Raw genomic sequence first — 56,893 nt, forward strand, 5'->3', positions numbered from 1 at the left:
CTGGATGCACATGACCTTCTAGGAGCCAGGGCACTAGCTCCTAGAAGTCGTAGTAGAGCGCGAACTCGTAGGGGTGCGGGCGCTGGCGCAGCGGCTCGATCTCCTTTTCCCGCTTGTAGCGGATCCAGGTGTCGATGATGTCCTCGTCGAACACGCCGCCCTCGGTAAGGTAGTCGTGGTCCTCTTCCAAGGCGCGCAACGCGTCCTGGAGCGACTGGGGCAGCTGTTCGATTTCCGCGTGCTCCTCGGGCGGCAGCTCGTAGAGATCCTTGTCGATCGGCGCCGGGGGCTCGATCCGGTTGCGGATACCGTCCAAGCCCGCCATGAGCTGGGCGGCGAACGCCAGGTACGGGTTCGACGAGCCGTCCGGGGTGCGGTACTCGATGCGCTTGGCCTTCGCAGACGTGCCCGTGACCGGGATGCGCGTACACGCCGAACGATTGCGCGCCGAGTAGACGAGGTTGACCGGGGCCTCGAATCCCGGTACCAGCCGGTGGAAGGAATTGATCGAGGGGTTGGTGAAGGCGAGCAGGGACGGCGCGTGGGCGAGCAGGCCGCCAATGTACCAGCGCGCCAGGTCTGACAGGCCACCATACCCGCGCTCGTCATGGAAGAGCGGCACGCCGTCCTTCCACAGCGACTGGTGGCAGTGCATGCCCGAACCCGCGTCTCCGAAGAGAGGCTTGGGCATGAAGGTCGCCGTCTTGCCCGCGGCAAAGGCGGCGTTCTTGATGACGTACTTGAACTTCATGAGGTCATCCGCGGCGGCGAGCAGCGTGTCGAACCTGTAGTTGATCTCCTGCTGGCCGGTCCCGCACTCGTGGTGCTCGCGCTCGATCCTCAAACCCACCTCCTGGCACAGGCGCGTCATCTCATCGCGCAGGTCCGCCTCCTGATCGTTGGGGGAGACGGGGAAGTAGCCGCCCTTGATCCGGGTCTTGTAGCCCAGGTTTGGCCGCTCTTCTGTGCCAGTGTTCCACCACGCGCCACGGGCGTCGAGGTGGTAGCCCGCCTTGTTGGGCGAGTCGTCGAATCGGACGTCGTCGAAAACATAGAACTCGGGTTCGGCGCCAAAATAGACCGTGTCGGCGATTCCGGAGGCGCGCAGGTAGTCCTCGGCACGGCGGGCGATCGTGCGCGGGTCGCGCGAGTAGGGCTCGCCCGTGAACGGGTCGACCACGAAGAAGTTCATCACCAGCGTCTTACGCGCGCGGAACGGATCAATGTAGGCCGTACCAAGATCCGGGATGAGCTTCATATCCGACTCGTGGATCTCGGTAAAGCCGCGGATGGAGGAGCCGTCGAACATGAGGCCATCGCGCAGGGCGTCGTCGTCAAAGGTGCCGATGGGGATGGCGAAGTGCTGCATCACTCCGGGAAGGTCGCAGAAACGGATGTCGACGAACTCGACCCCCTCCTTGGCAAGGTAATCCTTGGCCTCATCAACACTTGAAAACACGTGGTACTCCTAACGGAAAAGACGGATCCGACCGCCATTGTACGGGGTGAGGGCAAGACAAAAGGGGCGGTGCCACATCGTGGCCGCGCCCCTTTGCTTAGCGTCCGCGCATCGCTCGCCTGTCCGGGCGGGCGTTGAACGGGTCAATCCCCTTCGGGATCGGCAGTGCGTTGGTCTGGATCGCCTTCATGCGGGCCGTGACCGCCGCGACCTCCTGGTGGGAGATCTTCTTCGGCAGCTTCTTCAGGTGGCGCTCCAGCTTCGCAATCGGCACCTGGCCAGCGCCATTGCCCACCTTGATCACCTCAACGGGCACCGAGGGGGCCACGCGCTTGATTGCCTTCTTCTCATCCTGGATGAGGCGATCCACCCGGTCGGCCGGGCCCTCGGAGATGAGGACGATGCCGGGGCGGCCAATCGCACGGAACAGCATGTCCTGCGTGCGGGCGTTAAAACGCACCGGCTCCTGCTCGATCACCCAGCCTCGCTTGATCTGGCCAAGCACCGCGGCGGAGGCACCGGGCATGCCGTCAATCTGCGCGTACGACGCACGGCGCACCAGTTGCGTCAGCACCAACAGTGCGAGGACCACGCCCATGAAGATTGAGAGCGGGACCCACACCCACCAGAACCTGGTGGCAAGTCCGCCCAGCAGGCCAAGAACGACGCCGACCACGAAGCCGGCGAGCAACGCCCAGGCAGTCCACGGGTACGTCTTCTTCGCCACCCGGTACGCATCGGCGACGTAACTCCACCAGCGCTTCTTCTTGGGCTTATTCTTCTTGGTCATCGCACTTCCTTGTTCGGTTTCATCAAGAGTTTAGTAGATTGCACGGCCGTGCTCAAAGATGCCTCAGCCAAGCGCCCGTTCGTCCTTGCGCCCCAGGGTGGCCGAGACGAGCGTAATCAAACCGGCACACACTGCTGCGGCGAGGAATCCCACGGCGACGTTGGAATCCACGAAGCGCCCCACGATCGCCGAGGCACTCGCCACGCCGAGGACGTTGGCGGAGACGATGGCGGTATTGGCCACGCCGTCGCCGCCGCGCGGGGCCCACTTGCCGGCCAGGGTAAAGATGGACACGCCGAGCGGGCCTATGAAGACTCCGGCCACGAGCAGTAGGAGGGACAGGGCGACGCCGCCGGTGGCAATCATGCAGGCCGCGGCGCCGAGCAGAAGCCCGCTTCCGGCCAGGAGGATGCGGCGGTTGTAACTCAGGCGCTCGGGCAGCGCCACCGCCATGAGGGCTGTGACCGCCGCCGAAAGGCCAAGGGCCGCGTAGATGAGGCCACCCAGGCCCGACAGGCCGCGCGTCTCGGCAAAGGCCGTCACCGTGGTCTGCATTGCGCCGAAAAACATGCCCATGAAGAACATGGCGGCAAGCGGTGTGCGGACCCGGTTCATGACCGCGAGGAAGGAGGGGCGCGGTTCGTCGTCGTCGAACACGGCCGGGCCGCGGGCGTGACGCGAGAGCGCGAACGGGAAAACGCAGGTGAGCACAAGGCCGGCGGCTACGAGCAGCGGAAGGCTGGGGGAGACAGCGGCCGCGAGGATGCCCACGGCGGCGGGGCCGAGCACGAAGATCAGCTCATCGTTGACCGTCTCCCACGACATCGCGGCGGGCAGCTGGGCCGGGCTTGCGATCGGGTACCAGCGCACGCGCGAGAGTGGGCCGATGGGGGAGGTGGTGATCCCGATGAAGGCCGACATCGCCATAAGTGCCGCGGTGGCCGGCTCGCGGGGCGCGAACCAGACGAGCAACAACAGGGCCACGATGTTAAGCGGGGCGAACACCAAGAGCGGGTTGCGCTGCCCGAAATGGTCCGTGAGGCGGCCGATGATGATGTTGCCCAACCCGTTCGCGATCGCAAGGGACGCCGAGCAGTAGGCGGCGACCTCCACCGAGCCGGTCTCGGCCACGATGAGGGTCAACACGCCGATGATGATCATGGAGGTGGGAAGGCGGCCAAAAAACGACACCACCAAGTGGGGCCCGCCCACCAGCGAGGGAAGATCGCGATAACCACCAAAAGAATTCGTACTCACCCGGCCATTGTAGACAGCGCGGTGCCGAGGTGGCCCATCACCGCCTGTGGAAAAGGCCATCATGGGTGGCGACGGTTGTGGTCTGCTTGAGGCATGAAGAACGAGCCGCGGTGGAGGATATGGCTGATCGCGTTCGCGGTCGTGGTCGGATTCGGGGTGGGGCTATCTCCGGATCGGACGGACTGGAAGGCGTACGCCCAAGCGATGGTCGACGCGCGAAACGCCGCGATCGTCGGCGAGAACTGGGAGGTGCTGTGGGCCCTGACAGTCGACGGCTCGCCCGCCAGGGCCGAAGACGAACAGCTCAAGGCCTGGATGGAAGACAACGGCGTGCGAGTGGAGGCCGTGGTGACCGAGGTGATTTCGGTGAACATGCGCGCCTCGGACGGTCCCGTCCTCGAAGTGATCTCCTACCAAAGCGGGGCACACATCGAAGGGTCGGACTCGGCCAACGAAAGCCAGCGCATCTGCCGGCGGTGGGCCATTCGGAACGCCAAGATCTACCGGGTGCGGCCGTGCCTGATGGAATCGGGCTAAAAGCTCGTGGGTTCAGGGGAAGAAAAGGGGCCCGGCTCGCGCCGGGCCCCTTGCTGAGGACTTAGAGGACCTCGGGGAAGTCACCCTCTTCGAGGCGGAACTTCACATCACGCAGGAAGCGCGAGGCGGCAGCGCCGTCGATGATGCGGTGATCGTAGGAGATGGACAGGAAGCACTTCGAGCGAATCGCGATGACCTCGTTGCCGTCCTGATCCTTGACCACGCCCGGCGCCTTGAAGATCGCGCCTGTGCCCATGATGGCCACGTTGGGCTGGTTGATGATCGGCGTGTCGAACGCGGCGCCAGCGGAGCCGGTATTCGTGATCGTGAAGGTGGAACCCGCCAGCTCGTCGGCCTTGATCTTGCCGTCGCGCGTGCGGGCGGCCAGGTCTGCGATCTGCTTGGCGATGCCGGCGATGTTGAGGTCGCCAGCTTTCTTGATCACGGGGACGAACAGGCCGCGCTCGGTGTCAACAGCGATGCCCACGTGCTCCACGTCGTGGTAGACGATCTCGTTGTCCTCCACCGAGGAGTTGATGATCGGGTGGGCCTTGAGCGCCTCCGTGGCCGCCTGCACGAAGAACGGCAGGTAGGTGAGGTTCACGCCCTCGCGCGCCTGGAAGGTGGCCTTCGCCTGGGCGCGAAGCTTGACGATCCGCGTGACATCGACCTCCATGACCGTGGTCAGCTGGGCCGAGGTGGCCAGCGAGTCGATCATGTGCTTGGCGATCGCCTTGCGCACGCCCGTCATCTTCTGGCGGGTGCCACGCAGGGTTGCGGCCTCTTTCGCCTTCTGCGCGATCTGAGTCTTGATCCCGCCCGCCGGGGCAGCCGGGGCAGCCGGAGCGGCCGGAGCTGCGGGTGCCGGAGCGGCCTGCGCGACCTTGGCGGCCTCAGCGGCGGCCTCGACATCCTGGCGGCGGATGCGACCGCCCACGCCCGTGCCGGAGACCGTGGCCAGGTCCACGCCGAGGTCCTTGGCGAGCTTGCGCACGATTGGGGTCACGTAGGCCGATTTGCCATCGGCCGGTGCCGGAGCCGCAGGGGCGGGCTTGGGCTCAGTGGGCTTAGGCTGGGCCGGAGCAGGCGCAGGTGCGGGCTCAGCCTTGGGAGCCGGAGCCGGAGCGGGCTCGGCCTTCGGCTCGTCCTTCGGGGCAGCCGGCGCCGGGGCAGCCGGGGCCTCGCCACCGATGACGGCGAGCACGGTGCCAACCGAGACCGTCTCATCTTCGGAGACCTTGATCTGCGTGAGGATGCCCGACGCCGGGGCCGGGACTTCGGTGTCGACCTTGTCGGTGGAGACCTCGACGATCGGCTCGTCTTCCTCCACCTCGTCGCCTACCTGCTTAAGCCAGGTGGTGACGGTGCCCTCGTCAACGGATTCGCCGAGCGCGGGCATCTTCACCTCAACGCCCGAGCCCGACGCCGCCGGGGCAGCAGGCTCCTCGGGAGCCGGGGCCGGAGCCTCGGGCTCTGCAGCGGGCTCCTTAGCCGGGGTCTCGGCCGGAGCAGCGGCGCCGGAGCCGTCGCCGATGTAGCCGAGCACGGTGCCAACCGAGACCGTCTCATCTTCTCCGACCTCGATCGACTCGAGGACGCCGGCTGCCGGGGCCGGAACCTCGGTGTCAACCTTGTCGGTGGAGACCTCGACGATGGGCTCGTCGGCCTCGACCGTGTCGCCAACGTTCTTCAGCCACGTCGTGACCGTTCCCTCATCGATGGATTCGCCCAGTGCGGGCATCTTAATGGGTTCAGACATGTCTTGCTCCTAGGTCAGTTGTGGGTGTGAAGCGGCTTGCCGGCGAGGGCCAGGATGGCCTTGCCCACCGACTCGTTCTGAGTGGGGTGAGCGTGGATCAGGCCGTCGAAGTCTTCCGGGTAGGATTCCCACGCGACCATCAGCATGCCTTCGCCCACCTGCTCACCCATGCGGGCGCCGATCGAATGGAAGCCCACGATCGGGCCGTCCTTTTCACGGACCAGCTTAACGAAACCGGTGGTGCCAAGCATCTGGGACTTGCCGTTACCTGCGAGGTTGAAGGTGGAGGTCTCCACGTTGTCCTTGCCGAACTTCTCCTCGGCCTTCTTCTGCGACAGGCCCACGGAGGCGATCTCAGGGTTGGAGAAGGTGACCTTCGGGATGTTGTCCTCATTAACGACGGCGGGGTTGTTGCCCGCGATCTCGTCGGCCACGAACAGGCCCTGGAGGAAGCCGCGGTGGGCGAGCTGAACGCCGGGGACGATGTCGCCAACGGCGTAGATGTTGCCAACCCCGGTGTGCAGGCGCTCGTTCGTGATGACGAAGCCGCGATCGATGGTGATGCCCTGCTCCTCGTAGCCGAGGTTGGCGGTGGAGGGGCCGCGGCCGATGGCGATCAGCAGGTATTCGGCGTCGTACTGCTTGCCGTCCTGGGTGAAGACGTGAACGCCGCTCTCGTCCTCCTCAACCCGGTCGAACATGGTCTTGGTCTTGAAAGCGATCTTGCGCTTGCGGAAGGAGCGCTCGAGCATCTTCGACACGTCCTCGTCCTCGTTCGGCACGAGATGATCGAGGCCCTCGATGATCGTCACGTCGGCGCCGTAGGAGTTCCACACCGAGGCGAACTCGCAGCCAATCACGCCACCGCCAAGCACGATGACCGACGACGGCACAACATCCATGGTCAGCGCCTTGTCGGAGGTGATGACGCGGTCGGTGATGGTCTGGCCGATCGTCTTCGAGTATGAACCCGTGGCGAGCACGATGTTCTTGCCCTTGATGCGCTCACCGTTGACCTCAACCGTGTCCTTCGCAACCAGGCGACCCCAGCCGGCGATCGTGTCAATACCCGCGGCGTTCACAAGGCCGGTCAGGCCCTTGAACATCTTCTCAACCACGCCATTCTTGTACGTGTTGAGCGCCCCCATGTCGATGCCTTCGAAGGTGCCCTTAACGCCAATGGAGGGGCCTTCGCGCATTTCGTCTGCAACCTCGGCAGCGTGTAGGAGAGCCTTGGTGGGGATACAGCCGCGATGAAGGCAGGTTCCACCAACCTTGTCGCCCTCAATGAGCGCCACCTTCATACCGAGCTGGGCGGATCGCAGAGCGCATGCGTAGCCTCCGGAACCCGCGCCAAGAATCACTACATCGTATTCCTTTTCAGTCACTTACCTCTCCCTCGAGATCGCCATGGCCCGGTGGGTCCAGACCCGTTCCCTATAATTATTCCACTTTGCGGCCGACATTTCTTCCTCGGCGGGGACAATCGCGTGACTCCAACAGGGCGCGCGGTAGGCTGGGGGAATGTTGTTTTCGAAAAAGAAGGGGCCGCTTTCCCAGCGCCGCGCCAAGAAGGTAACGGTCGAACACCTGACCGAGTTCGTGGCCACCCGCCAGGGGATCGCCGCCTACTTCGAGGCCGCCACCTCGCGTGACCCGAGCTCGATCGTGCTCGTGGCGAGCGACGGGGAATGGACCCGACGCAAAATCCCCAGCATCGCCGACGCCGCTGAGGTCGCCCGCGATCTGGGGATTGAGCTGTATGAGGTGGCCCGCACCGGTTACCCGCGCGAGATGCGCGAGTGGTCGGCGAAGAACCGGGGCCGCTAGTTCTCCACGGCGGCGAGCAGGGTGCGCAGCATGGCGCCGGTGGCACCCTTCGGCATCACCCCGTAGGGCTTGCCGCGGTTGAACGACGGGCCGGCGATGTCCACGTGCGCCCAGTTCGGCGCGTCCACGAACTCCTTGAGGAACAGGCCGGCCACCAGCATGCCGCCGTAGCGCGAGCCGGAGTTCTTCATGTCGGCAACGTCCGAGTCGAGGCTCTCTCGCAGGTGAGCGGGCAGCGGCATGTGCCAGGCGTCCTCGCCCACCTCGCCCGCCAGGTCGGTGAGGGTCTTGGCGTAGTCGGTGCCCATGATGCCGGTGGTGCGCTCGCCGAGCGCCACCATCTGGGCGCCCGTCAGGGTGGCGATATCAATGATGGTCTCGCTGCCCTCGGCGCTGGCCATGAGCAGGCCGTCGGCGAGGACCAGGCGGCCCTCGGCGTCGGTGTTGTTGATCTCTACCGAGGTGCCGTTGCGGTAGGTAATGACGTCGTCGGGGTGGCCGGCGATACCGGAGACCATGTTCTCCGCGATGCACATCCAGCCCACGATGCGGCGCTTGACGCCCAGCCGCGCGGCGGCCACGAGCACCTCGAGCACGGTGGCGGCGCCGCCCATGTCGGTCTTCATCTCGGTCATGGCATTCGACGGCTTGAGCGAGTAGCCGCCCGTGTCGAACGTGATGCCCTTGCCCACCAGCGCGATCGTGCCCTCCGGCGCGCCCTCCGGGGCCCACTCGATGCGCACCAGGCGCGGGTGGCGCTTCGAGCCACGGCCCACGTGGATGATGCCGGCGGCGTTGATCTCCTCCAGCTCCTTCTCCCGGTACACGGTGACGGTGCAGCCGGCCGCGCTCGCCTCGTCCTCGGCGATCTGGGCGAGCACCTCGGGGTAGAGATCGTTGGGGGCGAGGTTGACAAGGTCGCGGATACGGTTGCCCGCCTCGGCCAGGATCTCGCCGCGCGCCACGGCGTCGTCATCGGCCTCTGGCAGCACGAGCGCGCCGAGCGGTGCCTTCTTCGGCTCCTTGTACTCGTCGAAGACGTAGGCGCCGAGCAGCGCGCCCTCAACAGCCTCGGCCACCTCGGCGACGGGGGAGGCGACATACAGCTCATCGACCCCGGCGGCAGCGCGAGCGAGCTCGCCAAACTTGTCGCGGGTAGAATCGCCGTTCACGACGACGAACACCAGCTTGCTCGTATCGGCCGGGTTCACTAGCCGGGCAACCCCCTCGCCGGGCTGAAGCGTGGTCAGCGCGGCAACAACGCCGCCAGTGAACTCCGCGTCCTCAACGAGCGTGTCGAGGGTGTAGGACTCGCCATCCTTCGACGCGAGGATCGCGAGGTGGCAAGAAAGGTCCTGGGTGAATTCGTGACAGTTAATATTGGTCATTGCCCCAGTATATGTCGCGATAGCCTAAGATTTCTTTCCCGGCCTCCGCGGCTTGGATGGCGGCGGGGTAAACTGAGGCGAACCGAGTTGAGGAGAGGCCCGTGAGCCAAGAACTGACAGACACCCGCACCCGCGCCCACGGGTGGCCCTCCGTCCTCATTTATGCCCTCGGGGTTGGGGCCGTGATCTTCCTGTGGCGGGCCGTGGTGGCGGCCACGAACTCGATGGTGGGCGGGCACTACGGGCTGGCGGTCACCTCCATCCTCGCCGCCCTGTGCTGGGTGCTCGGATTCGCCGGCGCCAAGCACAACGGCCGGCGCATGCGCTACCTGGCCTTCGGGGCGTGGGGGATTAACGTGTTTGCCCCGCTCGCCGGACTGGTGGTGGACTTCCACTACTCCAACCCGTGGTTCGAGGCGGGGCGCACCTACTTCTACCTGCCGACCCTCGGAGCGATTGCGGCCTTCGCGTGGCTCATGTGGTCAAGGCCCGCGGCGATGGCCGCGCGCCAGATGGAAAAGTAGGGCCTACTTCGACTTTGCGCCGCGGGCACCCTTCATCTCTGCGCGCGTGCCGCCCGCCGGGTATTCGCCCCGTGACACCTGCGGGGCGGGCAGGCGCCAGCGGCGCAGGTAGAAGCACCGGCCGAGCATCTGGAGGTAGAAGCCCGAGGGGACCTCGCCAAACTTGTGCATGGCCGCCTGCTTCGCCCGGCGGCTGACCCACATGGCGTGCAGTAGCATGATGAGGAAGACCACGTACATGCCCCACACTACGGGGATTACGATCTGCGGGAAGCGGCCCTGGAAGAGGATGAGGGGGAGCAGGAGTAGCGCGGCTGGCATGAAGAATGCAGAGATGGGTGCGGCGGCGTCGATGTAATCGCGCCCGAAGGAGCGGATGGGGCCGCGGTGCTGGGCGGGCATGTTGCGCTCGTCGCCCGTGCGCATGGCCTGCTGCTGCTTTTCGTACAGTTCATTCGAGCGGGCGCGCTCTTCGGCCTTGCGTTGGCGCTTTTCGGCCTTGGACAGGGACTTGGTGTCGGCAACAAGGGGGCGGCGGTTGCGCGCTTCGACGTCCTTACGCCGAGGCGTGGGCGCGCCCTTGGCAGCGGTGTAGCCCTTGCGCTGTGGCTCCACAGGAGTGGAGAGCGAGGAGTCTTCCAAATCCGACCTCTTCTTTGATCCGAACACGGCCATCCTTATCTTTGAGCTGTTGGTGTTCAGTCTAACGGCACGGCCCGACATTTCTGGAAACCGCGGCGGTTATGCCCGCCACGGTGTGCGCTAAAGTGGTGGGTATGTACCACGACGTAGTTTCTTCAGTAGACGAATCAATGAACGACTCCCTGGCCGCGCTGTCTGAGCTGGTCGCCATCCCGTCAATCTCCGCCGATTCCTTCGACCAGTCCACCCTTGCCGAATCCGCGCAGTGGATCGCGAACAAGGCCCGCGGCCTCGGCTTTGACACGCGGGTCATCCAGGTCGAGGGCGAGGCCGGAACGGGCCGCCCCGCCGTCCTCGCTACGCGCGCGGGCGAACCGGGCAAGCCCACCGTGGTCCTCTACGCTCACCACGACGTCCAGCCCGTGGGCGACCTGGCCCTGTGGGACACTGACCCGTTCGTGGCCACCGAGCGCGACGGGCGCCTATACGGCCGCGGCACCGCGGATGACAAGGCCGGCGTCGTCGCCCACCTCGCCGCTGTCGCCGCAGCGCGCCCGGGCGTGGGCATCACCCTTTTCATCGAGGGCGAGGAGGAGGTCGGCTCGCCCACGTTCGTCGACTTCCTGCACGCCTACAAGGCCGAGCTCGACGCCGACGTCATCGTGGTGGCCGACTCGAACAATTGGAAGGTGGGCACGCCGTCGCTCACCACCTCGTTGCGTGGCGTCACCCAGGTGTCGGTCACGGTCACCGCGCTCGACCACGCGCTGCACTCGGGCATGTACGGCGGCCCGGTCCTCGACTCGGTCACCCTCGCCTCGCGCCTGATCGCCACGCTCCACAACGACGCGGGCGACGTTGCAGTCGAGGGCCTGCTCGCCACCGACGACACGCCGGTCGACTACCCCGAGGAGGAGTTCCGCTCAGATGCGGGCCTACTGGAGGGCGTGCGCCTGGCCGGCTCGGGTTCGATCACCTCGAGATTGTGGACTAAGCCCGCGATCGCCGTCACCGCCATGGACGTCACCCCCGTCCGCCTCACCTCCAACACGATCTCCCCGTCCACCACCTTCGTGCTCTCCCTGCGCGTGGCCCCCGGCCAGGATTCGGGCGAGGCGGCCGAGAAACTCATCGATCACCTCAAGGCCCACGCGCCCTTCGGCGCGCACGTGGACTGCGTAATCAACGAGCGCGGCCCGGCCTTCCAAGCCTCCGGCCAGAGCGAGGCCTCCCAGCTCATGGAGTGGGCGCTTGGCGAGGCCTGGGGCACGGACCCGGTGGACATCGGCGTGGGCGGCTCGATCCCGTTCATTGCCGACCTAGCCCGTGAATTCCCGCAGGCTCAGATCCTCGTGACCGGCATCGAGGACCCGGACACGCGCGCCCACTCGGCCAACGAGTCGCTCCACATCGGCGACTGGCGTAATGCGATCGCCGCCGAGGCGCTGCTGCTCACCCGGCTCGGCGAGTAGATGCACGTCACCCTCGTCTGCTCCGCCCTCCCCGGGATGGGGCCGCGTGCCGTGTGTGAGCGGGCGAGCGCCGCGTGGCGTGAGGTCCGCCCGTACGACGACGTCCTCGCACTTCTCACGTCCGAAGGCGCGGCCGTAGCCCACGCGGGCACGGGGCTCGACGACGTCGTGCAATCGCGCCACCTGAGCGCCCGGGCGGTTGAGGTGGGCGCCGGGGCGGAGCGGCGAGTGCACTGGGTGTGGGACGGCGGGGCGATGATCGACCTGGCCGATTCCTTTTCCTGGAACGGGCGCCCAGAGGGCTCCACGGCCTTCCTGGGCGCCGACCTCCTCGCGCTGCGCGATGCCGGCGCCCGGCGCATTCACGTGCACCTGCCCGACCTCATGAGCCCCACCGACCTCGGCCGCGGGGTCCTGGGGGAACTGGCGGGGGAGGCCCTCGGGGATGACGGGCTGGGGGCGGCCCTCGAGGCGGCGCGCGCGGCCCTGCGGGATATGGCACTGACCGTCACCTACCCCTCCGACCTGCCGCTGCTCGGGGTCAACGGGATGGCCCGGGCGTGGGCCACCCGTGGCTTCGACGGCTACCGCGCCCAGGACTTCGAACGCGAGGCGGGCGCGTGGATCCACGAGCTGGGTCAGGCCGCGGGTGCCAGCACGCGGCGCTCACTCGTGGGCGCCGATATCGACCCGCGGGCCGGGTACGCGGGCCCGGGAGGGGGACTAGGCCTCATGCTGCAGCTACTGGGGGCATCGACGTCGTTGGTGGGCGACCACCTCGTGGCCGGGCACATCCCGGAAACCGACCTCATCGTCTACGTGCTGGGAACCATCGGCGTGGATCTGCCCTCGGGGCTCCACGCGGCCGCCCGTTCGGGCGAAGAACAGGGCGTGCCCGTCGTCGTACTCAGTGACGCCGCAGGCATGCGCAAGGGCGAGCTACCCCGCCTCGGGCTGCACGGCGCCTACGAGATGCGCCCCGAACGCTTCGTCGACGACGCGGACACGCTCGCCGACCTGTCCCGCCTGCCCCAGCTCGTCACCACCTCGATGCGCACGATCGCCTCCACCTGGGGCTGGGATTAGGCCTGCCCAATCGATCACGCTCAGCTGAATGGGACGTGGCCAACATAGAGACTGCCAGCGTGAGGCGGTAGTGTGTGTCCAGAACACTATTTTATGGAGGTATTCATGAGCGAAACCGTCGCAACCCACGGCGTTACCCTCACCGAGGTCGCCGCAGCCAAGGTCAAGTCCTTGCTCGAGCAGGAGGGCCGTGACGACCTTCGTCTGCGCATCGCCGTTCAGCCGGGCGGCTGCTCCGGCCTCATGTACCAGCTCTACTTCGACGAGCGTCTCTTCGACGATGACGCGGTGGCGGAGTTCGACGGGGTCGAGGTCCTCGTGGACGCCAAGTCGGCTCCTTACCTTGACGGCGCCACGATCGACTTTGCTGACACGATCGAGCGTCAGGGCTTCACCATCGACAACCCTCAGGCACACGGCACCTGCGCGTGCGGAGAGTCGTTCCACTGAGACCAGAGTTCCCTGCCACGTGGTGGGGAACAACTATGTGAGGAGAAGAATGCGCGTACTTGCTAGTGTGACCGCTCTCGCGCTCGCCTTTGGCGCCGCCGCCTGCAGCTCGGAGTCCGATCCGCAGGCGCCGGAGGAGACCACCACGTCAGCCAACCAGACGCCGGGCACGCAGATGCCCACGCTCGACGATTCGGGGGAGAACCCGATCCTGTCCTTCCCCGACTCGAATGCGCCCGCGGGCTTGAAGGTCGAGGTGCTGGAGAAGGGCGAGGGCCGCGAGATCGTGGCCACCGACACGGTGGTGGCCCACTACGTGGGCCAGGTGTGGGGCTCGGAGGAGCCCTTTGATTCTTCCTTCAGCCGCGGGGCGCCGGCAGCGTTCTCGTTGTCGAAGGTGATCCAGGGTTGGACGCAGGGGCTCGCGGGGCAGACCGCCGGCTCGAAGCTCATCCTGTCCATCCCCTCCGACCTCGGCTACGGTCCGAGCGGTGGCAACGAGGCGGCGGGCATTGGTGAGACGGACACGATCGCGTTCTACATAGAGCTGGTCGACGCATACGGCGTGGACCAGGCGGGCGATGCGAACGCCACGATGCAGGCCGACCTGGCTGACCTCCCCGTGGAGATCGAGGGTGCGCTCGGCGAACCGGTCACGGTTACGGTCAAGGAGGGCGCTGAGGCCCCCACCGGCGAACCCGTGGTGACCGTGATCGCCCGTGGTAACGGCGAGCCGGTCGGTGGCGAAGGCACCACGATCTACGACCAGTACGCGATGTCCTTCTGGGACAACTCCGCCTCCGAAGTCACCTACGGCACTTACGGGCCGCAATCGCAGACACTCGGCGCGGGTAGCTTCTTCGATTCCCTTGCGGGGATCCCGGTGGGTTCCCGTGTGCTCGTGGAGGTCCCGGCCTCCGAGGGCGGTGAGGATGCGGCGGCGCCGGCCTACGCCGTCGTCATTGACATCCTCGGGCAGATCGAAGCCGCGCCGGCCGCGTCGTCCGGCAACTAATCGAGACTCGCCGGCAACTAGTCGAGACACAAAAGTGGGGCCCTCACGGGCCCCACTTTCTTATTGCGTCTTAGCGGACGATGAGGGTAGCATTCTTCGCGTCGGCGTAGCGGGCAGCCACGTCCTGCCAGTTGAAGACGTTCCACACGGCCTTGACGTAATCGGCCTTGACGTTGAGGTAGTCAAGGTAGAAGGCGTGCTCCCACATGTCGAGCATGAGGATCGGGTAAGTGCCCACCGGGACGTTGGCCTGCTGGTCGAACAGCTGGAAGGTGGTCAGGCTCTTGCTGATCGTGTCGTAGGCGAGGACGGCCCAGCCGGAGCCCTGGATGCCGGTAGCAACCGCGGTGAACTGCTTCTTGCAGTTCTCGAACGAACCGAAGGCCTCGTTGATCGCCTCAGCCAGCTCGCCCTCGGGCTCGCCGCCACCGTTCGGGGAGAGGTTCTTCCAGAACACGGAGTGGTTAGAGTGTCCACCCAGGTTGAAGGCCAGGTCCTTCTGGAACTGGTTGATCTTGGAAAAATCGCCCGCCTCGCGCGCCGCGGCCAGGTTCTCGAGGGCCTTGTTGGCGCCGTCGACGTAGGCCTGGTGGTGCTTGCTGTGGTGCAGCTCCATGATCTTGGCCGAGATGTGCGGCTCGAGAGCGGCGTAGTCGTAATCAAGTTCGGGCAGTGTGTACACCATGTTTCCTCCAACGTCGAACCCGCGGGCCCTCGTGGCCGCGGAGGTCTACGCCCTCCAGTATCTCGCACGGACAGGCCCATGTGGGTATTAAGTCCGTATATGCGCGCACAGCGAAACTCGTCCCGATCGGCGATCGTGGATGAGTTCTACGAAACAGGCACGAATCGGTAGTATTGGCTCAGAGCCGAGTTAGTGGAGGTAAAAATGACTCAGGACGCTGGCAAGACCTCGGTCGACGTGCTGGTGTATTCGGATAACCGCGATACCCGTAACGATGTGATGAGGGCCGTGGGGCGCCGCGTCGGCAAGGGTCCCGCCATCAATTGGACCGAAGCGGCCACCTGGGAGGGCGCCTACCTCTTGGTGGAGGAAAACCACTTCGATCTGCTCATCCTTGATGGCGAGGCAGCCAAGCTTGGCGGAATTGGCTTTGGAAAAATGGTACGCGACGAGCTGGTGGAAGACATGCCCTACATCGTGCTCATCGGCCGCCCGCAGGACGAGTGGCTGGCGCGCGTGTCCGCGCCGAACGCGATCCTCAACCACCCGGTCGATGCGCGCGCGCTCTCGGCCGCAGTCGCCGATGTCCTTGGGGAGACCCTGAACTCATGATGACCTGGCCGGAGATCACCGCCAAAGTCATTAGCCGCCAGGACCTGACGGCCGAAGAGACGGCCTGGGCGATGGACAAGGTGATGAGCGGTGAGACCTCTCCCGTGTCGCTGGCCGGCTTCCTCACGGCGCTCGCCACGAAGGGCGAGACGATCGACGAGATCCTCGGGCTTGCCGACTCGATGCAGTCCCACGCCACCCCGGTCAGCCTGCCCTCGGATTCGCTCGACATCGTGGGCACCGGCGGCGATCGGCTCCGCACGGTCAACATTTCGACCACGGCCTCCTTGGTCATCGCCGCGGCCGGGGTCAAGGTGGTTAAGCATGGCAATCGCGCCTCCTCCTCGAAGTCAGGCGCGGCCGACTGCCTGGAGGAACTCGGGGTTAACCTTGACCTGCCCGTGGAGGCGGTGGAGCGGATCTTTGATCAGATCGGCATCACCTTCCTCTTCGCCAACAAGTTCCACCCGTCGATGAAGCACGCGGCCACCGCGCGCCGTGAGCTCGCCCTCCCCACCGCGTTCAACGTGCTCGGCCCGCTGACCAACCCGGCCCGGCCCGAGGCAGGCGCGATCGGCGTGTCGAACGCGCGGCAGGCGCCGCTGGTGGCGGGAGTGCTTGCCCGGCGCGGCACGCGCGCTCTTGTCTTCCGCGGCACGAACGGACTCGACGAGCTCTCCACCGCCGCGCCGAACGAGGTGTGGGAGATTCGCGACGGCGAGGTCACCTATCATGACCTGGACGCCACGGCCGATTTGGGCCTGGCGTCCGCCACGGTGGATGATCTGCGGGGTGAGGACGCCCGCTACAACGCGGCCGCCGCGCGTCGGGTGTTGGACGGCGAGCGGGGAGCGGTGCGTGACGCCGTGGCCCTCAATGCCGCCGGCGCGATTGTGGCCGACGGGCGGCTCGAGGGCGTGCGCCCTGGCGACGGGGACTTCGTCACGCGCATGCGCGCCGGTCTGGCGATCGCCGAGGATGCCCTCGATTCGGGCAAGGCCTCCGAGCTGCTGACGCGCTGGGCCGAGCTGGCCCGTGCCGAGAGCGCGCGGGGCTAAGGAGTACCGGGCCAGAGAGTTCGGATACGCGTGTGGGGGTGACGGCCGCTGCCGTCACCCCCACACCCGACTTCGCGGTGTTTAATCGAGCCCGATGTCGAAGGCCGCCTCGAGGTCAGCCTTGGAAAACTCCTGGAAGGCCAGGTAGGTCTTGACATTTTTGACTCCCGGCACCTTGGCGATGTTGCCGGGGATGACCTGGGCCAGGTCCTCGTGCTGGGGGACAGTGACGAGCGCGATGAGGTCCACGTCCCCCGTCACGGAGTAGACCTGGCGCACCGACGACACCCCTGCCACGGCGTCGGCAACCTCGGGGATCTGATCGACTTCGGCGTCGATCATGACAATGGCTGTGATCATGGGTGCTCCTTTTCGTTCGATCGATAGGTCTAGTTTAGCGGGCCGTGGCCTGGGATTATTCCTCCGCGCGCGACTGGGGCAGTAGGGGGAGGGCCACAGCGTAGCCGCCCGCGAGCGAGCGCGTGAGCAACTCGGGCCGGGCGACCTTGATGAGCCGCACGTCCTCGTGCATGAGCCAGGTGGACAACAGGCGTACCTCGTCTGCTGTGACGTGGGCGGCGAGCTCCGGTACGGGCAGCTGCTCGGTGGCCGCGTCCAGCCACGCACCGAGTGCCTCCGGGTCTTCGCCCGGCCGGGTGGCGGCGCTGGCCCGCAGCATGCCGTAGTCGATCACGACGACGTCGAAGCCGCGCCTGCCCCTGCGCGCGGCCACGATGCGCGGATTGCCCACGAGGCTGCGTAGCTCCTCGAGGCTCTTCGCCCCGCCGACCAGAGCGTAGAGGCGGTCCCGTTCGCCGGCCGCCTGCTCGTAGCGTGCCTCGGCGGCAAGGGAGCGGATCTTGGCCAGGGCGTGCGCGGCCGCGGGCGCCACGTTGCCGGCGAGCGCGCTACTCACTGCGGCTACCGCCTGCTCCTGGGGAGCGCCGGTGAGGCAGGGCGCGTCGCACTTGCCGAGCTCATGCAGGTGGCAGGCCGGGCGCCCGTCGGGGGTGGCGGGCAGGCGCGGCGTACACTCGCGCAGGCCCGTTGCCGCCTGTAACAGCTCGACCGCCCGACTCGCCTGCTTGGCGCTACCAAACGGGCCGAGCGCCTGGCCCAACTGGTCGAATCTCACCTTGCGTGTGACCTTGAGGCGCGGAAAGGGCTCGGAGGTAAGCGCCAGCCACGGACGTTGCGCGGAGCGGCGCGACCTGCGGTTGTAGGGCGGGTCCAGTTCGTTGATGAGGCGGACCTCGAGGACGCTGGCCTCGAGCTGGGTGGCGGTGGCAGTAGCCTCCACCGACACCGCTAGGTCGACCATCTCGGCCATCCGTGCCCGGCGTTCTGCCGCCGTGAAGTACTGGCGTACCCGCTTGTAGACGTTGACCGACGTGCCCACGTACAGCACCTCGCTGCCCGGGCCGATGAAGCGGTACACGCCCGTCCCGCGCGGCAGCCCGTCGGCCAGGTGGGCCCGGGCGCGGCGCTTGGCCGGCACCGGGTCCGTGGCAGTCATGAGGTCGGCCAGGTGCGTGACCCCGATCCCGCCCAGGCGGGAGAGGATGGCGTGGAGCAGATCGACAGTCGCCCGCGCGTCGTCAAGCGCTCGGTGGGTGGGCTGAACCTCCGCCCCGCACACGCGCGCGAGCGTGGCGAGCTTGTAGTTCGGAGTCTCGTCGCGGGTAAAGACCTTGCGTGCAAGCCTGACCGTGTCGATCACCGGGTGGGCGGGGAACGAGTAGCCCAGCTCACTGCAGGCGCCCTTGAGGTGGGAGATATCAAAGCGGGCGTTGTGGGCCACGAACACGGCCGGCTCGGTGCCGACGAACCGGAGGAAGCCGGCCATGACCTCGGCCAAGTCAGGGGCGAGGGCCACCATCGAGTTCGTGATCCCCGTCAGCATCGTGATGTTGGCCGGGATCGGCACGCGGGGATTGACGAGCGAAGTGAACTCCTCGATCACGTCCCCTCCGCGCACCTTGACCGCCCCGAACTCGGTGATGGAGTTGAGGCCGGGCCGCCCGCCCGTCGTCTCCAGGTCCACTACCACGAAGGTGACGTCAAACAACGACGGGCCCAGCTCATCGAGCGCGAGCTGGACGGGCGCGGGCGGGGGAGCGCCCTCGCGATGGGCATGGCGCGGGGTGAGGTCGAGTGAGCGGCCGGGGTGTAATTCAGTCATGCCCCAAGCCTAGAACCCAGCTCCGACAATTAAACTCGGGTGCCGTCGTCGCCCTGGCGGTGGGCCCAGGGCGCGCTGAAATACACGCCGGCGGCAGCCGAGACCAGGCCGATCATGCCAAAGACCATCCACCAGTCGCGCGAGAAGTACAACACGTCGGCCACGCCCAGGATGAAGAGGACTGCGACGGCGCCGGTCACCAGGAAGAACAGGCGTGATAGCACGGGCTGAGAGGCAGGCGCGATGGGCTCGGCCGGCGGCAGGTCGGCCGGATCGAAGGCCTCGTCGTCGACCTCCGCCGGGGTCCACGTGCGAAACTGCTCGCGCGGCCCGCGCTCCATCTCCTGCTGGAGCTTGATCCACTCGCCATCCCAGTCGTGGCCATCTTCTTCACGCATGTGCCCACTCTACCGCGTCACGGGCTAGGCCCAAGCGCACGCACCGGCTTCACGATTGACGCTAAGATTGTGGCGGGCACATGTTTCTCAGTTAAGGAAGGTACCTATGACTATTCGCCGCATCGCACTGCTGACCGCAGGAGGATACGCCCCCTGCCTCTCCACCGCCGTGGGTGACCTCATCGAGCGCTACACCAAGGAGCTTCCCGACGCCGAGATCATCGGGTACCAGCACGGCTACCACGGCCTGCTCACGGGCAACTTCGTGGTGTTCGACGACGAGGCGCGCGCCAAGGCCAACATCCTCACCAAGTTCGGTGGCTCGCCGATCGGTAACTCCCGGGTCAAGCTCACCAACTCCCAGAACCTGGTGGATCGCGGCCTCATTAAGCCCGGCGAGAACGCCCTCGAGGTGGCGGCCGAGCAGCTGCGCAAGGATGGCGTGGACGTGCTGCACACGATCGGTGGCGATGACACGAACACCACGGCCGCCGATCTTGCCGCCTACCTCCACGAGCACGATTACGAGCTGACCGTGGTGGGCCTGCCCAAGACGATCGACAACGACATCGTCCCGATCCGCCACTCGCTGGGCGCCTACTCGGCGGCCGAGCAGGGCGCGCTGTTTGCCCAGAACATCGTGGGCGAGCACCGAGTCAACCCGCGCATGCTCATCATCCACGAGATCATGGGCCGCGGCTGCGGCTACCTCGCCGCGGAGACCAGCCGCTACTACCGTGAGTGGCTCGAGGCCCAGGACTGGGTGCCCTCGGCCGGCCTGTCGAAGGAGCGTTGGGACATCCACGCGCTCTACCTGCCCGAGATCACCTTCGACCTCGACGTCGAGGGCTCCCGCCTGCGCAAGATCATGGACGAGCAGGGCAACGTCAACATCTTCCTCTCCGAGGGCGCTGGCGTGAAGGAGATCGTCGAGGAGATCCTCGAGGACGGCGGCGAGGTGGAGCGTGATCCGTTCGGCCACGTCAAGCTCGACACGATTAACCCCGGCGAGTGGTTTGCGAAGAAGTTCTCCAAGATCATCGGCGCGGAGAAGGTCATGGTCCAGAAGTCGGGCTATTTCTCCCGCTCGGCGAAGTCGAACGAGCGTGACCTGGAGCTGATCGGCCAGATGTGCGACCTCGCGGTCGAGTCCGCGATCAAGGGCGTCTCCGGCGTGGTCGGCCACGACGAGGAGAACGGCGACGTGCTCACCACGATCGACTTTACGCGCATCGCGGGCCACAAGGCCTTCGACGTGACCCAGCCGTGGTTCACGGAGCTCATGGAGGCCATCGGCCAGGACTGGGAGCCCCAGCCCACGGCCGAGTAACGGCTGAGCAACTCATAGAAGGCGGGGAGCGAGCGCTCCCTGCCTTCCGTGTGCCGGACCAGATTCGCGCCGGGGCGGTTTATGCCTAGAATCGTTCTATGTTCGAAGATGCAGATGAGATGACCCGCGAGCTCCTGTCGGCATGGAAGGAGCGCTCGGCCAAGCACCAGCCGGCCTACCCGGACGCGGATTTTCTTGGCACCACGGTCGACTATCTGCGCTCCTTGCCCCCGCTCATCTTCGCGGGCGAGGCCGATTCCCTCACGGCGGAGATGGCGCGAGCCTCCCGCGGTGAGACGTTCGTGCTCCAGGGCGGGGACTGTGCCGAATCCTTCGTGGACGCCACGGCTGACAGGATCCGGGCGAAGATTCGTACGATCCTGCAGATGGCGGTGGTGCTGACCTACTCGGCGTCGGTGCCGGTGGTGAAGCTGGGCCGGATGGCCGGTCAGTACGCCAAGCCGCGCTCGAACCCGATGGAGGGCCGCGACGGGCTGGAGCTGCCCTCCTACATGGGCGACGCCGTCAACGGGTATGCCTTCACCCCTGAGGCGCGTACGCCCGACCCGCACCGGCTGGTAGAGGCCTACCAGCACTCAGCGGCCACCCTCAACTTGATCCGCGCCTTCACGGGCGGCGGTTTTGCGGACCTGGCGAAGGTCCACGAGTGGAACCGCGGTTTTTCCGCGAACCCCGCCTATCATCGCTACACGGCGATGGCACGCGAGATCGATAGGGCGATGCAGTTCATGCGCGCCGCCGGAGCCTACACCGATTCGCTGAAGACGGTTGATTTTTACTCTTCGCACGAGGCGCTCCTGCTTGACTACGAGGACGCGATGACCCGCATCGATTCGCGCACGGGCCTGCCCTATAACACGGGCGCGCACTTCCTGTGGATCGGCGAGCGCACGCGCGATGCGGACGGCGCGCACGTGGAGATGCTCTCGCACGTCCAAAACCCGATCGGGGTCAAGCTTGGCCCGAACGCCACCACGGACGAGATCCGCGCGCTCATCGACAAGCTCAACCCGGAGGGCAAGGAGGGCCGGCTGACCTTCATCACGCGGCTTGGGGCTGAGAAGGTGGGGGATAAGCTCCCCGAGATCATCGACGCGGTTCGCGACGACGGCCGGCCGGTCACCTGGATGTGCGACCCGATGCACGGCAACACGATTTCGGTGGGGGACTTCAAGACCCGCCGGCTCGACGACGTGTTGGACGAGGTGCGCGGCTTCTTCCGTGTCCATCGCGAGCTGGGCACGATCCCTGGTGGCCTGCACATCGAGCTCACGGGCGACGACGTAACCGAGGTGCTCGGCGGTTCCGAGGCGATCGTGGAGGCCAAGCTGGGCGAGCGCTACGAGACGCTCGTGGACCCGCGCCTCAACCATCAGCAGTCCCTCGAGCTGGCCTTCCTCGTCTCTGAGATCCTGCGCGAGGACTTCTAGCGCAGGGCGCGCCTCGGACGCCTGGGCGCTAGACGATCGTGATCGTGATGACCGAGCCGGGCTTGACCTTCTCGCCCGCGCCGGGCGACTGAGCTCGCACGGTGCCGAAGTAGCCTCCGAGGAAGCGGTCGTAGGCGACCACGAATCCGGCGTTTTCGAGGATCTGCGTGGCCTCGCCCTCCTGCTTGCCAAACACGTTGGGCACTTCGATCAGTTCAGGGCCCTTGGAGACCGTGAGCGCGATGGAGTCTCCCCGGTAGCGCGATTCGCCCGCTACGGGCTCCTGGGTCATGACGACGCCGGCCTCCACCGTGTCGGAGAATTCCTCGGTCACCGTGCTGGTCAGGCCCAGTTCTTCGAGGCGGGCATTGGCCGAGTCCAGCTTGTCGCGGGTGAGGTCAGGTACCGAGATGGGTTCGCGCCCCTTGGACACGGTGAGCTGCACCAGGCTTGAGTGAGGCACGGATTGGCCGGGCTCGGGCGACTGCGAGATGACCGTGCCCGCGGGCACGGTCTCCGAGTAGGCCTCCGTGACCTCGAGGGTGAGGCGGCCGTCTTGCAGGATCGTGCTTGCCTCATCTTGGGTCTTGCCGGCGACGTCCGGTACGACCACGTGTTCGATCCCGAGCGAGACGACCATAGTGACGGGCTGGGAGGGGTGGATCGGCTCGCCGACGTCGGGATCCACGCTGATGACGGATCCGGCCTCGATGTCGTCGGAATAGTCCTCCGTGACCTCGTAGGTGAGGCCGGCGTTCGTGAGCGCGGCCTCGGCGTCGGCCTGGGCGAGGTTGATGACGTTGGGGACGTTGACTCGCAGGCCGGGGCCCTCCGCGTAGTACCACCACAGCCCGTAGGCGCTGCCCCCGATGAGGGCGATGAGCAGCAACAGCAGGACGGGCCAGCGCCGACGGCGCGGCCTGTCTTGGCTGACCTCCGTGTCGTGGCGGCGTTCGAGCACCGCAGTGTGCGACATGGCTGGCGGGATGGACGCCGGCAGGGCGTCGTCGGCCGGCTCGCGTTCGGGCGACGCGTCCGAACGCGAGCCGCCGGGAGCCGGAGCCTTGGACGCGACCGGGGCTACGGCGTCGGCGGGCAACACCGACGTGCCACCGGAGGGTACCCGCGCCGACTCGGCTGGGAAGACGGGGATGCGACGGATGAGCGTTTCTTGCGGGAGGGAGGCGATGACGTCGGTGAGCGCGTCGAGCGCGGCGCGGGCATTGACCGGGCGCTTCGAGGGGCTCTTGGCGGTAAAGAGCGCGATGAGGGAGTCGACGGTGGCGGGCATCCAGTCGGCCTGGTCGGACAGGCGCGGCATCGTCTCATTGACGTGTTTGAACGCGACGTTCATCGCGGTCTCGCCGCGGAAGGGCAACTGGCCGGCGATGAGCTCATAGAGCATGACGCCCACCGAGTAGATGTCGGCCGTCTTGGACGTGGTGCCATCCGAGATGAACTCCGGGGCCACGTAGCCCACGGTGCCCAGCATCGAATTCGTGTGCGTGGAGGTGGCGTCGGTGGCGGCGCGGGCCAGGCCGAAGTCGGTGAGCTTGGCCTGGAAGCGCGGCTCGAGTGCGGTGGTCTCCAGTGGTTCGGTGAGCAGGACGTTTTCGGGTTTGATGTCGCGATGGATGATGCCGGCGTCGTGAGCAACCGCGAGGCCCTCGAGCACCTGGCGCGTCAGCTCAAGGCTGATGCCGAGGGGGAGCGAGCCGTAGGTGTTGAGCTCCGAACGCAGGTCCGGCCCGGACATGAGCTCCATGACGAGGTAGGGACGATCGCCCGTGGGCAGCGTGGCCACCCCCTGGTCGTGGACGGCGACCACGTGCTGGCTGGACAGGCCTGCGGCCGCGCGCGCCTCCGAGATGAAACGACGCACGAAGTCAGGCTGCTCGGCCAAGTGGGCGTGGATGACCTTGATCGCGACCTTGCGCTCCAGGCGCCGGTCCGAGGCCTGGTAGACGGTCGCCATGCCGCCGCGCGCGATGCGCGCGCTGATTACGTAGCGATCGTCAATGACCTCGCCGAGAAGTGGATCAAGTTTCACGCTTCCTACCTTAGCGAAAGCCGGCCACTACCATAGGCAGTGACCGGCCGTGTCTTTCGCTTTAGAAGCGGGCCATGGCCGCCTTTACCTTCGCCACGTAAGCGACGGTGTCGGAGCGCATGCCGTACTTTTTCACGCCGCCAAGGCCCTGGTAGTAGCCTGCGATGCCCTCATCGAAGCTCGATGCATTGTTTTGCAGGTAGCGGATGATCGACACGCCCGCCACCACGTTGTCATACGGATTGAGCAGGTCGAGGTTGCGGCCGACCATCTGGGAGGCCCACTGGCCCGAGGACGGGATGACCTGCATGACGCCGATCGCGTTGGCGGGAGAGACCGCCGTGGCGTCAAAGCCGGATTCGACGAAGGCGTGCGCGAGGGCCAGGCGCGGGTCGACCCCCATGTCACGAGCCACACTGACGATCATCGACTGGACCTCGGCGCGCGAGGGCTGGGCCTTGCTGATGAGCGCGTACTTGTTGTCGTTCGCGGCCTCGACCGTGGAATCGGCGTACGTGTAGCCGGGGAAGTTGTTCTGCACCAGCTGCGGGCGGGAGGTCTGCGTTCCCGACGACGACTGGCCGGCGTTCGCCTGCGGAGCGGACTGCGCCGCGCCGCTGATGACGAGGGTCTGGCCCACGCCGATGCGGTTCGGGTTCGAGATACCGTTGGCGGCCACGAGTGCGGCGACCGTGGTGCCGTGCTTGGCCGCGATACCCGACAGGGTGTCGCCCGCGCGGACCACGTAGGTGGTGGCGGCCGGGGCGACGGGCTTGGTGGCAGGAGCGGCGGGGGTGGCCGGCTTAGCTGCGGGAGCTGTGGTGGCAGGTGTCGTGGCCGGTGCGATCGTCAGGCGCTGACCCACGTGGATGAGGTTAGGGTTCGCGATGCCGTTATCGGCGGCGAGCTTGGCCACGGTGGTGCCGTGGGCGGAGGCGATCCGGCCTAGCGTGTCGCCGGCCTTGACCACGTAGGCCGTGGTGGCCGGGGCGGACTGGACGGGCGCCGCAGGAGCCGCGGGGGCCGCCGCCTGTGCGGCCGAGGGAATCTTCAGCTGCTGGCCGGGGAAGATGAGGTTGACCGAATTTAAGGAGTTGGCCCGGGCGATCGCGGTAATGGTGGTACCGGCGCGCTTGGCGATTGTGGAGAGCGTGTCGCCAGGCTTGACCTGATAAGTCATCTCGGGGTCCTTGAAGACCGGGGTCTTAAAGACCGGGGCTTGCGGGGCCGGAGCGGTGGCCGCTTGTGCGACGGGTGTGATGAACGTGGCGGCCGTGGTTGCTACGAGCGCGGCACCGGAGCGCCGAAGCCATGAGGACATGGAACCTCCATTAGGGCTTTGCACATGTGACATATGTGCAAAGTGGTAAGAATGTTATTAATGATTCACCTGAGACATTAGTCGACTCGGCGGCGTGTTTCCACCCAAATTTTGAAAAGTGGGCTATATTGTGCGCGTGTTTGACGACCTTGAGTATCTGTCAGTGCCAGAAGTCGGCCATCGGCTGGGAATTCGCCAGCAGGACGTGCGCACAATGCTAAACGACCGTCGGCTGCTCGCCGTGCGGCGCGGGCCCAATCGCGCGCTCATGATCAGCGTTGACCAAATCGCAACCAAGGATGGCGCCGACGTCGCCCTGCCTTCGCTTCACGGCACGCTTACCATGCTCGCCGACCGCGGTTTTGACGAGGAGGAGGCCTTCGCCTGGCTCCACACCGACGAGTCGGAGCTGGGGGTAGCGCCGATCGACGCGCTACGCGCCGGCCATCACAGGGCCGTGCGCCGCGTCATCTTGGGGCTCGGCTAAGTGCTAGGAGCGCCGCTCTTCGAGGCTGCTCATCGCTGCGCGCAGCAGGGGTGCCTCGGGCAGGGCGTCGGCCGCCGCTAGCGCCTGCTCCTCGTAGTCCCGGATCATCTGCTCGTGCGCAGCGAACGCGCCCGAGGAGCGCACGATGTCACGCACCGCCTCGACGTCGGCCTCGGTGAGGTCGCGCCCGAGGGCCCCGTCGACCAGGGCGCGGTCGGCGTCGCTGGCCATCTCCCGTACGAGCGCGAGGAGGGCGGTGTGCTTACCTTCGCGGAGGTCGCCTCCGGCGGGTTTGCCGGTCTGGTTGGGGCTGCCAAAGATGCCGAGCTCGTCGTCGCGCAATTGGAAGGCGATGCCGAGTGGGCGGCCGACAGCCGAGAGGGCGTCGATATCGGCGGGGGAGGCCCCGGCGAGCGCGCCACCGATCATGAGGGGCAGCTCCACCGAGTAGCGGGCGGACTTGTGGCGTAGGACGAGGAGGGCCTCGTCCAGTGCGGTGCCGAGGTCGTCGCGCAGGGGGGTGGTTTCGGCGCGCAAGTCAAGGTACTGGCCGTAGGCGGTCTCGGCCGTCATCTCGTGGAAGAGCGTACGGGCGCGGGAAAGCGCTGCGGCGTCGGCGGCCTCTGCCCGGTCAATCTCGAGTGCCGCGAGGGAGAGCAGGAAGTCGCCGAGCAAGATCGCGGCTTTGGCCCCGAAGTCCTCGGCCTGGCCGATCATGCCCAGGTCGGCGTGCGTGGCGCTGAAGGCGCGGTGTGAGGCGGGTGCGCCGCGGCGGGTGTGAGATTCGTCGATGATGTCGTCGTGGACGAGGGCGGAGAGCTGATAGAGCTCGGCCGCGGTGCCGGCGTAGACGGGGCGGCCATCCCCGCCGAAGGCCTCGTGGCCGGCCGCGATGAGGAGGGCGCGTGTACGCTTACCGGACGCGGCGAGCGTGCGGGCCGGGGCGAGGAACTCCCGCCAGTGGCAGGTGGCGGCGGGGTCGTCGATAAAGGGCGCAGATTCGTCAAGCGCGCGGATGAGGCTGTGCGAGACAGCCGAGCTAAAACTCTCCATGCCCTGAGCCTATCGGCAAGGGCGAAAGTTAACCACATCCGCGCTTCGCGTACACCCTATCCACATTTGTGGGTATACACGGCAAGGATTACGCAGGGCGTTCGCAATACTTGCGTCATGGAAAGAATACGACTCAATCACCCCCATGAAATGCTCGCCCTCTTCCCCTACCTCTTCGGCTTCAAACCGAAGGAATCCGTGGTCCTTGTGGCGCTGACTGGAATCCACGGAAGGGTGGGCGGGCCCGTCGCTCGCGTCGATGCCCCCAGGGTGCACGCGGGCATCATCGACGTCGCACTCGAATTCGTCGACACGTTCTGCGTCAAGGACCTCTACATCGGCTGGTACGGCTCCGACCTGCACACCATGCTCGATGACCGCGATTCGGTGGACATCCTCGACACGGTGGGCCTTGCCTGCCAGCAACTGATCAACATGCGCACGGGTGGCGACGGCTGCGTCACGGTGGGGATGACCGACTACGACTCGTGGGCCGCCTGCCTCGACGCCCGCCACGGCACCTGGGAGGACCTGTGCGCCGAGGATCTCGTTATGCCCTTCGCCGAACTCGAGGCTGCCCCCGCCGTCGCCCAGGCCGTCTTCGACGGCAACGCGCCTGCGGGCAGGGAGCCGCCGCAGAAGCGGATGCGCCTGGAGTGGCCCGAGCGTCGTGACGCCGTAGCCGCCGCGCGCGCCTGGAAGGGAGGCAAGCGGCGCGGAGTGAAGCTGTGGCAGGGCGTTCTCGACGCGCTCGACGCCGGGGCAGACCCCGCAAGCGCGATCGGAAGCGAGGAGACGGCCGGTCAGCTCATCGCCGCGATGCACGACATCCTGCTACGCGACCAGCTCATCCTCTTCGGTGTGGACAAGGGCACGGTGAAGATGGGAGGAATCTCGGCCCAGCAGCTCATGAAGAAGCTGAGCGCCGTTCGAGAGCCCGCGCCCGAGCGCATCGGGATCATGATCGACCTCTTCGAATACCTAGCGGAGCGTTCCGACGACGCCGAACCGGCGCCCGCCGCCATGGCCGGCTACCTCTCCTGGTGGCAAGGAGACACAGATCGGGCGCTGATGAACGCCGTGTTGGCGATCGGATCGGACTACACGTACCCGCTGGCCAAGCTCGTTATGCACGCGCTCCACGTCAATCTGCCCTCGCCCAAGGACTACCCGCTTAAGCTCGTGAGAGAGCGTGAGCCGTCTTGGAACGGGGTTGAATAAACGTGTACATTTGAGAATAAATCCGACATAAGGAGGGGCGATATGGCGGTTATTGTTCCTGTCAGTCACGGCGGACGCGACGACGCGCTGAGTAGTGCCATCAGGCTGTGCAGGCGCGAAGATCAACCGCTCATCGCCCTCCTGCGCCGCCCAATCGGCGAATTCGAGCAGGAAGAGATCGATTCGGAGATCGATGAGCTGACCGACCGGCTCGATGGAGCCGACATCGGCTTCAGGATCGACGTGCGGGTCGATGAGACCGACCTGGCCACGCAGATCTCGGAGCTGGCGCGCGAGGAGTCCTCGTTCGTCGTCGTCTCGCTCGCACACAAGCCCGCCGGCGGAAAGCTCAGGCTCGGCTCGCAAATCCAAAAGCTCCTCCTCGAGTGCCCGTGCTCTGTGCTCGTGGTCCGCGAGCAGGGCGCTGAGGGGAATAATTAGGCCACGCGTGCGTTGACCTTAAGCGCGGAATCATGATTCGTCACGATTACCGCTATAATGGGCGAGTTGTACTACGAAAGGTTGCATGTGGCCGCATCAAAGTCTCAAGCTGTTACCCCCTCTTCTACCAGAGAGGTGTCAGTCGATGTCGCTGCGTTGCCGGGGATGAAGGTCGCCGAGCTACGCGCGCTCGCAAAGGAGCTCGGGCTTCAGTTGAACTCGCGTGCGGTCAAGGCGGAGCTGGTTGAGGCGATTACCGCCGCGGCGCCCGGAAAGGTTGCCGGCACGGACGGCCCCGCGAAGGCGGAGACTCCCGCCAAGAAGGCACCTGCTGCCAAGCAGGCCGCCAAGAAGGAAGCGTCCGCCAAGGCGACTGCCGCTGACGAGCAGGCCACCCAGCCCGCACCCGCCGAGCTGTCCAAACTCAAGGTGGGCGAGCTGCGTGAGAAGGCCACCGAGCTGGGCGTGGAGAGCCCCTCGAAGCTGCGCAAGGCCGAGCTGGTTGAGGCTATTCTCGCCGCCGCCCCGGCCAAGGCCGCGGTCGAGCCGAAGGTGGAGGACGAGGACGAGCCCGAGGAGAGCCCAGCCTCCCCGGATGAGCCGGAGACGGACGAGGAACTCGATGAGGACCTGGATGATGAGGACCTCGACGAGCTTGAGCTCGATGACGACCTGGACGAGGACTCCGGCGAGGACGAGGAGGGCGAAGACGAGGAGCGAGAAGACGAGTCGGCCGACCAGTCGGTGGTCATTACCGCCGAGGCGGCCAAGACGTCCAAGGGCGCGTTCGTCGTCAAGGATTCGGACGATACCGACGAGCCGGCCCAACGCGTACTCGTGGCGGGTGCTACCGCCGATCCGGTCAAGGATTACCTCAAGCAGATCGGTAAGGTGCCCCTGTTGAACGCGGCCGAGGAGGTCGAGCTCGCCCAGCGCATTGAGGCGGGCCTGTTCGCCCAACACATCCTCGACACCACGGAGATTGAGGACCGCAAGTACCACCGCGAGCTCGAGATCATCGCCCGCGACGGGCGCAACGCCAAGAATCACCTGCTCGAGGCGAACCTGCGCCTCGTAGTCTCGCTCGCCAAGCGCTACACCGGACGCGGCATGCTCTTCCTGGACCTCATCCAAGAAGGCAACCTTGGCCTCGTGCGCGCGGTGGAGAAGTTCGACTACGCCAAGGGCTTTAAGTTCTCCACGTACGCAACCTGGTGGATCCGCCAGGCGATCACGCGCGCGATGGCCGATCAGGCCCGCACGATCCGCATCCCGGTGCACATGGTTGAGGTCATCAACAAGCTCGCGCGCGTCCAGCGCCAGATGTTGCAAGACCTCGGGCGCGAACCCACTACCGAGGAGCTGGCACGCGAGCTCGACATGACCGAGGAGAAGGTCATCGAGGTGCAAAAGTATGGCCGCGAGCCGATCTCGTTGCACACGCCGCTGGGTGAGGACGGCGATTCGGAGTTCGGCGACCTCATCGAGGACTCCGAGGCCGTGGTCCCGGCCGACGCGGTGGGCTTCACGCTCCTGCAGGAGCAGCTCCACCAGGTACTTGACACGCTCTCGGAGCGCGAGGCCGGCGTGGTCTCGATGCGCTTCGGCCTCACCGACGGCCAGCCGAAGACTTTGGACGAGATCGGCAAGGTCTACGGGGTCACGCGCGAGCGTATCCGCCAGATCGAGTCGAAGACGATGTCTAAGCTGCGCCACCCGTCGCGGTCGCAGGTGTTGCGCGACTACCTGGAGTAACGGCCGGGGCCGCCCGGGCCGCCCAGCATCACGCGCCTGGAGTAGGACGCCTAGCTGATGGGCGCCCAGCACCGGGCGCGTTCCCATTGGGCGGGGTAGACGGGGGCGCCGTCGCGGTTCGTGGCCGTGTCAGTGTAGCGCTGGCCGCGCTGTTCGAACTCCACGTAGTAGCGTAGGAGGCTGGCGCAGGTTTCGGCGTCGTGCATGGCGCGGTGGCGCGGTGCGGGCGGCAGTCCGAGCCGTTTGGCCACCCCGCGCAGCGAATGCGATCCCGGGGGCAGGTATATGCGTGACTGGTCCATCGTGCACACGCACGCCCCCTCGTCGAGGCCAAGGTCGTACCCGGCCCGCGCAAGCTCGCGGCTGAGGAAGGCGCGTTCGAAGGCGGCGTGGTGGGCCACGAGCACCCGCCCGGCCAGCAGCTCGAGCACCCGCCCGGAGATCTCCGCGAAGCGCGGAGCGCCTGCGAGCGCGGCGTCGGTCAGGCCGTGGATCTCCACCGCGGAGGTGGCGCGGCCGGGGTTGACGAGACTCTGCCACCGCCCTTCCTCGACTAGGTTGCGGTCAAGGAGGATGACCGCGATTTCGACGATGCGGTCGGCGCGGCGGTCGAGCCCGGTGGTCTCGACGTCGACAACGGCGAAGGAAGTCATGGCCACCATTGTTCCACACCGCCTTTAGGCCGCAGGCGAACGTGGGTGAGATAAGAGGAATAATGCGGGCGCGACGTGCTTTGATCGTAGTGTGAACGCAATACTTGATACTCCCGTGCTAACCGCCGCTGACCGCTGCGATGCCTGCAACGCACAGGCCTACGTCCGTGTGGAGTTGCCGTCGGGTCAGCTTCAGTTCTGTGCCCATCACTGGCGCAGGCACATGCCAGCCTTGGAGAAGGTGGCCATTACTGTCATTGACGAAACGAACCGGGTATAACACTCGTTCGCGGGGGCCGGCGCGAGCCGGCCTTTTTCTTTGCCCGAATGCGCTTCGTGGCGCGTTCTACTCCGCGTGCGTCCCTCACAGGGTGGCGGCGAGCGGCTATCATGCCAAGCGTGTCAAGTACTGAAAAGCAGGAATATAACGCCCGCCACCTGTCGGTCCTCGAGGGCCTGGAAGCCGTGCGCAAACGCCCGGGCATGTACATCGGCTCCACCGATTCGCGCGGGCTCATGCACTGCCTATGGGAGATCATTGACAATTCGATCGACGAGGCGACCGAGGGCTATGCGTCCTCGATCCGCGTGACGCTGTTCTCGGACGGCTCGGTTGAGGTGGAGGACAACGGGCGCGGCATCCCGGTGGACGAGGTGCCGGGCACGGGCGCCTCCGGCGTCGAGGTGGTGTATACCAAGCTGCACGCGGGCGGCAAGTTCGACTCGGCCAACTACGGTTCGGCCGGCGGCCTGCACGGTGTGGGCGCCTCGGTGGTCAACGCGCTCTCCCAGCGCCTCGACGTGGCCGTCAAGCGCGAGGGCAAGGTGTGGGAGATGTCCTTCCAGCGCGGCGAGCCCGGCGTGTTCGACGACGCCGGCGCCCCGGCCCCCGACGCCCCCTTCACCCCGTTCACCACCAGCTCCGAGCTGCGCGTGACCGGGAAGGTGGCGAAGAAGGTGACGGGCACGCGGGTGCGGTATTGGGCTGACCCGGAGATCTTCCCGAAGGATACCGAGTTTTCCTACGCGCACTTGATCGAGCGCGTGCGCGAGAAGGCCTTCCTCGTGCCGGGCCTCGAAGTCGTCGTGCGCGACGAGCGCGGCCTGCCCGAGCGCGCCGACGCGCCGGTGGAGGAGGTCTTCAAGTACGACGGCGGCGTGGTGGACTTCGTCGACCATCTGGCCACCGACCCGGCCGTGTCTCGCACCATGCACCTGACCGGCCAGGGCACGTTCGACGAGACCGTCCAGGTGCTCGACAAGAAGTCGGGCCATCTGCGGGCGCGAGAGGTGGAGCGCGTGTGCGACGTCGACATCGCGCTGCGCTGGGGCAACGGTTACGACACGCGCGAGGAGACCTTCGTCAACATCATCGCCACCCCGAAGGGCGGCACGCACCTGGTGGGCTTCGAGCAGGGGCTAGTCAAGGTGGTCCGCGCCCAGATCGAGGCCAAGTCGCGCCAGCTCAAGGTCACGGCGCGCGATCCGCGCATCGAAAAGGATGACATCCTGGCGGGCCTCACGGCCGTCGTCGCCGTGCGCTTCCCCGAGCCGCAGTTTGAGGGGCAGACCAAGGAGGTGCTGGGCACGGCACCTATCCGCGCGATCGTGGCGAAGGTGGTCGAGGAGGGGCTAACGCGCGAGTTCGCTTCCACCAAGCGGGATGCGAAGGGCGAGAACCAGCGCGTTTTGGAGAAGGTGGTGGCGGAAATGCGCGCCCGCGTGGCCGCCCGCACCCAGAAGGAAATCTCGCGGCGGAAGAACGCGTTGGAGACGTCGTCGTTGCCGGCGAAGCTGGCCGACTGCCGATCGGACGACATCGAGCGCACCGAGCTGTTCATCGTGGAGGGAGATTCGGCGCTCGGCACCGCCAAGCTCGCCCGCGACTCCGAGTTCCAGGCCCTGCTGCCGATCCGCGGCAAGATCCTCAACGTGCAAAAGGCCTCGCACACCGACATCTTGAACAACCAGGAGGTCTCTTCGATCATCCAGGTGGTAGGGGCCGGCTCGGGGCGCACCTTTGACCTGGACGCGGCGCGCTACGGCAAGGTGATCTTCATGACCGACGCGGATGTGGACGGCGCCCACATCCGCACCCTGCTGCTCACGCTGTTCTTCCGCTACATGCGCCCCCTTGTGGAGGCCGGGCGCGTGTATGCGGCGGTCCCGCCGCTGCACCGGGTGGAGGTGGCAGGCCGCGGCGGAAAGAAGGGGGAGTATATCTACAGCTACTCCGACGCCGAGCTGCACCGCATCCTCGCCCGTCTGGAGAAGAGTGGGCGCACGTACAAGCAACCGATCCAGCGCTACAAGGGCCTGGGCGAGATGGACGCCAACCAGCTGGCGGAGACCACCATGGATCCATCTCACCGGATGCTGCGTCGAGTGTCGCTCGCCGACGAGGAGGCGTTGCGTTTCGCCGAGGACACCTTCGAGCTGCTCATGGGATCGGAAGTGGCGCCGCGGCGCGATTTCATCGTCGAGGGCGCGGACGATATTTCGCGCGAGCAGATCGACGCGTAGGCGTTGCACGGCACCATTGGTAGACTGAGGCATATGCAGACGGGAGAGATCACGGGACGTTCACTCGCACAGCGTTTGGCTGCGCCGAGCGAGCTGGCGGGGCCAAGCCCCCACCTGGGGTTGACCTGGGCCCGGCTCGCCGCAGGGGACCTCGACGAACTGTCCGAGCTCCTGGCCGAATCGGCCGACCCGGAAATCTGCGACGAGCTCCGCATCCTCCAGCAGGTCACGCCATGGGTAGAGGCCAGCGAGGAGGAGCGGAAGAACCTGGACGCGATCGTGGGACGCGACGCCAGCGGTCAGCTCCAGGCGATCGGGCTTGTCTTCAACAATCCCCACCCGCTCACCGAGGCCCAGGCCAACATCTACGGCGTGATCCGTCCGCACTGGCGCGGCCGTGGCATCGGCCGGGCGCTTCTCGAGTGGCAGGACGGGCGGGCGCGTCAGCTCATGCTCGACGCCGGCTACGACCTGCCGGCCTCTATCCGTTCCAGGGCACGGCTATCGAACATGGAACGACGCCGCCTGCTCGCCGCTGGCGGGTTCTCCCCGCACACGCGCTGGACGTACATGGACGTGGACTTGGGCGCCGAGCACGCCGAGCACGCGCGCGGTGCAAGGGCGCGCCTCGAGGAGCGCGGCATGGAGCTCATCGCCTTTGACGACAAGCATTCGGATGAGGTGCTGCGCCTGCACAACCGGATCTCGATGGTGATGGATCGGCGCCAGCCCATGTCGCAGGCCGAGTGGGTGGACTGGATGACGCCGGAGGATCGGGCGACGTCGGTGCTACTCACTGACGGCTCGAACCTGGTGGGCTACTCGCTCAACTCCGCCGACGGGTCCACGATGTGCGTGAAGTTCTACGGGGTGGAGCGCGGATTTCGCCACCAGGGCATTGGCACCGACCTGGTGGTGGCCCAGATGGGAACCGCGTTGGAACGGGGGATCGCGCACATGCGCGTGCCGGTGATCTCCGAGGCGACGCCAGCTACCGACTTCCTTACGTCTTATGGCTTTTTCGAAGGCTCCTCCCAGATCCTCTACTCGATTGATATCTGATGGCTGACTGGACGTGGAGTGCGCTGAGCGCGGAGGACGGGCCTCACGTGTACGCGATCATCGCGGCGATTGAGGAGGCCGACTCCGCAGCGAACCGAACCACCCGGCACGAGGTGGAGGGATATTTTGCCGACTCCCACGCCTGGCGCGCCCAGGGCGTGTGGGAGGGGGAGGAGCTCGTGGCCTTTGGCCTGGCCCGGACCCCGGCAAAGAACGCCGGCGAGCACCCGATCACGATCTCTGGTGGGGTGGCGCCGTCGTGGCGCTCGCACGGGGTGGGCCACAACCTGCTCGAGCGCCAGCTCCGCACGGCCCACGATCTTGCCACCGAGCTTGGTCTGGACGACGCGCTGGTCCAAATGTACGTGGATGCCTCGCAGGGCGCCCTGTTTGAGATGGCCACCCGTTTCGGCTTCCGCGCCAATTCGCGCTACGTGCAGATGCGGCGGAGCCTGGACGTACCCGCCACGGTCACTGAGGTCTCCTCCTACATTCAGATCGTCAAGATGGGCACGGACTGGGTGAAGGATTCGCGCAAGGCCCATAACCGCGTGATGGCCGAAAACGAGATGTCCGCGATGAGCGGCAATGCGTGGGCCAAGCGCCTGGAGCAGATGGACGAGGACCTGTGCCTGGTGGCGATCGATCTCTTCGGGGATCGGCCCCGGCTCGCCGGCTACGTGCTGGCCTCCCGCTTCGCGTCGGGCCTCGACGGCCACGGAGTCGACAACACGGTGCCGGACGAGGGCTACATCGAGGAGATCGTGGTGCTGCCCGAATGGCGCGGCAAGCACGTGGCCTCTAACCTCCTGGCCACCGCCGTGGAGCGTTTCCGCGCGGCGGGTCTGAGCTACATCGGGCTGGACGTCACGGCCGACGGCGCGGACTCGGACCTCGTCACGGTCTTCGAGCACTTCGACTTCACGCGTGTGGCCGAGACTTATATCATGACCACGCGCGTCTAGCCGGCCCGGCCTTAGCCGATCGCCATGACCACCGAGCTGAGCTGAGTTCCGGAACCGTCGCGCCGCTCGTCAACGTCGGGGAGCGCCACCGGCTTGCCATGGGCGTCGCTCGCGCGCGGGGGCAGCTCACCCACCCACGCCATCTGCAGCTGGTCCTCGCCGCGCAGGAAGCGCTGTGTGCGCACGCCGCCGGTGCCGCGGCCCTTGGCGGGGTAGCGGTCGAGCGGGGTGACCTTGGCTGAGCCGGGCACGGTGCCGGGAAGCGATCCGGATGAGCCGGCGATGGTGACCACACAGTGGGCCGCGAGGTCGCCCGCGGGCACTACTCCGAGCGCGATCACCCGCGCCTCGCCGAGGCGGATGCCGGCAATGCCCTGGCCTGCCCGGCCTTGCGGGCGCACGCCGGCCGCTGGGAAGCGCAGGAGCTGGGCGCCGGAGGTGACGAGGACAATCTCGTCGTTATCGGAGGCGGGGGCCGCGCCGATCACCTCGTCCCCGTCGGCGAGCTTGATGAGGTCGATCGCGCCGCGGTCGGGGTAGTCAGGGTTGACGCGTTTGATCTTGCCTTGGGCGGTGGCGAGCGCGAGGACGGGCGGCTCGTCGAGGTTGACCAGGCCGACCACGTGCGAATCCTTGCCCGCCAGCAGGAGCTCGCGCACGGGCGCGCCGCCGGACAGGCCCGGGGCCTGCTCGGTTTCGGGGATCGCGGGGATGTCGACCACGTTCAGGCGCGTGACCGAGCCGTCGGAGGTGATGACCCCGATCGCGGACAGGTTGGTGGTTGCGACCTTGGTAACCACGGCGTCGTGGCGCTGGCGCGGACCGGAGCGCGAGGGCTCGGTGGGGGTGACGACGCGGGCGATGAGGCCGTCGCCGGACAGGAGCACCCAGCACGGATCGTCCTCGACCTTGAGCGTGGAGGTGGCCGTGGCGGCCTCGGATTCGAGTAGAACCGTGCGGCGCGCAGTGGCGAACTCGCGGGCGGTCTGGGCCAGCTCAGCAGAGACGAGTGAGCGCAGCTTGGCCTCGGAGGCGAGGATCTCGCTCAGCTGTTCGATCTGGCTTTCCAGCTCGCTCTTTTCCTGCTCCAGCTCGATCTGGGAGAACTTGGTCAGCCGGCGCAGGCGTAGCTCGAGGATGTAGTCGGCCTGGACCTCGGTGAGGTCGAAGACCTTCATCAGGCGGTCCCTGGCGATCGCCGCGTCGTCGGAGGAGCGGATGACGGCGATGACCTCGTCGATGTCGAGGATCGCGATGAGCAGGCCCTCCACCAGGTGCAGGCGGTCCTTGGCCTTCTGGAGTCGGAAAGCGGTGCGGCGCCGGGTGACGGTGAGGCGGTGGTCGAGGAAGACCTCGAGCAGGGCCTTGAGGCCGAGCGTGCGCGGCTGGCCGTCCACGAGCGCCACATTGTTGATGCCGAAGGAATCTTCGAGCGGGGTGTGCTTGTACAGGTCGGCCAGCACGGCCTCGGGGTTGAAGGAGTTCTTCACTTCGATGACGAGGCGCGTGCCGTGCTTACGGTCGGTGAGGTTCTGCACCCCCGTGATGCCCTGCAGTTTCTTGGACTGCACCCCGTCCTTGATCTTGTCGATCACCTTTTCCGGGCCCACCAGGTAGGGCAGCTCGGTGAAAATGATGCCCTTCTTGCGGGCGGTGATGTTTTCGATGTGGGCGGTGGCGCGGGTGCGGAAGACGCCGCGGCCTGTCTCGTATGCCTGGCGGATCCCGTTCAGCCCCACGATCTTGCCGCCCTCCGGCAGGTCGGGGCCGGGAATGTAGCGCATGAGCTCGTCGAGCGTCGCCTCGGGGTGATCCAGCAGGAAGCGCGCGCCGGCGATCACCTCGCCGAGGTTGTGGGGGGCCATGTTCGTGGCCATGCCCACCGCGATGCCCGACGAGCCGTTGACCAGCAGGTTCGGGATTGCGGCCGGCAGCACCTCGGGCTGCATGTAGGTGTTGTCGTAGTTGGGCACCATGTCCACGACGTCCTCATCCAGGTCCGCCGTCATCGCCAGGGCGGCGGGCGCCATGCGCACCTCGGTGTAGCGGGCGGCCGCGGGCCCGTCGTCGAGCGAGCCGAAGTTGCCGTGCCCGTCCACCATGGGCAGTCGCATGGTGAAGGGCTGGGAGAGGCGGACCATGGCGTCGTAGATGGCCGAGTCGCCGTGCGGGTGGAGGCGGCCCATGACCTCTCCGATCACGCGCGAGGACTTGACGTGCCCCCGGTCGGGGCGCAGGCCCATGCGGTCCATCTGGAACAGGATGCGGCGCTGGACGGGTTTGAGGCCGTCGCGGGCGTCGGGCAGGGCGCGCGCGTAGATGACGGAATAGGAGTACTCGAGGAAGGACGTGCGCATCTCCTGTGACACGTCGATGTCAACGATTTGCTCAGTGGTGGCCATTGTTCCATTATCTGGCCCACGCGAGCTGCTACCGGCGAGCCGGCACCCCGTGTTGCCGTGATGTTCGTGACCCGACGTCGCTTGCCGGGCGTGGTTTTGGGACAATGGGGCAATGATTGATATGCGATCCGACCTCGACGATGCGCTGTTGACCCTGGTGGCGCAGGAGTCGCCCGTTCTTGCTGACATCCGCCAGGCCCTTGGCGACGACGTCGTGCGCGCCTTCTACGTCCGGCCCGAGACGGTCTTCGACGCGGACTCGGTCTATGACAGGATCGTCGCCTTCATCGTTACCGTCACACGGCTCGTACTCGTCTATTCGGACACGAACTACGAGATGGACACTCGCGGCGAGTACGTCACCACGGCGCAGTCGGTGTGCCTGTCGGAGATCAAGGAGCATCACGTGGTGCGCCGGCGTGAGTTTCGCGGGGAGCGCGTGGGCGAGCTCAACTCCATCCTACTGCGCCTGCGCTGGGGTGCCGCCTACAGTCAGGACCTCCAGCCTGGCGCATGCGACGACCCGAACTGCACGAACGACCACGGATACGTGGGTGTGGCGACGAACGAGGACCTCCAGCTCTTCCTCGACCGCCACGTCGATTCCACCCATTTCGCCCAGGGGGTGGCCTTCATCGACGACGTGGAGCGGATCCTCGGGCGGCTTTCATGATCCGGCCGGGCCAGGAGAACATTGCCGGCGTCCTGCCGGGCGTGCTGCGCGCCCTCGGGGCGGGCGGCGAGTCCGCGCTCGAGTTCCCCTCCGCTCGCCGCGCGTGCGTGGTTATGGTGGACGGCCTGGGCTACCGCAACCTCGACCAGCGCCGCGGGCACACGCCGACCCTGCGCTCTCTTGACATGCGCGCCATCACCACGGTGGTGCCGTCGACGACGGCGGCCGGCATCTGCGCGCTCGGCACCGGCGCTCTGCCGGGCAGGACGGCCATGGGCGGATATGCCCTGCGCGTGCCGGGCAGCACGGACGTCTTCAACCTCATCGCGTGGAACTCCCCGCACGTGGATCCGGTGGAGTGGCAGACCGTGCCCACCGTCTTCGAAAGCACGGACCTCGACACAGTGAAGATCCACCCACGCCGCTTCGTCGACTCCGGGCTCACGCTTGCCGCGCTCCGCGGCGGCCGCACCGCCGTCGCCGAAAAGCTCGAAGCGCGCGTTGACGCCGCGATCGCCGAACTCAAGGCTGGTGCCGACCTCGTCTACCTGTACTGGGGCGACCTCGACTCCACCGGCCACCACAACGGCTGGGAATCGGAGGCCTGGATCTACGAACTCGAGCACTTGGATGCCGAGCTCGGCCGGCTACGACGCCTCCTGCCGCGCGACACGCTGCTCGTGCTCACAGCCGACCACGGCATGATCGACGTCAACGAGCGCTATGACATCGCGGACGTGGAGGAGCTCACCCGCGGGGTGGAGGTCGTGGCCGGAGAATCGCGCGCGCTACACCTGTACACGGCTAAACCGCAGGCAGTGGCTGCGCGCTGGCGGGACGTGCTGGGGGAGCGGGCCTGGATCTTCACTCAGGGCGAGGCCGAAAAGGCCGGGTTGTTTGGGCCGATGGAGAGCTTCGCGCGCGAGGTCTTGGGAAATGTCCTCGTCTTCGCGAAGGGCAACCTGGCGATCGTCGACTCGCGCTACCAGAGCGAAGGCGCAATTGGGCTCGTCGGCGTGCACGGCTCGCTCACCGAGCAGGAGATGATGGTTCCGCTCGTCATCGACCACGCCTAGAACTATGGTGTGGTCCTAGTCGTCCTTCGAGTATCCGAAGACAATCTCGTCCCACGTGGGCATCGCCGGGCGGTTGCGCCGTTTCTTCGGCTTGTCCACCTTTTCAACCTTGGGGGCCTCCGGTGCGACGCCGGGCAGGGCCTGCTGGGCCTCATCCTTCGAGGCGTCCCCATCTTCCTTTGCCGCGGGCGTGGGCAGGGAAAGAACCGTGGCGTCCTGGGCCGCCTCCGGCTCGGAGTCAGCCGGGTGGGCGCCGTCGAACTCGGGCATCGGCTGGACCTGGCCGCGCTTGGAGTTGAGGGAGGCGAGCATCGAATCGATGTCCACGGGGCTGCCCGCGGAGGCCGGCTGGGCGTCGATCACCGAGGCCTTCTGCTCCGGCTCGGCCGCCGGCGTGTTTGGCTTACGCCAGGGGCTCGCGGGGGCCGGGATCTGGTTTTCGGTGAGCCAGGTCGCCTCGTCGTTGCGCGCCTGGAGAGTCTGGGCCTTCGTGTTAACCGACCAGCGGGCGACGTTGACCACCCCGCCGCTGGTGTACGTGGCGGAGAGAATCCACGGTTCGCCTTGCTCGCGGCGGGCGTCCCACGTGACCTCCCCGGCCTCCACCCCGCGGGTCAGCAGGCGTGAGGCCACCAGCTCCTCCAGGCTCATGCCGCCGTCCTCGTGGCCCTGGCGGTACAAGCGGGCGTTCTGGGCCACGTACTCGCGCTCGGCAAAAATTGGGTAGGCCAAGTTGGTCAGCTGCGAGGGCGGGAGCGCGGAGATCTCGGAGACTTCGGCCACCGTGCGCCCGGCGCGGAAGTACGCCTGGATCTCGCGCGGCGTGATCGGCTTGGGTGCGTCCTCGCCCACGGCGCTCACGTCTGTGCGCAGAGCCGCCCGCAGTTCGTCGGTGATTGGAAGTACGTATCGATTGCCATCTGAATCATTCAGGCTCAGCTTTTGCCCATCCTGAAGCCCCAACAATTCGAGCTCGATCATGTTTGCCTCCTACATTCCTGCAACAAGCGTGCCACCTGGCGGCGTTCAATGGGGCCACGGGCGGCGGTGTGTTGGCCAATGTGAGCCAAATTGTCTCACGTATTCACTAATTCAGAACCGATGTTGTCAAACGCGGCAAGCTTTGGTAGAAAGTGCGTGAACATCGAGCTATTCAAGGGGAGATCATGGCCACAGATTACGATGCGCCGCGAAAGCAGGATGAGGAACTAAAGGAGGATTCCCTCACCCAGCTCAACGCGCGAAACAACAATCACCAGTCCAACTCTGTTGATGAAGACGAGGTGGAGGCCGCCGAGGGCTTCGAGCTTCCGGGTGCGGACCTGTCGAACGTTGAGCTCTCCGTTGCAGTTGTTCCCGCCCAGGATGATGAGTTCACCTGCTCCCACTGTTTCCTCGTCCATCACCGCTCCCAGCTGGCATACGAGGAGGACGGCCTGCCCGTCTGCGCCGAGTGCGCTTCCTAGGAGGACCGATGGTGTGGCCCTTCGGGAAGAAGAAGCAGGTAGTAGGCGCGGACGCCGTCGTTGATGAGGCGGAGGTCGAGGCAGCGGTAGAGGCGCCCACGGTCGGTCCGTTCGACGCCGGCGATGTGACGATCGACAAGCGCCTGGACGCCGGCTCGCTGTGGATCCCCGTCATCCCCGACACGACTCTCCAGTTCACCCTTGACCGCCGGCGCGAGCAGGTACTCGGCATCGTGTACTCGAAGAACTCTTCGGCCCTGCAGCTACAGGTGTTTGCCGCTCCACGCTCGGCGAAGCTGTGGGACGACGTGCGGCGCGACATGCGCACCTCGATCGCCAACCAGGGCGGTTTCTCGCAGGAGGTGGAGGGCCCGCTCGGCCCCGAGCTGCACGCGCAGATGCCCGTTCCCAATTCCAAGGCGATGGCCCCGCACCGCTTCCTCGGCGTGGATGGGCCGCGCTGGCTGTTGCGCGCCACGCTGTATGGCAAGGCCGGTTCGGATGAGGCGGCGGCGAACGAGATGATCGAGATCGTCCGCGACGTGGTGGTCAACCGCGGTCAGGCCCCGCACCCGCCGCGCGAGCTGCTCCCGCTCGAGATCCCGGAGCAGGTGACGGCGCAAGAATGACGCGGCGGCGCGAGCTGGTTGGCACGGTCCGCTCCATCACCTACCCCGGTGCGGGGTTGGTGCACCGGGTACTGGTCCGGCTCGACACCGACGACGGCCCGCTCACCTTGCATTTCATGTCGAGGACCACCCTCGAATGCGTAGATATCGGCACGAAGATCCGCGTAGCGGGCGCCCTCACGCGCCACCGCGGCGTGCCCACCATGTTCAACCCCAGCTTGGAAGTGACGAACGACGATGACTGAGTCCACGAACACCACCGGAATGCGCGCCCTGGTTGAGGACGACTTCGACGTCATGGCGGCCGTGGGCGGCGTGCGCGGGGTGGTGGAGGCCACGATCCCCACCGTCCTTTTCCTCGTTCTCTACACCGTGATGCACAACCTCAACCTGGCTGTCGGCATCTCGCTGGCCTCCTCCCTGGCCTTTATCCTGATCCGGGCGATCCAGCGTATCCCCGTCACCCCCGCGCTCGGCGGCCTGTTCGCCATCGCCCTGTCCGCCTTCGTCACGTGGCGCAGTGGGGAGGCGTCGAACTTCTTCGTGTGGGGGCTCCTGACGAACGCGGGCTACGCCGCGGCCCTACTCATCTCAATCCTCGTGCGTTGGCCGGCGCTCGGGTTGCTCATCGGGTTCTTCCGTGGGGACGCCACAGGCTGGCGCACCGACCCCACCCAGCGGGTCACCCGCCGCCGCTACGTGCTCATCACGTGGATGTGGCTGGGCTTATTCCTCGTCCGGCTTGCCGTCCAGGGCCCGCTCTACCTCGCCCACGCCACCGAGGCGCTCGGGATCGCCCGTCTCTTTATGGGCGTGCCGTTCTTCGCGTTGGTCGGCTGGTTCACGTGGTTGCTGGTCAAGGACTTGCCCGACGTGCCCGCGGTTATGGACGAGACCGACGCGACCGGCGTCGTGACCGAGGAGCACTAGAGGATCTCCTCGATGTCGGCCAAACCCTCGGAGGCATTGGCGCCCACGAGGACGAGGAGCTGATCGCCGGCGTCGATCGACATGTCGGTGCTGGGGAAAAGTGGAACGCCGTCGCGCACCACGCCCGTGACCAGAATGTCGGGCGGGAGGGCGATCTGACCGAGCGCGTGGGCGGTGAAGAGCGAGCCCTCGGAGACGGTGGCCAGATACATCGTGGCGCCGGACTGGAACTCCATGCGGCGCACGAGCTTGCCGGTGGAGACGGCCTCGGAGATGATCCCGGCCATGATCTGCGGGGTGGAGACTGCGACGTCGACGCCCCAGGATTCGTCGAAAAGCCAGGCGTTGGACGGGTTAGAGACGCGGGCGATGACGCGCGGCACGCCGAACTCGGTCTTTGCCAGGAGGGAGAGGACGAGGTTTGCCTTGTCATCTCCGGTGGCGGCGACAACGGCGTCGGTGTCGTTCAACCCGGCGGCCTCGAGGACGGACAGTTCGCACGCGTCGCCGAGGACCCAGTCCGCCTCTGGCACGGAGGCCACGCGCATCGCCTCGGGCTTGATGTCGATGAGGGTCAGTTCGTGCCCAGCTTCGCTCATTTCGCGGGCGAGCGAGCGGCCAACTGAACCGGCTCCGGCTACCAGAATCTTCATGTCACCGTACCTTCGCGGGGTGGTTGGTCACGCGCTGGATCGCCTGGGCGTCGGCGAGCGCCGCGACGAAGCGCAACTCATCCCCGTCCTGGATCACGGTGGAGGCCGTGGGCATGACGAGTTGGAGGTTGCGGGTGATATAGGCCAGGCGCGCCCCAGTTTCGGCCTCAATGTCGGCTACCGTGCGCCCATACCAGGAGGGATCGAGGTCAACGAAGAAGAGCGCGGTGCCGGTGGCTGAGTCGATGTGCTCCACGTATGGCCCGAGCGGGATGAGGTTGCGCATCACCTGGTCCGCCGTCCAGGAAACGGGGGCCACCACGTCGATACCGAGCTTGTTGTAGACCCCGGCACGCGAGGAATCGTAGATGCGGGCCACCACGTTGTCCACGCCGAACGTTTCGCGCACCACGCGGGCGGCGATGATGTTCGAGTTGTCCCCGGAGGACACGGCGGCAAAGCCGGCCGCCTCTTCAATGCCGGCTTGGCGCAACGCGTCGCGGTCGAAGCCGACGCCGGTGACCTGCTGGCCCTGAAAGGAATCGGGAAGGCGCTGGAAGGCGTGCGAGTTTTGATCGATGATGGCCACCGAGTGCCCACGATCTGCGATGTTGACGGCGAGGCTGGCGCCAACCCGGCCGCAGCCCATAATGACGAAATGCACGACTTAGACGTTACCCCAAATGCGTTTACAGCGTAACCTAACCATGTGAACCTCGAAGTCTCCCAGCACGGTAAGGACATCGTCCGCTCGATCACCAGGTCGACGTCGGTGTCCATCATCGCGCTGGGCATGGTCCTCGTGCCGCAGGTGGTGCTGCGGTCGGCGTCGTACTCGGAGAAGGTCACGGCGATTTTCATCGCTCTGGTCAGCGCGTTTCTCACGCTGGTGGGCTCCCTGTTTATCGCGGGCCTGTTGCACCGCCACGTTCCGCAGAAGGCCTCCCACCAGCTGGCCGAATGGTACGTGGGGCACTGGGCGGGCCTACTCCTTTCCGCCGCCCGGATATTGGCCTACGCGCTGATTCTGATCCTTGGCGTGGGTCTCGCGGTTAATTCTGCTGAGGCACTGCTCGATATCTCGTGGGACTGGGCGCTCGAATCGGTGCTCATCTTGCTTGTCGCCGTCCCGGCGCTGGCGGGGCGGATGCGCCGCATCGAGCGCTGGGGCGTATTCTTCGCCGCGGGCGCGGTGCTGGGCATGGTGGTCCTGCTCGGATACGGCCTAATCCTCGAGGCCACCGGCTCGATCGACTTCGATAACATCCGCCTCGCCCAGGAAAACTCCTTCACCTCCGACCGGGTGGTCGGCCAACTGAATTACTACGTGGAGTCGGTCCTGGCAGGCGCGATGGTGGGCGCGATCTCCTCGCTCATTTCCGAGCGGATCCTCAAAGATTCCGCCGAGCGCCGGGTGAGCAGGCGCAGGCTTGGCGCCTTCATGCTGGCCGCCTTCCTCATCATCGCGATCGTGTTCTACTTCATCGTGGCGCTGCATATGCCCGGCCACCGCGAGGCCCTGCCCACGCTCACGATGTCCTATTCCTTCTTCGGGCCCGTCGGCCAGGTCGTCTACGTGGTGCTGTTCGCGCTGCTTGGCCTGGCGGTGGCGATCACGGCCTACGCCCAGCTGCCGCGCCTCCTGCGTGAACTCGCGCTCGACGGTCTCCTGCCGCGCAAGCTCGCCGCCGCCGACGCCGTCGCCCCGCGGCGCGCCATCGTGGCACTGATCGCCGCGCTCGCCGCCACCGTGACGCTCGCGCTCGATTCGGCGCGTTCGATCGCAGCCGTCTTCGTCTTCATCGTCTACATCATCATTGCTTTCGTTAGCGCCGCGATGGTCTCGCGCTCGCGCACGATCCTCACCGACTCCACAGTAGGCGAGGAACGCCGGGTGGCCCGCGGCCTAGCGTGGGTGTTTGCGTTCTACGGGCTGGCGGCTCTCGGGGTTGCGGGCCTGGTGGTCTACGCCCAGCCGATGTGGGCGCTGGCCGGCGTCGTCGCCCTGTCGGTGCCAGTCCTCTTCCTCGTGGCCTATTCGCGCGGGCAGTCGAAGGTGCGCGAGCAGCTGAAGCTGGGGGACGTGAGCGAGGGGCGCCACCTGCCCACGCGCGTGCACGGTGTGGTCATCATTGACCGGGTCGACGCCGCCACGATCTCGGCCGTCACCTGGGCGCGCGCCATGCGCTTGTCCTCCCTCACCGCGGTCTGCGTGGACATCGATCCGCGTCAGACTCGCCGGATCCGGGAGGCATGGGAGGCCTCACTTGTGCCGGTGGACCTCACGATCCTCGGAGAACCGAAGGGCGCGTGGCGCGGCCCGGTGGTCGACTACATCCGCTCCCAATTGGCCCAAAGCCCGCACGATATCGTCAACGTCATCATCCCGCGCGTGATCTACTCGAGCGCCTGGGAGCGCTTTTTCCTGCGCCACTCCACCCCGCGCGTAATCTCGGACCTACGCTTCGAGCCGCGGGTGATGATCACTGAGGCACCCTACCGCCTGGGCGAGGGGGACTAGTGCTGCTCGAAATCACGGACATCGGCCACGGCGGCGTGGGGATCGCCCGGCAGGAGGGCCAGGTGGTCTTCGTGCGCGGGGCGATCCCGGGCGAGCGCGTGGAGGCCGAGCTCACCGCCAGCCGCTCGCGTTACCTCACGGCCGTGGTGTGCGAGGTCATCGAGGCCAGCCCCGAGCGGGTGGCCCACCCCTGGCCCGACGGCGCGGCCGGAGTTACCGGCGCTGCCGACTTCGGCCACATCACCCTGGAAGGCCAGCGCGCCCTCAAGGAGCGCGTCGTCCTTGGCAATCTGCGTCGGATCGGCGGGCAGGAGCTGTACGAAACGGCGCTCGGGCTCGGCTTTTCTGTGGCCGCGGTGGACGACACGGACGGCTGGGGGAGTCGCACGCGCTTCGACGTCGTGAAGCTGAAGCGCGGGGTGGGAATGTACCGCGAGGGCACGAACGAGCTCGCGGCCATCACCTCCATGCCACTGGCGCTACCGGAGCTGGAGCGCCTCATCTTCGACCCGGCGTGGGACCGAGTGATCGCGCCGGGCACGCGCCTGCACGTGGTGGGCCCGGCGTCGGGGGAGGACGTGGTGGTGGCAGACCGCGTCTATGCCGCCCCAGGCCGCGAGGCTGCTGGCCACATCTGGGAGCGCGCCGCCACGGAGGCCGACGTGTACGACTACCGCGTGTCGGCCGCCGGCTTTTGGCAGGTTCACACCCGCGCGCCCAGCACGTTACTACGCGCCGTCATGGGGGCGGCCGCCGTGAGCCCGGGCGAGTCGGTGCTCGAGCTGTTCTCCGGCGCGGGACTCTTCACCGTGCCGCTTGCCAAGGCCGTGGGCGATGCTGGCCGGGTGCGGGCGATCGAGGGTTCGCAGCGCGCCGTGGCGGATGCGACCGCAAACCTCGCGGGCATGCCATGGGCGAGCGCGAGCGCGGCCAGGATCGACGAGCGGACCGCAGCCAAGGTGAGCGCGGACGCCGTCGTGGCAGACCCGCCGCGCGCGGGCCTGGGCAAGAAGACCGCGTCGGCGCTGGCGAAGGCCGAGGCGCGAATCGTGCTCGTCTCCTGTGACCCGGCCGCGATGGCCCGGGACGTGGCAGAATTGGTGGCAGGCGGAAAGACGGTGGAGTCCATGGCGGCCTTCGACATCTTCCCGCACACGCATCACGTCGAGGTGGTCACCGCGCTGCGATAGAGCGAAATCGATAGACAGGCTCCCCGGAGGCTGATAGTTTGATATCGAGATAATGTGATCCGGGACGTTCATAAGGAGAGCTATGAGCATTGATACCTTTAAGGCCAAGTCCACGCTGCTCGTGGGGGAGAAGGAATACGAAATCTACCGGCTCGACGCCGTGCCGGGCACCGAGAAGCTTCCCTACTCGCTTAAGGTCCTCGCCGAGAACCTCCTGCGCACCGAAGACGGCGCAAACGTGACCGCCGATCAGATCAGGTCGCTGGCTAACTGGGACGCCTCGGCCGAACCCAGCCACGAAATCCAGTTCACCCCCGCGCGCGTGGTCATGCAGGACTTCACCGGCGTGCCCTGCGTGGTTGACCTTGCCACGATGCGCGAGGCCGTGACCGAGCTGGGCGGCAACCCCGATCAGATCAACCCGCTCAACCCGGCCGAAATGGTGATCGACCACTCGGTGCAGATCGACGTCTTCGGCACCGCCAACGCCCTCCAGCGCAACATGGAGATCGAATACGAGCGCAACCAGGAGCGCTACCAGTTCCTGCGCTGGGGCCAGAGCGCCTTCCAGAACTTCAAGGTGGTCCCGCCGGGCACCGGCATCGTCCACCAGGTCAACATTGAATACCTCGCGCGCGTCACCATGGCCCAGGTCAACGACGGCGTGCTGCAGGCCTACCCCGACACGTGCGTGGGTACCGATTCGCACACCACGATGGTCAACGGCCTGGGCGTGCTCGGCTGGGGCGTGGGCGGCATCGAGGCCGAGGCGGCCATGCTCGGCCAGCCCGTGTCCATGCTCATCCCGCGTGTGGTGGGTTTCAAGCTCTCGGGCCAGATCCCCGCGGGCGCCACCGCCACCGACGTCGTGCTCACCATCACCCAGATGTTGCGCGAGCATGGCGTGGTGGGCAAGTTCGTGGAGTTCTACGGCGAGGGCGTGGGCGCCGTGCCGCTGGCCAACCGCGCCACGATCGGCAACATGTCCCCGGAGTTCGGCTCGACCGCCGCGATCTTCCCCATCGACGACGTCACGCTCGACTACCTGCGCCTCACCGGCCGCGACGAGGAGCAGATCGCCCTCGTGGAGGCCTACGCCAAGGAGCAGGGTATGTGGCATGACCCGTCGGTGGAGGTGGAGTACTCCGAATACCTCGAGCTGGACCTGTCCACCGTGGTGCCCTCGATCGCCGGCCCGAAGCGCCCGCAGGACCGCATCGTGCTGTCGGAGGCCAAGTCCGCCTTCCGCGACGTGCTGCCCACGTACGTTAAGGAGGAGATCGAGATGGAGATCGACTCCGCGCTCGAGGCGACCTTCCCGGCTTCCGACCCGGTGGCGCCGGGTGCGGACGACGAGCACCCAGCCCCCGTCGAAGAGCCCGGCGCGGGCCGTCCTCACCGCGTCACCCCGGTGACGCTGGCCGACGGCACGCTAACCGAGTTAGACCACGGCGCGGTGGCGATCGCGTCGATCACGTCGTGCACCAACACTTCCAACCCGTCGGTCATGATGGCGGCCGCGATGCTCGCTCGCAACGCGAACCGCTTGGGGTTGCGTCCCAAGCCGTGGGTGAAGACCTCGATGGCGCCCGGCTCACAGGTGGTGACCGACTACTATGAGGCCGCCGGCCTGTGGGACGACCTCAACGCGCTCGGCTTCAACCTGGTCGGCTACGGCTGCGCCACCTGTATCGGCAACTCCGGCCCGCTGCCGGAGGAGGTCTCGAAGGCGGTCAATGACGCCGACCTTGCGGTGGTCTCCGTGCTCTCCGGCAACCGCAACTTCGAGGGCCGCATCAACCCGGACGTGAAGATGAACTACTTGGCCTCTCCGCCGCTGGTCATCGCCTACGCGCTGGCCGGCACGATGGACTTCGACTTCGGCACCGAGCCGCTCGGCCAGGATAGGGACGGCAACGACGTGTTCCTCGCCGACATCTGGCCCGACGCCGACGAGGTGCAGGCCACGATCGACGCCTCGGTCAACCGCGAGATGTTTACCTCCTCCTACTCCGACGTGTTCGCTGGAGACGAGCGCTGGCGCTCGCTCGACACCCCGGAGGGCTCCACGTTCGCGTGGGACGGGGAGTCGACTTACGTGCGCAAACCCCCGTACTTCGAGGGGATGACGATGGAGTTAACCCCGGTGGAGGGCATCGAGGGCGCCCGCGTGCTGGCCAAGCTGGGCGACTCGGTGACCACCGACCACATCTCGCCGGCAGGCGCGATCAAGTGGGATTCGCCGGCGGGCCTGTACCTGGCCGGGCGCGGCGTGGAGCGGCGTGACTTCAACTCCTACGGCTCGCGCCGCGGCAACCACGAGGTGATGATCCGCGGCACGTTTGCCAACATCCGCCTGCGCAACCAGCTACTCGACGGCGTGGAGGGCGGCTACACCCGCAACTTCCTTTCCGGCGAGCAGGAGGCGATCTTCGATGCCGCGCAGGCCTACCGCGAGGCGGGCGTGCCGCTCGTGGTGCTCGCGGGCAAGGAGTACGGTTCGGGCTCCTCGCGCGACTGGGCCGCGAAGGGCACCGCGCTCCTCGGCGTCAAGGCGGTCATCGCCGAGTCCTTCGAGCGCATCCACCGCTCGAACCTCATCGGCATGGGCGTGCTCCCGCTTCAGTTCCCGGCCGGTGAGAACGCCGATTCGTTGGGGCTTGCGGGCACCGAGGTCTTCACGATCGCGGGGATCGAGGAGCTCAACGAGGGTCGCACCCCGAAGACTGTGAAGGTCCGCGCCGAGAAGGACGGCTCGGTGACCGAGTTCGACGCCGTGGTGCGCATCGACACCCCCGGTGAGGCGGACTACTTCCGCAACGGCGGCATCCTGCAGTACGTGCTGCGCAACCTCGCGCGTTCGGCGTAAGGGCATGTGAGCGGGGCGGTGGCCGGGCCTGGCCACCGCCCCGCTCGCGTCCCCGGCGTACAGATTCGTAGAGGTGTGTGGCTCTTGCGCGAAGGAGACGATGGGCAGGTGCAGTGGTAATCTCTATGGGTAGTTCAAAGGAGACCCGGTGATTCTTGATTCGATTACATGCCCCGCGGACCTCGCCTCGCTGAAGAAGAAGGAGCTGGACAAGCTCGCGGCGGAGATCCGCCGCTTCCTCGTGGTCAACGTGGCGAAGACCGGCGGGCACCTCGGCCCCAACCTCGGGGTTGTTGAGCTCACGATCGCCCTCCACCGGGTCTTCGATTCCCCGCGCGACGTGCTCGTGTGGGATACCGGCCACCAGGCCTACGTGCACAAGATCTTAACCGGGCGCAAGGACTTCGATCGCCTGCGCCACGAGGGCGGGCTCTCGGGCTATCCGAGCAGAGCGGAGTCCGAGCACGACGTCGTCGAAAACTCCCACGCCTCCACCGCCCTGTCGTGGGCGGACGGGATCTCGCGCGGCATGCAGATGTCGGGCAAGGATCACCACGTGGTGGCGATCATCGGTGATGGCGCGATGACGGGCGGCATGGCCTGGGAGGCTCTCAATAATATCGCGGAGGACCCGGAGCGCCCCGTCGTTATCGTGCTCAACGACAACGGGCGTTCGTACGCGCCCACCGTGGGCGGGATCGTCCGCCGCTTTGACCCGGTGCGCAAGCTGGACGCCGTGCGAGTCAACCGCGATTATGAAAACTTCCTCGACTGGGGCAAGCGCACGCTCCAGGACGGCGGCCTGCCGGGCAAGCTCACGTATGACACGCTGCGCGGGATCAAGAAGGGCATGAAGGAGATCTTCTTCGACGCCGGCATTTTCGACTCCTTGGGGCTCAAGTACATCGGCCCTGTCGACGGCCACGACATCGTCAGCCTGGAAGAGGCGCTACGGATGGCGCGCGACTTCGGTGGGCCAGTGGTGGTCCACGCGATGACCGAGAAGGGCCGCGGTTACAAGCCTGCGGAGGAGAACAAGGCCGACCGCTTCCACGCCGTGGGCAAGATCCACCCCGAAACCGGCCTGCCGATGGAACCCTCCCGCTTCGGCTGGACCTCGATCTTCGCCGAGGAAATCCTTCAGATCGCGCGTAAGGACGCCGCGATCGTGGGCGTCACCGCCGCAATGCTCCAGCCCGTGGGCCTGTCGCTCATGAAGGAGGAGTTCCCGCGCCGCGTCATCGACGTCGGCATTGCCGAGCAGCACGCCGTGACCATGGCGGCGGGTCTGGCGAAGGCCGGCTTCCATCCCGTCGTGGCGCTCTACGCCACGTTCTTGAACCGCGGCTTCGACCAGCTGCTCATGGACGTTGCCCTCCATGGTGCGCCCGTCACCATCTGCCTCGACCGTGCGGGCGTGACTGGCGACGACGGCGCCTCCCACAACGGCATGTGGGATCTGTCGATGGCGGCGATGATCCCGAACCTGGCGGTGGCCACCCCACGCGACGAGCCGCGCATGCGCGAGCTCCTCCACGAGGCCACCGCCATCGAGGCGCCCACGATCGTGCGCTACCCGAAGGGGTCGGTGCCGCCCGAGCTGCCGATCACTCGCAAGCAGGGTAGCCTCGATGTGCTGTTCGAGCGCGAGGCCAATGGCAAACCGCTGGTCTTCGTAGGGATCGGCCCCCTGGCCCACACCATGGTCGAGGCCGCGGAGCAAATGGACGAGTCCGTCATCGTGGTCGACCCGCGCTGGGTGCTCCCCACGAACCCCGACCTCGTCGAACTCGTGGCAAGCTCGGCGGGAGCGGTGGTGCTCGAAGATGGGCTCATCGACGGGGGAGTGGGAGACGAGTTACGCTCCGCGCTGGCCCGCGCCGGATCGGACGTGCCCGTGCGCAACCTCGGCGTCCACAAGGCATTCCTCTCTCACGCCTCGCGCTCGACGATCCTTCACAGGGAGGGCATGGACGCAGCCGCTGTCATCGCGGCCGCCGCCAGCCTGCGCTAGCCTCGCACGGCGTCGTCGATGCGGCGCGCCGTGAGCTCGATCTGCCAGGGGCGCGCGCCGTCCTCGGCCAGGTGCGCTTCAAGTTCGGTGAGGGAGTCCCACCCGTTCCATGCCACGAGTTTCTGCGTGCGCGGCTTGAGCACCACTTCCTGGCGGATGCCCAGTTCTTCGGCGATCTCGAGGACCGTGGGGCGCAGGCGTGCCCACCTCTCCGCTGCCTCGGGGCGCTTGCGCCCCCACTCGTTCGTGGGCGGAAACGGGTCGCGCTGCTCGCTGAACCTGCGTTCGGGCAGCATGCGCTCGTCGAGGTGCCAGGCGATGTCGATGGCGTGCCACCACGTGTCAGCATCCTGCTTGCGGGCGCCCTTGCGAAGAAGGGAAGACGTGGCGACGTCGGCGCGCGAGCGCGGTTTGCGCTTGGCGAGCTCGGCCAGCACGGCATTGGGCAGCACCTTGTGGGGCGCGAGGTCGCGGCGCTTGGCCAGATCGTCGCGGGCGTTCCACAGCTCGCGCAACATGGCGAGGGCGCGCTGGTCGCGGATCCCGGCCTGGCGCGACGAGCGGCGCCACGGTTGCTGATGCGGCGGGGCGGGCTTGCGCAAGCGCACCTCTTCGCACTCCTGCGCAAACCACTCGAAGCGGCCCAGCTCCTTGAGCTCGGCTGTCATGACCTCCCGTAGCTCGCCCAGTAGCTCCACGTCGAGCGCGGCGTAGGTGAGCATCGGCAGGGGAAGGGGGCGCTGGGCCCAATCCGAGCGCGAATACTCCTTCGCCAGCGTCCAGCCGAGCGCCCGCTCACACACGGCCTGCAGGGAGATCTTCTCGTATCCGAGAAGGAGCGCCGCGACCTCCGTGTCGAACACTGACGTGGGGCGCAACCCGAGCTCGGCCATGCACACGAGGTCCTGGTGAGCGGCGTGGAGGATCCACGCCTCGTTCATGATCTTCTTCAGCCCGTCCAGGCGGTCCTCGATGCCCACCGGGTCGATGAGCACCGTGCCCGCACCTTCGCGGCGGATCTGGATGAGGTAGGCGCGCGAGGAATAGTGCATCTCGTTGGCGCGCTCTGTGTCCACGCCGAAAGGCCCAGTTCCGGCGGCAAGGCGGGCGACGGCGTCGTCGATGTCATCGTGCGTGACGGGCGGCAGACCCTCACGCGGCTTATCGAGCAGGCGGGCGGGTTCGGGCAGGGTCAAATCTTATCCACCTTACGGATGCTTCGCACTGCCTCACTCGGGCCGAGGCCCGCCATCGAGGCCGCGAAATCGGCCCACGCGTGCAGGTGCTCCGTGAGGTAGACGGTCTGCGGGGTCCACGAGGCGCGAAGCTCCAGTTCCACGCGCGAGGAATTGATGTAGAGCCCGCCAAACGTTTCGTTGAACACGCGGGTGACCGTGCCGTTGAGACTGTGGTAGGAGGCGCCGGCGCCATCGAGCGCGTCGACCAGCCACGACCACGCCACCTCGCCTAGCAGCGGATCGTCACCCATCGTGGCGTCCATCGGCGCCTGGGCGTGCATGACCACCCGGAACGTGCCGTTCCAAGCCGGCTGGCCCGCCGGGTCGTGCAACACCACGAACTTGGCCGAGCCGCGCAGGAAATCCGGATCGAGATTCGGCGAATCGTTCACCTCGGCCTGCAAGGCCACCGCCCACGGCGCGATCCGCGTGGGGCCCGGAATCTGGGCAACGTGGATCTCGGGACGAAACTGCTGGCCCTTAAGGGACTCGAGAGCAGTCACAAACTCCGAAGGCGGCTGTTGATTGGTCACATTAAGACTGTAGCGGCGCGCGGGCGCGCTGTGGCCGCGGCGCGCCGTTGGAGCCCGCCCATCTTAGCGAAAGACCGCCACTCCGGGCCCCTCGAAGCGCACCTGCCCCTCCTCAATCGCCGTGGCGTCCCACGCGAGCACGAGCTCCCCGCCCGGGGCTGCTAGGCTCCGCGGTCCGTCCGCGATGGAGAAGACCACGGTGGTCCCGCCCCGCCGCATCCAGCCCGCCTCGCCGTCCAGGTCGAACTCGGTGCGCAAGCGGTCGCCCGAGGCGATGTCCGGATCCTGGCGCAGCGCGATGAGGGCGCGGGTGAACTCGAGTAGGCGGCGGTGACCCGCGTCCTCCGCCTCAGACCAGTCGAGCTTGGACTCCAGGAAGGCCTGCTCGGACTGCGGGTCCGGCATTGCCACCTCCTCATCTCCGTAGACGGAGGTCATGTCCCACGAGGAGAATTCCGCTTCGCGCCCGGCCTTGATGAGCGGGCCGAGCTCGGGGCCGTGGTCCGTGAAGTAGTTAAACGGGCGGGCCGTGCCCCACTCCTCGCCCATGAACAGCATGGGGGTGTAGTGGGAGAGCAGGATGAGCGCGCGCGACACGGCGAGCGCGCCGGGGGAGAGCGAGCGGGCGGGTCGGTCGGAGATGAGGCGGTTGCCCACTTGGTCGTGGTTCTCGTCGAAGACGATGAAGTGGTGGCCGCTCACGCCCTCGGGGATCGGCTTACCGCGCGGGGCCGGCTCGAACCGCAGTTCCTGGCCCACCCTGACGAAGCCGTGGCGGAAGGCTTGGCGCATCGCGGCCGGGTGCTTGTAGTCGGCGTAGTAGGCGTTCGCCTCGCCGGTCAGCCACACGTGCAAGGCGTGGTGGACGTCGTCAGCCCACTGCATGTCCATCCCGAACCCGCCCTCGCAGGTGGGAGCCACCATCGCCGGGTCGTTGAGGTCCGACTCCGCCGTGAGGGTCAGGCGCCGGCCGAGCGCGCGCCCGAGCTGCGCCACCTCGTCCGAGAGCTGGGCGAGGAAGTGGTAGTCCGAATCGTCGCGCAGGTGGGGGACGGCGTCGAGGCGGAGAGCATCGAAGTGGTAGTCGCGCAGCCACTGGAGGGCGTTGTCGATGAGGTAGCGGCGCACGTGCTCCGCCCCCTCGGAATCGAGGTTGAGCGCCTCGCCCCACGGCGTGTGGTGGCGGCTGGTGAAGTACGGGCCGAACTGGGCCAGGTAGTTCCCGTCGGGCCCAAAGTGGTTGTAGACCACGTCCAGGCACGCCGACATCCCACGGGCGTGGATCGCGTCCACGAGCGCCGCCAGGTCCTCAGGGCGGCCGTAGGGGCGATGGATGGCGTAGATCGACACACCGTCGTACCCCCAGCCGCGCGTTCCCGGCATGGGCGCGATCGGCATGAGCTCGACGACGTTGACCCCCAGCTCGCGCAAGTAGTCCAGCTTCTCGATCGCTGCAAGGAACGTGCCCTCCTCGGTGAACGTGCCCACGTGCAACTCGTAGAAGACCTTGCCGGCGAGCTCCTCGCCGTGCCAGTCGGTGTCCGTCCAGGTGAACGACGCCAGGTCCACCAGTTCGCTCGGACCGTGCGGCCCCTCGGGCTGGCACATCGAGCGCGGATCCGGCAGGGCCATCCCGCCGTCGACTCGCAGCTGGTAGCGCGTGCCGGTGGGCAGCTCGTCGGACAGGGCAAAGTGGCCATCGGCCGTGGGCTGCAAGGCGAGCTCGCGGCCCTCGATGATCGCGGTAACGGACCCGGCGCTGGGCGCCCACACAGAAATCTTAGGCATCAATCTTCTCCAAAACGGCGGCGGGGAATCGGCCGAGGACCTCGGTGAGGTCGCGGGTGCCACCCTCGAGCTCGGCGCCCGTCAGTACGTTGAGCCAGGATCCCTCGGGCAGGACCACGGTGTACTCGCCGGCAAACTCGGGCACGTGGCGCATCGCCACCGTGGCCAGGATCGCCTGATCGGCGCGGGTGCGGGCGAAGGCGAGCGCGTAGCCGGTGGACACGGGCAGTGCCTGGTAGCCGCACTCGGCCGACGCGAGCTCGGGCAGCTCCCGGCGCAGGCGCGCAAGCCGCGAAGTAAACCACAGCTTCTCCTGATCCAGGCTGGGGGAGGAGGGAAGGCCATCGCGGTCGAGCTTGGCAAGCATCTTGGCAAGCCCTGTGAAGTCCACTGGGCGGCGGTTGTCCGGATCCACCAGCGAGGTCTGGGTGACCTCCTCGCCGTTGTAGGTGTCCGGCACGCCAATCGCCGTCATTTGAATCGCTTTCTGGCTGAGGATCATCGTGCGGGTCGCGGCCCGGGTCAGCTCGTGGAAGTCGGCGAGAAGGGCCAGGGCGTCGTCGTCGGACAGGATCGCGCTCGCGTAATCGAGCATGCCCTGCTCACCGGCCTCGTTCTGCTCGGTCCACGTGGTCCACGACTTTTGCTCGCGGGCGGCCTTGAGCAGGTAGTCCTCGAGCCGACGTTGCTCGATCGGGCCGCCGTCCCACGTGCCGATCAGCGTCTGCCACAGGAGGTTTTCCATCTGCCCGTCGAGGTCGGCGGGGCGCTCGTCGGCCACGAGGTCGCGCGCCTGGGTGAGCGTCGCGATCCACTCCTGCGCATACTGGGAGATAGGCGCGATCCGTGCGCGCACGTCCTCGCACCTCTTCGTGTCGTGGGTGGAGAGCGTGGACATCGTTACCGGCCAGGTCAGGTGCGTGCGGGTCTGGAAGTCGTGGAACTGGTCCGGGGTGGTGGTGAAGTGGCTCGGGCCCCCGCCCACCTCGTTCGCGCTGGTCAGCGCGGTGTACCGGTAGAACGTGGTGTCCTCGACTCCCTTGGCCATGACGGCGCCGCACACCTGCTGGAAGCGCACGATCACCTCGTTGCGCCGTGATTCGTGCGTGCGCCCGGCCGATCCAATCTCGTTGCCGAGCAGGATATCGATGACGACGTCCAGGCTCTCCTGCCGATCCGCGTCGAGGTTGCGGGCGGCGCGCTCGGCGGCCGCGCGCAGCACGCGCTCGTCTTCCGGGTCGGGGCGCTCGCCTGGCACCACGTAGGCGCGGTAGCGGTCCATGTGGACCACGAGCTCGACCACGACGTCGCGCAGAGAGCGGAACGTGTGGTCGCGCAGCCGGACGTCGGAATGGCAGATGGCCGCCAGCAGGCTGGCCAGCCGGTCCACTTCGGCAAAGAGCGAGGTGGCCACGATCTGCCGCTTGGCCTTGACCTCCACGGTGGCCACCGAGT

53 protein-coding genes (2 of these 53 cut by a window edge) are annotated in these 56,893 nt (G+C 66.8%); 30 read left to right on the forward strand and 23 right to left on the reverse strand.

Going from position 1 to position 56,893, the window contains the following annotated elements:
* Positions 1-22: the 3' end of a histidine phosphatase family protein gene (locus QPC17_RS03715; RefSeq protein ID WP_062612277.1), read on the forward strand. The gene continues 587 nt to the left of window position 1, outside the view; only the last 22 of its 609 coding nucleotides appear in the window; its start codon lies beyond the left edge, outside the window; it ends in the stop codon at positions 20-22.
* An 18-nt stretch (positions 23-40) separates the two neighbouring features.
* Here QPC17_RS03715 and glnA read toward each other — a convergent pair whose 3' ends face one another.
* The 3 genes from glnA to QPC17_RS03730 all read right to left on the reverse strand — a co-directional run bounded on the left by glnA (position 41) and on the right by QPC17_RS03730 (position 3,506).
* Positions 41-1,459 (reverse strand): type I glutamate--ammonia ligase, encoded by a 1,419-nt coding sequence (gene glnA / locus QPC17_RS03720; RefSeq protein ID WP_062612279.1) that lies wholly within the window; start codon positions 1,457-1,459, stop codon positions 41-43.
* Positions 1,460-1,556: 97 nt separating this feature from the next.
* Complete coding sequence (locus QPC17_RS03725) at positions 1,557-2,249, reverse strand: DUF4191 domain-containing protein (RefSeq protein ID WP_062612281.1); 693 nt, start codon at positions 2,247-2,249, stop codon at positions 1,557-1,559.
* Between the two features lie 63 nt (positions 2,250-2,312).
* A complete protein-coding gene (locus QPC17_RS03730; RefSeq protein WP_160326855.1) occupies positions 2,313-3,506 on the reverse strand; it encodes an MFS transporter in 1,194 nt (397 codons plus the stop codon).
* A 93-nt stretch (positions 3,507-3,599) separates the two neighbouring features.
* Between QPC17_RS03730 and QPC17_RS03735 the strand changes: the two genes are divergently transcribed.
* Entirely contained in the window at positions 3,600-4,043 is a 444-nt protein-coding gene (locus tag QPC17_RS03735; protein WP_285347479.1) for a hypothetical protein, read from the forward strand.
* Between the two features lie 61 nt (positions 4,044-4,104).
* Here QPC17_RS03735 and sucB read toward each other — a convergent pair whose 3' ends face one another.
* Both sucB and lpdA read right to left on the reverse strand, forming a co-directional pair.
* Positions 4,105-5,802, reverse strand: coding sequence for a 2-oxoglutarate dehydrogenase, E2 component, dihydrolipoamide succinyltransferase (gene sucB, locus QPC17_RS03740; RefSeq protein WP_285347480.1), 1,698 nt, complete (start codon positions 5,800-5,802; stop codon positions 4,105-4,107).
* 14 nt (positions 5,803-5,816) lie between these two features.
* Positions 5,817-7,190, reverse strand: a complete 1,374-nt coding sequence (gene lpdA / locus QPC17_RS03745; protein WP_285347481.1) for a dihydrolipoyl dehydrogenase — start codon at positions 7,188-7,190, stop codon at positions 5,817-5,819.
* A gap of 136 nt (positions 7,191-7,326) precedes the next feature.
* On the opposite strand from lpdA, the gene QPC17_RS03750 reads away from it, so the two are divergent.
* Positions 7,327-7,632 carry an oxidoreductase gene (locus tag QPC17_RS03750; protein WP_285347482.1) on the forward strand — a complete coding sequence of 102 codons (306 nt, stop codon included), beginning with the start codon at positions 7,327-7,329 and terminating at the stop codon, positions 7,630-7,632.
* Here QPC17_RS03750 and QPC17_RS03755 read toward each other — a convergent pair.
* Positions 7,629-9,020: a leucyl aminopeptidase gene (locus tag QPC17_RS03755; RefSeq protein ID WP_285347483.1), complete on the reverse strand. Its 1,392-nt coding sequence runs from the start codon at positions 9,018-9,020 to the stop codon at positions 7,629-7,631. The two genes, QPC17_RS03750 and QPC17_RS03755, sit on opposite strands and share 4 nt — an antisense overlap.
* A gap of 101 nt (positions 9,021-9,121) precedes the next feature.
* On the opposite strand from QPC17_RS03755, the gene QPC17_RS03760 reads away from it, so the two are divergent.
* Entirely contained in the window at positions 9,122-9,544 is a 423-nt protein-coding gene (locus tag QPC17_RS03760) for a hypothetical protein (protein WP_062612292.1), read from the forward strand.
* A gap of 3 nt (positions 9,545-9,547) precedes the next feature.
* Here the strand turns inward: QPC17_RS03760 and QPC17_RS03765 are convergent, their stop codons facing one another.
* Positions 9,548-10,213, reverse strand: a complete 666-nt coding sequence (locus QPC17_RS03765; RefSeq protein WP_285347484.1) for a DUF3043 domain-containing protein — start codon at positions 10,211-10,213, stop codon at positions 9,548-9,550.
* A 143-nt stretch (positions 10,214-10,356) separates the two neighbouring features.
* Here QPC17_RS03765 and QPC17_RS03770 point away from each other — a divergent pair, with 143 nt between their 5' ends.
* From QPC17_RS03770 to QPC17_RS03785, 4 genes are all read left to right on the forward strand, one after another.
* Positions 10,357-11,658 carry a dipeptidase gene (locus QPC17_RS03770; RefSeq protein ID WP_236698627.1) on the forward strand — a complete coding sequence of 434 codons (1,302 nt, stop codon included), beginning with the start codon at positions 10,357-10,359 and terminating at the stop codon, positions 11,656-11,658.
* On the forward strand, positions 11,659-12,744 hold the full coding sequence (locus QPC17_RS03775; RefSeq protein ID WP_285347485.1) for a hypothetical protein: 1,086 nt from the start codon (positions 11,659-11,661) through the stop codon (positions 12,742-12,744).
* Positions 12,745-12,849: 105 nt separating this feature from the next.
* A complete protein-coding gene (locus tag QPC17_RS03780; protein WP_062612299.1) occupies positions 12,850-13,194 on the forward strand; it encodes a HesB/IscA family protein in 345 nt (114 codons plus the stop codon).
* A 49-nt stretch (positions 13,195-13,243) separates the two neighbouring features.
* Positions 13,244-14,209: an FKBP-type peptidyl-prolyl cis-trans isomerase gene (locus QPC17_RS03785; RefSeq protein WP_083200496.1), complete on the forward strand. Its 966-nt coding sequence runs from the start codon at positions 13,244-13,246 to the stop codon at positions 14,207-14,209.
* 70 nt (positions 14,210-14,279) lie between these two features.
* Here the strand turns inward: QPC17_RS03785 and QPC17_RS03790 are convergent, their stop codons facing one another.
* Positions 14,280-14,894, reverse strand: coding sequence for a superoxide dismutase (locus QPC17_RS03790; protein ID WP_285347486.1), 615 nt, complete (start codon positions 14,892-14,894; stop codon positions 14,280-14,282).
* Between the two features lie 204 nt (positions 14,895-15,098).
* Here QPC17_RS03790 and QPC17_RS03795 point away from each other — a divergent pair, with 204 nt between their 5' ends.
* Both QPC17_RS03795 and trpD read left to right on the forward strand, forming a co-directional pair.
* Complete coding sequence (locus QPC17_RS03795) at positions 15,099-15,506, forward strand: response regulator transcription factor (protein ID WP_062612305.1); 408 nt, start codon at positions 15,099-15,101, stop codon at positions 15,504-15,506.
* Positions 15,503-16,564 (forward strand): anthranilate phosphoribosyltransferase, encoded by a 1,062-nt coding sequence (gene trpD / locus QPC17_RS03800; RefSeq protein WP_101923443.1) that lies wholly within the window; start codon positions 15,503-15,505, stop codon positions 16,562-16,564. Before QPC17_RS03795 ends, trpD begins: the two co-directional genes overlap by 4 nt.
* An 81-nt stretch (positions 16,565-16,645) precedes the next feature.
* Here the strand turns inward: trpD and QPC17_RS03805 are convergent, their stop codons facing one another.
* The 3 genes from QPC17_RS03805 to QPC17_RS03815 are packed head-to-tail and all read right to left on the reverse strand — an operon-like array spanning position 16,646 to position 19,144.
* Positions 16,646-16,924 (reverse strand): Lrp/AsnC family transcriptional regulator, encoded by a 279-nt coding sequence (locus tag QPC17_RS03805; RefSeq protein ID WP_062612309.1) that lies wholly within the window; start codon positions 16,922-16,924, stop codon positions 16,646-16,648.
* Positions 16,925-16,979: 55 nt separating this feature from the next.
* Positions 16,980-18,746, reverse strand: a complete 1,767-nt coding sequence (locus QPC17_RS03810) for a DEDD exonuclease domain-containing protein (protein ID WP_285347487.1) — start codon at positions 18,744-18,746, stop codon at positions 16,980-16,982.
* A gap of 29 nt (positions 18,747-18,775) precedes the next feature.
* Positions 18,776-19,144, reverse strand: a complete 369-nt coding sequence (locus QPC17_RS03815) for a hypothetical protein (protein ID WP_068538355.1) — start codon at positions 19,142-19,144, stop codon at positions 18,776-18,778.
* A gap of 106 nt (positions 19,145-19,250) precedes the next feature.
* Here QPC17_RS03815 and QPC17_RS03820 point away from each other — a divergent pair, with 106 nt between their 5' ends.
* Positions 19,251-20,474: a pyrophosphate--fructose-6-phosphate 1-phosphotransferase gene (locus QPC17_RS03820; protein WP_062612314.1), complete on the forward strand. Its 1,224-nt coding sequence runs from the start codon at positions 19,251-19,253 to the stop codon at positions 20,472-20,474.
* A gap of 98 nt (positions 20,475-20,572) precedes the next feature.
* Complete coding sequence (locus tag QPC17_RS03825; RefSeq protein ID WP_423838572.1) at positions 20,573-21,925, forward strand: class II 3-deoxy-7-phosphoheptulonate synthase; 1,353 nt, start codon at positions 20,573-20,575, stop codon at positions 21,923-21,925.
* A 28-nt stretch (positions 21,926-21,953) separates the two neighbouring features.
* On the opposite strand, the gene pknB is transcribed toward QPC17_RS03825, so the two are convergent.
* Together pknB and QPC17_RS03835 are read right to left on the reverse strand one after the other, a co-directional pair.
* A complete protein-coding gene (pknB, locus tag QPC17_RS03830) occupies positions 21,954-23,975 on the reverse strand; it encodes a Stk1 family PASTA domain-containing Ser/Thr kinase (RefSeq protein ID WP_285347488.1) in 2,022 nt (673 codons plus the stop codon).
* Positions 23,976-24,036: 61 nt separating this feature from the next.
* The gene (locus tag QPC17_RS03835; RefSeq protein WP_285347489.1) at positions 24,037-25,296 is read right to left on the reverse strand and encodes a lytic transglycosylase domain-containing protein; all 1,260 of its coding nucleotides are present in this window, start codon (positions 25,294-25,296) and stop codon (positions 24,037-24,039) included.
* Between the two features lie 136 nt (positions 25,297-25,432).
* Here QPC17_RS03835 and QPC17_RS03840 point away from each other — a divergent pair, with 136 nt between their 5' ends.
* Entirely contained in the window at positions 25,433-25,783 is a 351-nt protein-coding gene (locus QPC17_RS03840) for an Rv2175c family DNA-binding protein (protein ID WP_244899201.1), read from the forward strand.
* A gap of 3 nt (positions 25,784-25,786) precedes the next feature.
* Here the strand turns inward: QPC17_RS03840 and QPC17_RS03845 are convergent, their stop codons facing one another.
* Entirely contained in the window at positions 25,787-26,836 is a 1,050-nt protein-coding gene (locus QPC17_RS03845) for a polyprenyl synthetase family protein (RefSeq protein ID WP_285347490.1), read from the reverse strand.
* Between the two features lie 117 nt (positions 26,837-26,953).
* On the opposite strand from QPC17_RS03845, the gene QPC17_RS03850 reads away from it, so the two are divergent.
* From QPC17_RS03850 to QPC17_RS03860, 3 genes are read left to right on the forward strand one after another with little or no spacing between them, the layout of a single operon-like run.
* On the forward strand, positions 26,954-28,057 hold the full coding sequence (locus QPC17_RS03850) for a DUF4192 family protein (RefSeq protein WP_082661066.1): 1,104 nt from the start codon (positions 26,954-26,956) through the stop codon (positions 28,055-28,057).
* Between the two features lie 42 nt (positions 28,058-28,099).
* Entirely contained in the window at positions 28,100-28,498 is a 399-nt protein-coding gene (locus QPC17_RS03855; RefSeq protein WP_062612325.1) for a universal stress protein, read from the forward strand.
* 57 nt (positions 28,499-28,555) lie between these two features.
* Entirely contained in the window at positions 28,556-30,253 is a 1,698-nt protein-coding gene (locus tag QPC17_RS03860; RefSeq protein WP_371440118.1) for an RNA polymerase sigma factor, read from the forward strand.
* A gap of 50 nt (positions 30,254-30,303) precedes the next feature.
* Here QPC17_RS03860 and QPC17_RS03865 read toward each other — a convergent pair whose 3' ends face one another.
* Entirely contained in the window at positions 30,304-30,906 is a 603-nt protein-coding gene (locus QPC17_RS03865) for a 3'-5' exonuclease (protein WP_062612693.1), read from the reverse strand.
* A 169-nt stretch (positions 30,907-31,075) separates the two neighbouring features.
* Between QPC17_RS03865 and QPC17_RS09615 the strand changes: the two genes are divergently transcribed.
* The 4 genes from QPC17_RS09615 to QPC17_RS03880 all read left to right on the forward strand — a co-directional run bounded on the left by QPC17_RS09615 (position 31,076) and on the right by QPC17_RS03880 (position 35,456).
* Positions 31,076-31,186 (forward strand): DUF7455 domain-containing protein, encoded by a 111-nt coding sequence (locus QPC17_RS09615; RefSeq protein WP_423838576.1) that lies wholly within the window; start codon positions 31,076-31,078, stop codon positions 31,184-31,186.
* 110 nt (positions 31,187-31,296) lie between these two features.
* Positions 31,297-33,429 carry a DNA gyrase/topoisomerase IV subunit B gene (locus QPC17_RS03870; RefSeq protein WP_068538349.1) on the forward strand — a complete coding sequence of 711 codons (2,133 nt, stop codon included), beginning with the start codon at positions 31,297-31,299 and terminating at the stop codon, positions 33,427-33,429.
* Between the two features lie 33 nt (positions 33,430-33,462).
* Complete coding sequence (locus QPC17_RS03875; RefSeq protein ID WP_062612329.1) at positions 33,463-34,491, forward strand: GNAT family N-acetyltransferase; 1,029 nt, start codon at positions 33,463-33,465, stop codon at positions 34,489-34,491.
* Positions 34,491-35,456: a GNAT family N-acetyltransferase gene (locus tag QPC17_RS03880; protein WP_062612331.1), complete on the forward strand. Its 966-nt coding sequence runs from the start codon at positions 34,491-34,493 to the stop codon at positions 35,454-35,456. Before QPC17_RS03875 ends, QPC17_RS03880 begins: the two co-directional genes overlap by 1 nt.
* An 11-nt stretch (positions 35,457-35,467) precedes the next feature.
* Here the strand turns inward: QPC17_RS03880 and QPC17_RS03885 are convergent, their stop codons facing one another.
* Positions 35,468-37,858, reverse strand: coding sequence for a DNA gyrase/topoisomerase IV subunit A (locus tag QPC17_RS03885; RefSeq protein WP_276786091.1), 2,391 nt, complete (start codon positions 37,856-37,858; stop codon positions 35,468-35,470).
* A 112-nt stretch (positions 37,859-37,970) separates the two neighbouring features.
* Here QPC17_RS03885 and QPC17_RS03890 point away from each other — a divergent pair, with 112 nt between their 5' ends.
* The gene (locus QPC17_RS03890) at positions 37,971-38,531 is read left to right on the forward strand and encodes a DUF5998 family protein (protein WP_062612335.1); all 561 of its coding nucleotides are present in this window, start codon (positions 37,971-37,973) and stop codon (positions 38,529-38,531) included.
* The gene (locus QPC17_RS03895; RefSeq protein ID WP_285321677.1) at positions 38,528-39,607 is read left to right on the forward strand and encodes an alkaline phosphatase family protein; all 1,080 of its coding nucleotides are present in this window, start codon (positions 38,528-38,530) and stop codon (positions 39,605-39,607) included. The genes QPC17_RS03890 and QPC17_RS03895 overlap by 4 nt, the downstream gene beginning before the upstream one ends.
* A gap of 15 nt (positions 39,608-39,622) precedes the next feature.
* Here the strand turns inward: QPC17_RS03895 and sepH are convergent, their stop codons facing one another.
* Positions 39,623-40,588 (reverse strand): septation protein SepH, encoded by a 966-nt coding sequence (gene sepH, locus QPC17_RS03900; RefSeq protein ID WP_276786096.1) that lies wholly within the window; start codon positions 40,586-40,588, stop codon positions 39,623-39,625.
* A gap of 185 nt (positions 40,589-40,773) precedes the next feature.
* Between sepH and QPC17_RS03905 the strand changes: the two genes are divergently transcribed.
* Genes QPC17_RS03905 through QPC17_RS03920 form a run of 4 tightly spaced genes read left to right on the forward strand, consistent with a single transcriptional unit; the run spans position 40,774 to position 42,632 of the window.
* Complete coding sequence (locus tag QPC17_RS03905; protein WP_062612340.1) at positions 40,774-41,073, forward strand: DUF4193 domain-containing protein; 300 nt, start codon at positions 40,774-40,776, stop codon at positions 41,071-41,073.
* Between the two features lie 8 nt (positions 41,074-41,081).
* Entirely contained in the window at positions 41,082-41,702 is a 621-nt protein-coding gene (locus tag QPC17_RS03910; protein WP_285347491.1) for a DUF3710 domain-containing protein, read from the forward strand.
* Positions 41,699-41,947, forward strand: coding sequence for a single stranded DNA-binding domain-containing protein (locus tag QPC17_RS03915; RefSeq protein ID WP_062612344.1), 249 nt, complete (start codon positions 41,699-41,701; stop codon positions 41,945-41,947). Before QPC17_RS03910 ends, QPC17_RS03915 begins: the two co-directional genes overlap by 4 nt.
* A complete protein-coding gene (locus QPC17_RS03920; protein ID WP_285347492.1) occupies positions 41,940-42,632 on the forward strand; it encodes a DUF3159 domain-containing protein in 693 nt (230 codons plus the stop codon). Before QPC17_RS03915 ends, QPC17_RS03920 begins: the two co-directional genes overlap by 8 nt.
* On the opposite strand, the gene QPC17_RS03925 is transcribed toward QPC17_RS03920, so the two are convergent.
* Both QPC17_RS03925 and QPC17_RS03930 read right to left on the reverse strand, forming a co-directional pair.
* Complete coding sequence (locus tag QPC17_RS03925; RefSeq protein ID WP_062612348.1) at positions 42,629-43,285, reverse strand: potassium channel family protein; 657 nt, start codon at positions 43,283-43,285, stop codon at positions 42,629-42,631. The two genes, QPC17_RS03920 and QPC17_RS03925, sit on opposite strands and share 4 nt — an antisense overlap.
* Position 43,286: 1 nt before the next feature.
* On the reverse strand, positions 43,287-43,949 hold the full coding sequence (locus QPC17_RS03930) for a potassium channel family protein (RefSeq protein ID WP_236698629.1): 663 nt from the start codon (positions 43,947-43,949) through the stop codon (positions 43,287-43,289).
* 45 nt (positions 43,950-43,994) lie between these two features.
* On the opposite strand from QPC17_RS03930, the gene QPC17_RS03935 reads away from it, so the two are divergent.
* From QPC17_RS03935 to dxs, 4 genes are all read left to right on the forward strand, one after another.
* Positions 43,995-45,806: an APC family permease gene (locus tag QPC17_RS03935; RefSeq protein WP_285347493.1), complete on the forward strand. Its 1,812-nt coding sequence runs from the start codon at positions 43,995-43,997 to the stop codon at positions 45,804-45,806.
* Positions 45,806-46,996 (forward strand): class I SAM-dependent RNA methyltransferase, encoded by a 1,191-nt coding sequence (locus QPC17_RS03940; protein WP_285347494.1) that lies wholly within the window; start codon positions 45,806-45,808, stop codon positions 46,994-46,996. Before QPC17_RS03935 ends, QPC17_RS03940 begins: the two co-directional genes overlap by 1 nt.
* A gap of 82 nt (positions 46,997-47,078) precedes the next feature.
* Positions 47,079-49,865, forward strand: a complete 2,787-nt coding sequence (gene acnA, locus QPC17_RS03945) for an aconitate hydratase AcnA (protein WP_070445091.1) — start codon at positions 47,079-47,081, stop codon at positions 49,863-49,865.
* A gap of 148 nt (positions 49,866-50,013) precedes the next feature.
* Positions 50,014-51,879, forward strand: coding sequence for a 1-deoxy-D-xylulose-5-phosphate synthase (gene dxs / locus QPC17_RS03950; RefSeq protein ID WP_285347495.1), 1,866 nt, complete (start codon positions 50,014-50,016; stop codon positions 51,877-51,879).
* Here dxs and QPC17_RS03955 read toward each other — a convergent pair.
* The 4 genes from QPC17_RS03955 to treY form a co-directional block, all read right to left on the reverse strand.
* Complete coding sequence (locus QPC17_RS03955; protein WP_070447508.1) at positions 51,876-53,075, reverse strand: HRDC domain-containing protein; 1,200 nt, start codon at positions 53,073-53,075, stop codon at positions 51,876-51,878. The genes dxs and QPC17_RS03955 overlap by 4 nt on opposite strands.
* Positions 53,072-53,650, reverse strand: a complete 579-nt coding sequence (locus QPC17_RS03960; protein WP_062612357.1) for a DUF3000 domain-containing protein — start codon at positions 53,648-53,650, stop codon at positions 53,072-53,074. Before QPC17_RS03960 ends, QPC17_RS03955 begins: the two co-directional genes overlap by 4 nt.
* A 63-nt stretch (positions 53,651-53,713) precedes the next feature.
* Positions 53,714-55,438: a malto-oligosyltrehalose trehalohydrolase gene (treZ, locus tag QPC17_RS03965; RefSeq protein ID WP_070447505.1), complete on the reverse strand. Its 1,725-nt coding sequence runs from the start codon at positions 55,436-55,438 to the stop codon at positions 53,714-53,716.
* On the reverse strand, positions 55,431-56,893 hold the 3' portion of the coding sequence (gene treY, locus QPC17_RS03970; protein ID WP_285347496.1) for a malto-oligosyltrehalose synthase. The gene runs 1,045 nt beyond the window's last position; only the last 1,463 of its 2,508 coding nucleotides appear in the window; the start codon falls outside the window, past its right edge; the stop codon is at positions 55,431-55,433. The genes treZ and treY overlap by 8 nt, the downstream gene beginning before the upstream one ends.

It is taken from the genome of Trueperella bernardiae (genome assembly GCF_030246965.1).
Classification (GTDB): Bacteria; Actinomycetota; Actinomycetes; order Actinomycetales; family Actinomycetaceae; genus Trueperella; species Trueperella bernardiae.

Coding starts and splice junctions, on each gene's coding strand:
- QPC17_RS03860 (WP_371440118.1), top strand. CDS start 28,556: ATGGGCGAGTTGTACTACGAAAGGTTGCATGTGGCCGCATCAAAGTCT.
- QPC17_RS03805 (WP_062612309.1), bottom strand. CDS start 16,924: ATGATCACAGCCATTGTCATGATCGACGCCGAAGTCGATCAGATCCCC.
- QPC17_RS03810 (WP_285347487.1), bottom strand. CDS start 18,746: ATGACTGAATTACACCCCGGCCGCTCACTCGACCTCACCCCGCGCCAT.
- QPC17_RS03920 (WP_285347492.1), top strand. CDS start 41,940: ATGACTGAGTCCACGAACACCACCGGAATGCGCGCCCTGGTTGAGGAC.
- QPC17_RS03755 (WP_285347483.1), bottom strand. CDS start 9,020: ATGACCAATATTAACTGTCACGAATTCACCCAGGACCTTTCTTGCCAC.
- QPC17_RS03785 (WP_083200496.1), top strand. CDS start 13,244: ATGCGCGTACTTGCTAGTGTGACCGCTCTCGCGCTCGCCTTTGGCGCC.
- trpD (WP_101923443.1), top strand. CDS start 15,503: ATGATGACCTGGCCGGAGATCACCGCCAAAGTCATTAGCCGCCAGGAC.
- QPC17_RS03750 (WP_285347482.1), top strand. CDS start 7,327: ATGTTGTTTTCGAAAAAGAAGGGGCCGCTTTCCCAGCGCCGCGCCAAG.
- sucB (WP_285347480.1), bottom strand. CDS start 5,802: ATGTCTGAACCCATTAAGATGCCCGCACTGGGCGAATCCATCGATGAG.
- QPC17_RS03735 (WP_285347479.1), top strand. CDS start 3,600: ATGAAGAACGAGCCGCGGTGGAGGATATGGCTGATCGCGTTCGCGGTC.
- treZ (WP_070447505.1), bottom strand. CDS start 55,438: ATGCCTAAGATTTCTGTGTGGGCGCCCAGCGCCGGGTCCGTTACCGCG.
- QPC17_RS03865 (WP_062612693.1), bottom strand. CDS start 30,906: ATGACTTCCTTCGCCGTTGTCGACGTCGAGACCACCGGGCTCGACCGC.
- acnA (WP_070445091.1), top strand. CDS start 47,079: ATGAGCATTGATACCTTTAAGGCCAAGTCCACGCTGCTCGTGGGGGAG.
- QPC17_RS03880 (WP_062612331.1), top strand. CDS start 34,491: ATGGCTGACTGGACGTGGAGTGCGCTGAGCGCGGAGGACGGGCCTCAC.
- QPC17_RS03855 (WP_062612325.1), top strand. CDS start 28,100: ATGGCGGTTATTGTTCCTGTCAGTCACGGCGGACGCGACGACGCGCTG.
- QPC17_RS03910 (WP_285347491.1), top strand. CDS start 41,082: ATGGTGTGGCCCTTCGGGAAGAAGAAGCAGGTAGTAGGCGCGGACGCC.
- QPC17_RS03890 (WP_062612335.1), top strand. CDS start 37,971: ATGATTGATATGCGATCCGACCTCGACGATGCGCTGTTGACCCTGGTG.
- QPC17_RS03895 (WP_285321677.1), top strand. CDS start 38,528: ATGATCCGGCCGGGCCAGGAGAACATTGCCGGCGTCCTGCCGGGCGTG.
- sepH (WP_276786096.1), bottom strand. CDS start 40,588: ATGATCGAGCTCGAATTGTTGGGGCTTCAGGATGGGCAAAAGCTGAGC.
- QPC17_RS03835 (WP_285347489.1), bottom strand. CDS start 25,296: ATGTCCTCATGGCTTCGGCGCTCCGGTGCCGCGCTCGTAGCAACCACG.
- QPC17_RS03905 (WP_062612340.1), top strand. CDS start 40,774: ATGGCCACAGATTACGATGCGCCGCGAAAGCAGGATGAGGAACTAAAG.
- QPC17_RS03875 (WP_062612329.1), top strand. CDS start 33,463: ATGCAGACGGGAGAGATCACGGGACGTTCACTCGCACAGCGTTTGGCT.
- QPC17_RS03845 (WP_285347490.1), bottom strand. CDS start 26,836: ATGGAGAGTTTTAGCTCGGCTGTCTCGCACAGCCTCATCCGCGCGCTT.
- QPC17_RS03795 (WP_062612305.1), top strand. CDS start 15,099: ATGACTCAGGACGCTGGCAAGACCTCGGTCGACGTGCTGGTGTATTCG.
- QPC17_RS03725 (WP_062612281.1), bottom strand. CDS start 2,249: ATGACCAAGAAGAATAAGCCCAAGAAGAAGCGCTGGTGGAGTTACGTC.
- QPC17_RS03790 (WP_285347486.1), bottom strand. CDS start 14,894: ATGGTGTACACACTGCCCGAACTTGATTACGACTACGCCGCTCTCGAG.
- QPC17_RS03870 (WP_068538349.1), top strand. CDS start 31,297: ATGCCAAGCGTGTCAAGTACTGAAAAGCAGGAATATAACGCCCGCCAC.
- QPC17_RS03775 (WP_285347485.1), top strand. CDS start 11,659: ATGCACGTCACCCTCGTCTGCTCCGCCCTCCCCGGGATGGGGCCGCGT.
- QPC17_RS03915 (WP_062612344.1), top strand. CDS start 41,699: ATGACGCGGCGGCGCGAGCTGGTTGGCACGGTCCGCTCCATCACCTAC.
- QPC17_RS03850 (WP_082661066.1), top strand. CDS start 26,954: ATGGAAAGAATACGACTCAATCACCCCCATGAAATGCTCGCCCTCTTC.
- QPC17_RS03815 (WP_068538355.1), bottom strand. CDS start 19,144: ATGCGTGAAGAAGATGGCCACGACTGGGATGGCGAGTGGATCAAGCTC.
- QPC17_RS03925 (WP_062612348.1), bottom strand. CDS start 43,285: ATGAAGATTCTGGTAGCCGGAGCCGGTTCAGTTGGCCGCTCGCTCGCC.
- QPC17_RS03770 (WP_236698627.1), top strand. CDS start 10,357: ATGAACGACTCCCTGGCCGCGCTGTCTGAGCTGGTCGCCATCCCGTCA.
- QPC17_RS03885 (WP_276786091.1), bottom strand. CDS start 37,858: ATGGCCACCACTGAGCAAATCGTTGACATCGACGTGTCACAGGAGATG.
- QPC17_RS03780 (WP_062612299.1), top strand. CDS start 12,850: ATGAGCGAAACCGTCGCAACCCACGGCGTTACCCTCACCGAGGTCGCC.
- QPC17_RS03825 (WP_423838572.1), top strand. CDS start 20,573: ATGTTCGAAGATGCAGATGAGATGACCCGCGAGCTCCTGTCGGCATGG.
- QPC17_RS03820 (WP_062612314.1), top strand. CDS start 19,251: ATGACTATTCGCCGCATCGCACTGCTGACCGCAGGAGGATACGCCCCC.